The sequence below is a fragment of the Thermopolyspora sp. NPDC052614 genome (assembly GCF_040678635.1).
In the GTDB taxonomy this organism is placed as follows: Bacteria; Actinomycetota; Actinomycetes; order Streptosporangiales; family Streptosporangiaceae; genus Thermopolyspora.
Genome location: NZ_JBFATZ010000027.1, coordinates 1 through 56,321, shown reverse-complemented (window position 1 = coordinate 56,321; position 56,321 = coordinate 1). Strand labels below are relative to the sequence as shown.

Sequence of the window (56,321 nt, the reverse complement as noted above, 5' to 3'; positions counted from 1 at the left end):
TTGAGGGCTTCAAACTTGTTTTTTCGTTTGCTTGGCGACAGCATAGCAAGAACGTTACTCTCCGCAGTAAGTCAATGACACAAAGAGATGGGCCGGGATGGCTTCGCTTGCGACGGCCAGACCATCCCGACCCAAACACCGGAAGGGGGATCCGAATTGGACCATCTCTCATCCTCCGGTCACCGGCCTGTCTATCACGGGCCGGAGGCGGAGGGTAACGGAATCGATGCGGAGGCGCACTGCCGTGGGCCTGCCGGTTGTGCCATCACGGCGGACGGCCTGCGCGAGTTGACCGGCTTCACGCCGCGTATGTTCGCGCTGGTGCGGGAGTTCGTCGAAGCGGACGACAGCGTCACCCACGTGGTGGCGTACGGGATGAGCCTGCCCGATGGGGCGACCACCGTCCATGCCGGGGGCGGTTCGATCGGCCGTTGGGTGAGTGCGGAGTCGGCGGCGTCGAGGTTGGGCGCCTGCCTCGTCTGGCTCGGGGAGAGCGCGGTGCGTTGACGCGCGGTCGTTGAGGGGCGGAGCCGCCCGTACCGATTCGTCGGTTCGGGCGGCTCTTCGCGTTGGTGCCCTTTTGGCGGCTGTCGCCTTAAGAGACGGTGGGCCGTGCCTGACCTGGGGGTGGGTCGTGCATCAGGTGGTTCGGCGGGATGGGCGTGGTTTGTGGGTTGTGGAGGGGGTGGGATGGGGGTTTCGCGGGGGGCGTTGGACAAACAGGGCGACACGCGGCGTGGGTTCGTGGATGGAGGGCCGGGGGCTGAGAACATCGGGTACCGTGACGGCCTTTCTCGACCAGCTTCGGGCGGCTTCGGGGACCGATGAGGTGCGGCGGCCGCTTCCGGTGTCCGGGATGCTGGCGGCGGCCGGGACGCTCGGGGTTGGGCTCGGCGTGCTGACCACGTTGACGTTGATCGGGTGGGTCGCGGCGCCGAAGGGGACGCTGGGGGAGGGCGTTCCCGGGGTGTTCCGGGCCGCGTGTCAGATCTGGCTTGCCGCGCATCATGCCGGGTTCGCGATTCCCGGGGGGCGGGTGGGGTTGCTGCCGCTCGGGTTGATGATCATGCCGGCGGCGTTGCTGTACCGGGCGGGGTTGTGGATGGCCCGGGACGCGGATCTGCGGGTGCGGCTGCCTGCGCGGCTGCCGAAGGGGACGCCGAAGGACAAGCAGAATGCGCGGCGGCGGGCGCAGTTGGCGCTGATCGCGCGGGCCGGTATTTCGCTCGCGGCGCCGTACGCGCTGCTGGCGGGGCTGATCGCGCTGGTGGCGCGGAATGAGCTCACTCAGCCGTTCCTGGTTGAGGTGCTTGTCGGGCATCTGCTGCTGGCGTTTGTGGCGGGCTCGGTGGCGGTGGCGCGGACGATCGGGCCGTGGCGGGTCATGGTGCGGCTGTTGCCGGAGCGGTCGCGGTCGTTGGTGCTGGGGACGGCGGCGGCGATGGCCATCCTGCTGGTGGCCGCGCTGGTGCTGGTGGTCGGGGCGGTCGTGGTGAACTTCGACGACATCCGGCGGCTGTCGGATGTGCTCGCGCCGGGGCTGATCGGCGGGGTGTTGTTGCTGCTCGTCGAGGTGTTGTATCTGGTCAACGCGGTGGTGTGGGGGTTGGCCTATATCACCGGGCCGGGGTTCGCCATTGGGACGGGCACGCTGGTCGCGCCGACCGGGGTGAAGCTGGGGACGGTGCCGACGCTGCCGTTGCTCGGTGCGCTGCCCGATTCGGGGGCTTCGCCGGTGTGGGTGCTGGGGGTGATCGCGATTCCGTTCCTGGCGGGCGCGGTCGCCGGGGTCGTGGTGGTGCGCATCGCGCCCACGCCGACGCTGGAGGCGGCTCCGCTGTGGGGGTTCGCCTGCGGGCTCGCGGCCGGGGCGGTGTCGGGGGTGCTGGCGGCGCTGTCCGGGGGGCCGCTGGGCGGCGCCCGGCTGTCGGCCGTCGGGCCGTCGCCGTGGGAGGTGGCGTTCTCGGTGGCGCTGGAGGTAGGTGTCGCGGCCGGGATCACGGCGGGGGTGGGGAACTGGTGGCTGATGCGCAGGAGCGTGGCCGTCGTGCTCGTGCCGAGCGCGGCGAAGTCCAAGGCGGCGAAGCCCAAGGCCGGGGCGCGTAAGGCGGTCAAGCCGATCGCGCGGGCGTTCGGGGAGGTCGCCGAGTCGCGCCGTCCGCTGCCGGGGCACTGGCTGGACGCCACCGAGTGCGACACGCAGCCGATTCCGGTTATTCGTGATGACTGGGCCGATGAGCACGCCTCGGCGGCGGCCGGGACCTTCAGCGATGTGGGGACGCCCGTCAAGAAGATGGCGAGGCGGCTGCCCAGGAGCCTGCTGAAGAAGGGCCCAGAGAAGGGTCCAGAGAAGGCCGCGGGGAAGGGTGCGGAGCCTCCGCCTCGTCCCGACATCATCGATGAGAACGATGATCGCGGGGGGCATGTCATTTATATGGATCCGTACGCCTGGGATCGTGATTGACGCCGACCTTCCGGATTTGTCGCGGCTTTTCTGGACATCCGATAGCTTGCCGCAGTGGCGAGTGGGATTTGGGGGCTCCTGCGGCGTGTGGGGTCTGCGCACGGATTGCTGGTCCTGGTCGCGATCGCGTACGGCTGTGCAGTCCTATCCCAAGTGTCGTCGTTGGTGGCGTTCAACTGGGATGAGGTGATTTACGCCAGCCAGGTGCGGCCGGGCGTGGAGGCGGTGCCGATGTCGGCGCCGCGGGCCTGGGGCATGCCGGTCCTCATCGCGCCCGTAGCGGCGCTGACGCAGTCGGTCCTCGTCTTCCGGCTGTATCTGACGGGTTTGGCCGTCATCGGGCTTTACGTGGCGTTTCAGCCGTGGCTGGGCGTCTTCGCGGGCCGGGGGAGCGATGTCTCCGCTTACGCGGCGCCGCTCGCGGCGGGGCTGTTCGCCACGCTGTGGAGCACGGTGCTGTACGGGTCGATGGCCTACCCGAATCTGTGGCTGGCGTTCGCGCTGGTCGCGGGGGTGGGGTGGTTCTGCCGCGCGCTCGCGGAGCCCGGCCGCGCCGGGCCGCCCGCCGGGGTGGCGGTGGCGTTCGTGGCGGCGTCGCTGCTGCGGCCCACCGACGCGGCGGCGCTGGCGTTTCCGCTGCTGGTGGTGTGCCTGGTCCGGCTGGTGCGCCGGTCGCCGGGTGGGTTGGTGCTGTCCGGTGCGCTGGTGGGCGGGCTGGCCGTGGGGTGGGGCGTGTGGGTGGGCGAGGCGTTCGCCCGGTACGGGGGCCCGATCGCGCGGCTGCGATCGGGTGCCGAGACGAACGACGTCGGGATCGGGTTCAGCCTGCTGCGGCATCTGGAGGCCGTGGACGGGCCGGCCCTGCTGTGCCGTCCCGCCCCGGTGTGCTCGGACCTGCACTGGTTCGAGGTGTCCTGGTGGTTCGTGCTGCCGGTGCTGGTGGCGGCCGGGCTCGTGTTCGCCGAGGCCGCGCGGCCGGTGCTGGCGCTCGCGGTGGCGTGCGTGGTGACGTTCGCGCTGCCGTACCTGCTGCTGTTCGACTACGCCAACACCCGGTTCATGCAGCCGGCGTACGCGCTGCTGGCGATCCCCGCGGCCGCGGCGGTGGTACGGCTGCCGCTGCGGCGGCCCACGATGAGGGCCGCGGTGCTCGCGCTGTCGGCGGCGCTGGTCGCGCACATCGCCGGGCAGGTGCTCTCGCTGGAGCGGGTGACCGGGCGGTTGACGCCGATCTACGACGCGCAGCGGGCGCAGGCGGACGCGCTGCTGGCGCAGGGCGTGCGGCCGCCGTGCGCGCTCGTCGGGCGGGGGGCGATCCAGCTCGGTTACCTGACCGGCTGCCGGTCGGTGCGGACGGCGGAGGACCCCGCGCCCGGCGACGCGCAGGTGCGGCGGGCGGTGGCGGGGGACGAGCAGGTCGTGCTGCTGTCCCGCGAGCGGCTTCGCGTCCCGGAGGGCTGGCGGGCGTTGCGGGTGCCCGGGATGTCGGCGTACGTCAGGGGATGAACGGGAACAGGAACGGGAACCTGCCCGGCTCCAGGAACGGCAACTTGGCCTCGATCGCCCGTTCGAGCCGCTCCCTGCAATGCTCCTGGGCGCTGAGCGTGCCCGCGCCCTGCATGCAGGTGTTGTACGCCGCCAGGTCCTCGCCCAGGGAGAACTGCACCATGGTGGCGAACGCCGCGAACGCCAGCGAGAACACCGACACCACGATGCCGCCGACCGCGGCGGCGATCGACGACTTGGCCCGGCGCAGCGCGCCCGTGGTGCGGACCGACACGATCAGGGCGAACAGGGCAAGCGCCACCCCGACCAGCGGCACGAGCAAGGACATGGCGAGCGCGGCGAGGGAGATCAGCAGGGCGCGTCCACCGCTGGTGTCGGTGGTGGCCTGTCGCGGGGGCGTGGTCACCTGGCCTCCTCGGCGTCGGGGACGGATACGCTGGCACGGTCGTAGAGGGAAGGACTGTAGGTGATGTCAGCCTCGCCCCGTTCCGCCCGGCTCGTCGTGCTGGTCTCGGGTTCCGGAACCAACCTACAGGCCCTGTTGGACGCCGCCGACGACGCGTACGGCGCGCGTGTGGTGGCCGTCGGCGCGGACCGGGACGGCATCGAGGGCCTGGCCCGCGCCGAACGTGCGGGTGTGCCCACGTTCGTGGAGAAGGTGGGCGACCATCCGACGCGGGAGGCGTGGGACGAGGCGCTCGCGGCGCGGATCGCCGAGCACCGGCCGGACCTGGTGGTGTCGGCGGGGTTCATGAAGATCCTCGGGCCGCGGGTGCTGGAGGCGTTCCCCGTCGTCAACACCCATCCCGCGCTGCTGCCGGCCTTTCCTGGCGCGCACGCGGTGCGGGACGCGCTCGCGTACGGCGTGCGGGTCACCGGCTGCACGGTGCATCTGGTGGACGCGGGCGTGGACACCGGGCCGGTGATCGCGCAGGCGCCGGTGCGGGTGCGGCCGGGCGACGACGAGAAGTCGCTGCACGAGCGGATCAAGGCCGTCGAGCGCGAACTGCTCGTCGAGGTCGTCGGCCGCATGGTGCGCGAGGGCTGGAATGTCACCGGCCGTATAGTCGTGATCGGTGATGAGCGCCGGTGACCCACACCGGCCCGCGTGGAAGGACGCACATTTGACCCGCATCGCGATCAGGCGCGCGTTGATTTCGGTGTACGACAAGTCCGGCCTGGAGGAGCTCGCGCGGGCTCTCGACGCGGCGAACGTGGAGATCGTCTCCAGCGGCGGCACCGCCTCGGCCATCGCGTCCTTCGGCGTGCCGGTCACGCCGGTCGAGTCGCTCACCCAGTTCCCCGAGTGCCTCGACGGGCGGGTCAAGACCCTGCACCCGCGCGTGCACGCGGGGATCCTCGGCGACATGAACAAGCCCGGGCACGTCAAGCAGCTCGAAGAGCTGGAGATCGAGCCGTTCCAGCTCGTGGTGAGCAACCTGTACCCGTTCGCCGAGACGGTCGCCTCGGGCGCGTCGCCCGCGGAGTGCGTGGAGCAGATCGACATCGGCGGGCCGGCGATCATCCGGGGCGCGGCGAAGAACCACGCCAGCGTCGCGGTGGTGGTCTCGCCGGCGAGCTATCCGGACGTGCTGCGGGCGCTGGGCGAGGGCGGGTTCACGCTGGAGGAGCGGCGGCGGCTGGCGGCGGCGGCCTACGCGCACACCGCGGCCTACGACATCGCGGTGGCGTCCTGGTTCGCCAACGTGTACGCGCCGGAGCCGCAGACGCGGTGGCCGAATTTCATGGGCGCGGCGTGGCGGCGGCGGGCGGTGCTGCGCTACGGGGAGAACCCGCACCAGGGCGCGGCGCTCTACTCGGGCGAGCGGCACGGCCTGGCCAACGCCGAGCAACTGCACGGCAAGGAGATGTCCTACAACAACTACGTGGACGCGGACGCGGCCTGGCGGGCCGCCTGGGACTTCACCGAGCCCTGCGTGGCGATCATCAAGCACGCCAACCCGTGCGGGATCGCCATCGGCGCGGACGTGGCCGAGGCGCACCGCAAGGCGCACGACTGCGACCCGGTGTCGGCGTACGGCGGGGTGATCGCGGTGAACCGCGAGGTCACCGTCGAGCTGGCCCGGCAGATCGCGCCGATCTTCACCGAGGTCGTGGTGGCGCCCTCGTTCGCGCCCGAAGCGGTGTCGGTGCTGAGCGAGAAGAAGAACATCCGGCTGCTGCGCTGCCCGGAGGGGCCGAAGGGCGCGGCCGAGTTCCGGCGCATCGACGGCGGGCTGCTGGTGCAGACCGTGGACCGGGTGGACGCGCCCGGCGACGATCCGGCGACCTGGGAGCTGCGGGCGGGGCCCGCGGCGTCCGCCGAGACGCTCGCCGATCTCGCGTTCGCGTGGCGGGCCTGCCGCTCGGTGAAGTCCAACGCGATCCTGCTCGCCTCCGGCGGGGCGACCGTCGGGGTCGGGATGGGTCAGGTCAACCGGGTGGACTCGGCGCGGCTCGCGGTGTCGCGGGCGGGGGACCGCGCGGCCGGGGCGGTGGCCGCCTCCGACGCGTTCTTCCCCTTCGACGACGGGCCGAAGGTGCTGGCCGAGGCGGGGGTGACGGCGATCGTGGAGCCCGGCGGGTCGGTCCGGGACGAGGACGTCATCGCGGCCTGCGAGGCGGCGGGCATCTCGCTCTACTTCACGGGGACGCGGCACTTCTTCCACTGATCGGTCATATGGGGGTCAATGGGCGGTTAGCCTATGGTTTCCGCCCATTTACCCCGGAGTAGCCCCGTGTCCTTGATCAACCCCCTCCTCTTCCCGCTGTTCGGCGTGGACTTCTGGAACAGCCCGATCCCGATGGTGATCCTCGCCGTGATCAGCGCGTACGTCGGGTGGGTGAGCGTGGAGTACATCCCGTTCACCCGCCGGATCCTGGAGCGGCGCGAGGCGGGATTGCGGCCCCGCGGCGAGAACGCCGAGGGCTGACATGGCAGGATGACGTGACATGACCGCGCGCATTCTCGATGGCAAGGCGACCGCAGCGAAGATCAAGGCCGATGTTGCCAGGCGGGTCGCGAAACTGGCCGAGCAGGGCCGCCGACCGGGCCTCGGCACGATCCTGGTGGGTGAGGACCCCGGCAGCCAGGTGTACGTGGCCGGCAAGCATCGCGACTGCGCCGAGGTCGGCATCGCCTCGATCCGGGTGGACCTGCCCGCCACGGCGAGCCAGGCCGAGGTGGAGGCGGCGATCGACGAGCTCAACGCCGATCCGGCCTGCACGGGGTATCTGATCCAGCTTCCGCTTCCCGGGCATCTGGACTCCCGGCCGCTGCTGGAGCGCATCGACCCCGCCAAGGACGCCGACGGCCTGCACCCGGTCAACCTCGGGCGGCTCGTGCACATGGTGGACGCCCCGCTGCCGTGCACGCCGCGCGGCATCGTCGTGCTGCTGCAGGAGTACGGCGTGCCGCTCAAGGGCGCCGAGGTCGTCGTCGTCGGACGCGGCATCACCGCCGGGCGGGCGCTTGGCCTGCTGCTCACCCGGCGGAGCGAGAACGCGACCGTCACCACGTGTCACACCGGCACGCGTGACCTCGCGGCGCACACCCGCCGGGCCGACATCGTCGTCGCCGCGGCGGGCTCGCCGCATCTGATCACCGCCGACATGGTGCGGCCCGGCGCCGCCGTCCTCGACGTGGGCGTCTCCCGCGTCGAGGGACGGATCATGGGCGACGTGGCGCCGGAGGTCCGCGACGTCGCGGGATTCCTGGCGCCGAACCCGGGCGGCGTGGGCCCGATGACCCGCGCGATGCTGCTCACCAACGTCGTCGAGGCGGCCGAGCGAGCGGCCGCCGGGTGACGACGCGGGCGGTCAGCTCGCGCGGCGGTTGACCACCGGCTGCGGCTCCGTCGTCGGCGTGCCCCGCTGCGGGGGCACGACCGGGGTGGGCCGTACCAGTCCAAGTGCCACGACCTCGTTGGCCAGCCGGGTGCGCCGGTTGGTGCCCTCGGGGATGCGGAACTTCTGGTACAGCCGCAGCAGGTGCTGCTTGACCGCCGCCTCGGTGACCACGAGGTCGTCGGCGATCTCGCGCGCGGTCGCCGGGGCCACGAAGGCCTCGTCCGACAGCGCGGGTCGGCACAGCGAGGTGAGCACGTCGACCTCGCGCCGGGTCAGTTCCGGTGCCGCGGCGCGCCGCAGCTCGACCTCCGGAGCGAGGTCCTCGCGCGGCACGCCGCCCACCCGGCAGCGCGCGGCGCCGAATGAGACGACGTCGCCGTCGTCGAGGACCCTCCGAGCGATCGGCCTGCCGTTCACCCGTGTGCCGTTGCGGGACAGGCCCAGGTCAACGACGTACAGGTAAGGTCCGCGCCGGATGAACTCGGCGTGCAACCTCGACACGCTCGGGTCCGCCAGCCGGATGTCGACACCGCGTCCGCGACCGACAGTCGTGATCTCGGGGCGCAGCGGGGCCACCTCGCCGGTGTCCTCGATGCGTATGAACGGCCCCTCCACGGCAGTTCCTCCCCAGGTAGCCCGCCGTTACTTCCGCTACAGCTCCGGCTTACCCAAACGAGGCGATGGGGAATCGCCTTTACTCAAACGAGAATTCCACGCGGATTTGGTCTTGACCTCCGCCCTGGGTTTTGCCTGCTCACGGGTAGACTCGGCGCGAAGATAAGCGGAGGAAACACTTATGGCGGACAAACCCACCAAAGGTCTCGCCGATGTCGTCGCCGCGTCCACAGCGCTCAGCGACATCGACGGCAGGGCCGGTCGCCTGTTCTACCGCGGATACGACATCCACGATCTGGCCGGCCGTACCAGCTTCGAAGAGACCGCCCACCTGCTCCAGTGCGGGACGCTCCCCACGCGCACGCAACTGGCCGAGTACGGCGCCGAGCTCGTGCGGGGCAGGGTCCTCGGCCCGCTCGTCGAGGCCAACATCGCCGAGATCGCCGAGCGGCAGGCCCCCATGGAGGCGCTGCGCACCCTGGTCTCCCTCGCCGGGGCCGACGATCCCGACAAGGACTCCAACGCCCTGGACGCCAACCGCCGCAAGGCCGCGCGGCTCACCGCGCAGCAGCCGATCCTCGTCGCGCGCTACCACGCCGCCCGCAGCGGCAGGCAGGCGCCCGAGCCGGACCCCGAGCTCAGCATCGCGGCCAACTTCCTGCTGCAGATCACCGGCCGGACGCCGAGCGAGCGCGAGATCGAGATCTTCGACACCTGCCTGGTGCTGCACGCCGACCACACGATGAACGCCTCCACCTTCGCCGCGCGGGTCTGCGCGGCGACGCTGTCGGACATGCACTCGGCGATCGTGGCCGCCATCGGCACGCTCAAGGGTCCCCTGCACGGCGGGGCGAACGAGCAGGTCATGCGTACGCTGGAGACGATCCCGCCGGACGGGGTGGCGCGGGCGGTGCGCGAGCGGCTCGCGGCCGGGCAGAAGATCATGGGGTTCGGGCACCGGGTGTACAAGACCGAGGACCCCCGGGCGACGCATCTGCGCGAAATGTCCCGCGAACTGGCCGAGGCATCCGGCGACGCCACCTACTATCGGATGTCCAAGGAAATGGAGGAGGTCGTCCACGCGGAGAAGGGCCTGTACCCGAACGTGGACTTCTACGCGGCGACCGTCTACCACTATCTCGGCATACCGACGGACCTGTTCACCCCGGTGTTCTCGGTCAGCCGGATGTCGGGATGGACGGCGCATGTGATCGAGCAACACGCCGACAACCGGCTGATCCGCCCGGACAGCGAGTACGTCGGCGAGAGCGACCGCAAGTGGGTGCCGATCGACGAAAGGTAGCCATTGACCGGTGAGGGCCGGGTCGGCGGGCCGTACCTGCTGGTGATGGCGGGTACGGCCGTCGGCGTGTGCGCGTTGATGCTGCGTCTGCCGCTGTGGCTGGGGGCGGGGCTGATGGGGGCCGCGATCCTGTGCGGCGCGCTGGTGCGGCTGCTGGGGGCCGGGTCCGGCGCGCTCGCGGTGCGCGCCCGGGCGATCGACGTCCTTCTGCTGACCGGGTTGGGCGTCGCCCTGGTGCTGAGCGGGGTGCTGATGGTCCTGTGGTAGCCGGGTGCCGCGCGCCGACGGGTGGTCACGGTCCGATAATCTCAACGGCCAGCGAGCCTCAAAAAGGACCAGCCTGGCCAGCCAGCTCAGAAGGGGAAACTACACACAATGTCCAAGATCAAGGTAGCGGGGCCCGTCGTCGAGCTCGACGGCGACGAGATGACCCGGATCATCTGGAAGTTCATCAAGGACCAGTTGATCCTTCCCTACCTGGACGTCGATCTGAAGTACTACGACCTGGGGATCGAGCACCGCGACGCGACCGACGACCAGGTCACCATCGACGCCGCCAACGCCATCAAGCAGTACGGCGTGGGCGTGAAGTGCGCCACCATCACCCCGGACGAGGCGCGCGTCGAGGAGTTCGGCCTCAAGAAGATGTGGAAATCCCCCAACGGGACCATCCGCAACATCCTCGGCGGCGTGGTGTTCCGTGAGCCGATCGTGGTCAGCAACATCCCGCGTCTCGTGCCCGGCTGGACCAAGCCGATCATCATCGGCCGTCACGCGCACGGCGACCAGTACCGCGCCACCGACTTCGTGGTGCCCGGCCCCGGCACGGTGACCATCTCGTACGTGCCCGAGGACGGCGGCGAGCCGATCGAGCTCGAGGTCGCCAAGTTCCCCGGCGGCGGCATCGCGATGGGCATGTACAACTTCGACGACTCCATCCGCGACTTCGCCCGCGCCACCATGCGGTACGCCCTCGACCGCGGGCTGCCGCTCTACCTGTCGACGAAGAACACGATCCTCAAGGCGTACGACGGCCGGTTCAAGGACCTGTTCGCCGAGATCTTCGAGACGGAGTTCAAGGCCGAGTTCGAGGCGGCCGGCATCACCTACGAGCACCGGCTCATCGACGACCTGGTCGCGCAGGTGCTCAAGTGGGAGGGCGGCATCGTCTGGGCCACCAAGAACTACGACGGCGACGTGCAGTCCGACGTGGTGGCGCAGGGCTTCGGCTCGCTCGGCCTGATGACCAGCGTGCTGATGACCCCCGACGGCCGCACCGTCGAGGCGGAGGCCGCGCACGGCACCGTCACCCGGCACTACCGCCAGCACCAGCAGGGCAAGCCCACCTCGACCAACCCGATCGCGTCGATCTTCGCGTGGACGCGCGGCCTCGCGCACCGCGGCAAGCTGGACAACACCCCGGCGGTGACCGAGTTCGCCAACACGCTGGAGCGGGTCTGCGTGGAGACCGTCGAAGGCGGCCAGATGACCAAGGACCTGGCGCTGCTCATCGGGCCGGAGACCCCCTGGCTTACCACGCAGGAGTTCCTCACCGCGCTCGACGAGAACCTTAAGCGCACGATGTCCGCTTGATTCGGAACATGCATTAATGCATGTTTCGGCATGATTTGGGGTCGCTCACCTGCGGGGCGGCCCCGATTCGCTTGATTACGTGGGGGTAACGCGTGGTCAGGCGTCATCGCAAAGGCTGGGAGTGGCCGTAAAGTTTGGCAAGTCAGTACTTTGCGAGACGTCGGGATGGGAAATGCCGCAGATCGCGCCGCTCGTGGCGGGCGACCCGGTTCGACTGGGGCCCTTCACGCTGACCGGCCGCATCGGCGAGGGGGGTCAGGGCACCGTCTACCTGGGGCACAACGCCGCGGGGGAACGGGCCGCCGTCAAGCTGCTCCACGTCAAGTTCTCCGGTGACGCGGCGGCGCGGTCCCGGTTCGCCAGGGAGTTGAAGGCCTCCGAGCGGGTGGCCTCGTTCTGCACGGCCCGGGTGATCTCGGCCGATCTCGACGGCGACACGCCGTACATCGCCAGCGAGTACATCGAGGGGCGGTCGCTGCGCGAGCTGGTGGAGGCCGAGGGGCCGATACGGGGGGCCGCGCTGGATCGGCTGGCGATCGGCACGGCCACGGCGCTCACCGCCATCCACCGGGCGAGCATCGTGCATCGTGACTTCAAGCCGGACAACGTGCTGATCGCGGCGGACGGGCCGCGGGTGGTGGACTTCGGGATCGCGCGGATCATCGACTCCACCGGCACGATCACCAGCCGGGCGATCGGCACGCCAGCCTACATGGCGCCCGAGCAGGTGTCGGGGGACTCGGTGGGGCCGTACACCGACATCTTCTCCTGGGCCTCGACGATGTTGTTCGCGGCCACCGGGCAGGTGGCGTTCCAGGGCGGGTCGATCGCGGTCGTGCTCAACCGCATCCTCAACCACGACGTGGACGTGGAGATGCTGCACGAGCCGCTGCGCGGGGTGGTGCGGGCGTGTTTGAGCAAGTCGCCGGGCGATCGGCCGAGCGCGGATCAGATCCTGTTGCGGCTGCTCGGGCATTCCGAGGTGGGCGGGGCGTCGCCGGACGTGCTCAACGAGGGGGCGCAGGCGGCCAATCCCGGGCAGGCGCGGGCGGCGGTCGCGGCGCCACCCGCCTACGATCCCGGGTACCCGCCGCCGACGCGGCGGCAGCCGCGTCTTCAGTCGCAGCCGATGCCGCAGACCGGCTTTCGGGCCAGTCCCCCTCCGCCTCCGTCTCCGCCGCTGCCTCCGGCTTCGGCTGAGCAGAGCACTCCGAACACCGGGTTCACCTTCGGTGCGCCGGTGGTCTCCCCGGCGCCGCCGAGTTGGGAGCAGAAGAGCACGTTGCCGCTGTCCGAGGCGGGGACAGAGGTCGGGCACGACGGACGTCCCCGGCGGTCGCGGCGTTTCGCCGTCGGGGCCGTGGTGGCGGCGCTGCTCGCGGCCGGTGGGCTCGTGGCGTACACGCAGTTACAGGGCGGGAGCGGGGGTGGGGGGCAGGAGCCCAAGGTGACCGACAAGCCCGTCGTCAGGGGGGACGCGTCCGGCTCGCTGGTAGACCGGGTGCAGCGCACCAAAAAGATCGTTATCGGGGTCAAGGGGGACCTGCCCGGCATCGGGCTCGCCTCGCTGGACAAGAAGGTCTTCACCGGTTTCGAGGTCGAGTTCGCCCGGCACATCGCGCGCGAGCTGGGGGTGCCCGACGACGGGGTGTCGTTCGTCCAGGTCGGCAAGGCCAACCGGGTCAAGGCGCTGACCGACGGCAAGGTGGACATGGTGCTCGCCACCTGGGCGATCAACCAGGACGACGCGAAGCGGGTGGACTTCGTCGGGCCGTACTATGTGGCGCACACCGGGGTCATGGTCAAGAGCGGCGACCCGTACGACCGGATCGCCGACCTCAAGGGCAAGCGGCTGTGCGCGCCCAACGGCAGCGCTTCGATCCGGGTCGTGCAGCGGGCGGTCGAGATGACGGTGAAGGCCGCTTCCAACTATGCCGACTGCATGACCCTGATCAACGACGGCGAAGTCGACGCCATCCCCGGCGAAGACGTGATCCTCGCCGGCTTCGGCAACCGCAACGACATCGCGATGAAGGTGCTGCCCGACCGGCTCGACAACCAGCGCTACGCGGTCGGGGTCAAGCGCGGCGACACGCGCGCCTGCCAGGCCATCCGCGGCGCCATCACGAGCCTGTACGCCTCGCAGACCGCCGCGCGGATCCTCACCGAGCACTTCGCCAAGGTCACCTTCACCCCCGCCACAGCGGCACCCAGCCTGGCCTCGTGCTAGTCGCCTCGTGTTAGTCGGGCGCGGAGGTCGGCGATGGTGGCGTCGGCCCAGGCGATCATCGTTTGTGTCTGGCGGAGGCCCATGTCAAGGGCGTATTTGCCGAAGCCGTCCGGGTCTCCGTATTCGAGCTTGTGCTCGTAGCGGCTCCGCAGATCGTTGAGCCGGCGCTCGAAGGCGCCCCGGATGCGTTCGATCACTTGGATGGCCTCGGCCGGGGGAAGGGCCGAGACGAGGAACGCCTGCAGGGCCCACTCGTTGCGCACCGGTCCCTCCCGGTCGTACTCCAGGAGCCAGCTGTGCAGCTCCGTGCGGCCCTGGGGAGTGATCGCGTAGATCTTGCGACCGCGTGGGCCCTCGGCCTCGACGGTGATCAGGCCGTCGGCCGTCATCTTCACCAGTTCCGGATAGATCTGGCTGTGCCCCGCATGCCACACGTGGTTGATCGAGTTCTCGAAGCGTTTGGCCAGGTCGTAGCCGCTGGCCGGGCCGGATGCGGCCAGCAGGCCGAGTAGGGCGATACGGAGGGACATGTCCACATCTTATATATCCCTTGACATGTCAATTCCGACATGTCACTTTCTACATGTACTCTCCGACATATCACCACATCTGGATGGCCATGAGTGCAGCTACTTCCGGTACTTCCGGCAGGAACGCGTTGCTGATCTTCGCCGTCATCGGCGGGATGTTCCTGGCGATGCTCGACCAGACCATCGTCGGCACCGCGCTGCCGCGGATCACCGTCGAACTCGGCGGCTCCGGCCTGTACACCTGGGTCGTGACCGCCTACCTGCTCACCTCGACCGTCACCGTTCCCCTGTACGGCGGGCTGTCCGACACCTACGGACGCAAGCCGTTGCTGCTCACCGGCATCTCGGTGTTCCTCGTCGGATCGGCGCTGTGCGGGCTCGCGCAGGACATGGGCCAGTTGATCGCCTTCCGGGCCGTCCAGGGCCTGGGCGCGGGGGCGCTGCTGCCGCTGTCGCTCGCCTTGATCATGGACCTGCTGCCGCGCGAGCGCAGCGGCCAGGTGCAGGGCGCGATCGGCGGCGTGATGGCGCTGAGCTACCTGGCCGGGCCGTTCCTCGGCGGCGTGTTCACCGACCAGGCGAGCTGGCGCTGGGCGTTCTACGTCAACATCCCGATCGGGCTCGCCCTCATCGCGATCATCGCGACGCGGCTGCCGCACCGGCCCGGCCAGGGGCGCGGCACCCGCCCCGACTACCTGGGCATCGCCGTCTTCTCCGCGGCGATCACCGCGCTGCTCATCGGGCTCACCGAGAAGGGGCTGAACGGCAACGGCTGGAGCGACCGGCCGGTGCTCGGGCCGATCGCCGGGGCCGTCGCGCTGCTGGCGGTGTTCGTCGCGGTGGAGCGCCGGGCGGCGAATCCGATCGTGCCGCTGCACCTGTTCCGAAACCGCACCTACACGATCGTGAACATCGCCTCGTTCTTCAGCGCGTTCGCGATGTACGCCGGGGTCGTCTTCCTGCCGCGCTTCTTCCAACAGGCGCACCAGCTCAGCGCCACCACCTCCGGCCTGTACATCTATCCGGTGCTCATGGGCATGCTGATCGGCAGCTTCGTCACCGGCGCGCTGATCGGGCGGACCGGGCGGTACAAGCCCTGGCTGATCGCCTCGCCGTTCCTGATGGCCGCGGGGGCGCTGCTGTGCTCCGGGCTCGCGCTCGGCACCCCCGTCTGGCAACTGATCATCTGGATGACGCTGCTGGGGCTCGGCGTGGGGCCGACGCTGTCGGGGCTGACCGTGGCGGTGCAGTTCGCCGTGGAACCCCGCTACATCGGTACGGCCAGCGCCAACCTGACCTTCTTCCGCCAGATCGGCGGCTCGGTCGCGCTCGCGATCGCGGGCACCGCGTACGCCGCGGTGGTCGCCGAGCAGGCGGCCGTCGCGGGCCCGCCCGCCGCCCACGCCGCAGCCTCGGCGACCGTCATCCCGTGGCTCGGCGCTGCGGGGGCGCTCATCTGCCTGCTCGCCCTGGTCGCCCTGCCCGACCGGAGGCTGGGCGCGCCGCAGACATCCCCGTCCGGCACACCTGCCAGCGGGGTGGGGACGGCAGCCGGGTAGGGTCCACCTGTCAGAGCAAACGTCAACTCGTCGAGTTGGGGGAAGGTATGGGCCAGACTCCCGTGAAGGTCACCGTCACCGGCGCCGCCGGTCAGATCGGATACGCGTTGCTGTTCCGCGTCGCCTCGGGGCAGCTTCTCGGTGGGGACGTCCCGGTGAAGCTGAGCCTGCTGGAGATTCCGCAGGCGGTGAAGGCCGCCGAGGGCACCGCCATGGAGCTCGACGACTGCGCCTTCCCCCTGCTGCGGGGCATCGAGATCACCGATGACCCGAACGTCGCCTTCGACGGCGTCAGCGTCGCGCTGCTGGTCGGCGCCCGGCCGCGGACCAAGGGCATGGAGCGCGGCGACCTGCTGGAGGCGAACGGCGGCATCTTCGGCCCGCAGGGCCGCGCCATCAACGAGCACGCGGCCGACGACGTGCGGGTGCTCGTCGTGGGCAACCCGGCCAACACCAACGCGCTGATCGCCCGCGCCGCCGCGCCGGACGTGCCGGCCGACCGGTTCACCGCGATGACCCGCCTGGACCACAACCGCGCGCTCAGCCAGCTCGCCACCAAGCTCGGCGTCCCGGTGACCGACATCAAGAAGATGACGATCTGGGGCAACCACTCCGCCACCCAGTACCCCGACCTGTTCCACGCCGAGGTCGGCGGCAAGATCGCCGCCGAGCAGGTGGACGAGGCCTGGCTGCGCGACACCTTCATCCCCACCGTCGCCAAGCGCGGCGCGGCCATCATCGAGGCCCGCGGCGCCTCCTCGGCCGCCTCGGCCGCCAACGCCGCCATCGACCACGTGCACGACTGGGTGAACGGCACCCCCGAGGGCGACTGGACCTCGGCGGCCATCGTCTCCGACGGGTCGTACGGGGTCCCCGAGGGCCTGGTCTCCTCCTTCCCGGTGGTATCGCGCGGCGGAACCTGGGAGATCGTCCAGGGCCTGGAAATCGACGCCTTCTCCCGCGAGCGCATCGACGCCTCGGTGCGCGAGCTTGAGGAGGAGCGCGACGCCGTACGCGGCCTCGGCCTCATCTGAGCGCCGCCCTCCCCTGTCGAGTACGTTACGTACTTGACGTACTTGACGGGGGAGGGCAGTCTTTTCGGGGGAGGTACTGATGACCGCGGTGCATTATGAGAGCTACAGCGAGGCTCGTGCTCACCTGAAGGAACTGCTGGACGCGGCCGAGCGTGGCCGGGTGGCCACGGTCCGACGGGATGCGAAGACCAGCGCCGTCGTCGGCGCGGAGCGGCTGCGGAATTTCCTGGCCGCGGTGTGCCCGTCCCGTGCCGAGGTGGTGGCCGAGGGGGGCGGTTGGTCGGTCGTCATCCCGGGGCTGCCCGTCGCGGTCGATGGCACGACGTTCGACGAGGCGCTCCAGGAGATGATCGAGGCGTTGCGCGAGTACGCCGAGGACTGGCAGGAGCGACTGCTCGACGCTCCGAATCACCGGGACCATTGGGGCCTGGTGCAGTTGATCGTTCTCAGCGACGACGACCAACTGCGCGAGTGGCTGGTGGGTGCCCGGTCGTGACATGGCCTCAGGCGACACGCGACGATCATGAGCGATTCTGCCGGGTGGAGGGCTGGCGACGAGTGCGCGACGCACGCGGGCGGGCGGGCACGCATCACGTTACCTACGAACTCGACCTTCCGGACGGGCGTGTCCTGCGGACCAGGATCTCGCACCCGGTCGATTGCAGTGCCTATGGGCCGAAGCTGTGGAGCCACATTCTGCGCGACCAGCTCGACGTGTCCGAAGCCGACTTCTGGACGTGCGTCCGTGAGGGCGTGCGCCCCGACCGGGGCGTGCCCGTCGCGCCGCCCGAGGCCCTGCCGGCGGATCTCGTTCATCTTCTGATCCACCGGGTCGGCCTCGACGAGAAAGAGGTCGCCGCCATGAGCAGGGTTGACGCCGTGGCGCGGCTGCAGCGGTTTTGGATCGATGGCGTTTAGTTTTTGGGGAGGGCCGTCCAGGCGTCGGTGACGATGGACTTCAGGGACGGGTGGTCGGGGGTCCAGCCGAGTTCGCGGTGGATCTTGTCGGAGGAGGCGACCAGGACGGCCGGGTCGCCGGGGCGGCGGTCGGCGATTTCGGCGGGGATGGGGTGGCCGGTGACCTCGCGGCAGACCGCGATGACCTCCTGGACCGAGAAGCCGGAGCCGCTGCCGAGGTTGTAGATGTCGTGCCGGCCGGGGGCGCAGGCGTCGAGGGCGAGCAGGTGGGCGCGGGACAGGTCGGCGACGTGGATGTAGTCGCGTACGCAGGTGCCGTCGGGGGTGGGGTAGTCGGCGCCGAACACCTTGACCGAGGGGTGCTCGCCGAGGGCGACGGCGAGGACGTTCGGGATGAGGTGGGTCTCCACGTCGTGCCGTTCCCGGTAGACGCGGCCGTCGCGGGCGGTGTACGCGCCGGCGACGTTGAAGTAGCGCAGGCTCACCGCGCCGAGGCCGTACAGGCCGGCGAAGGCCGTCAGCGCCGTGTCGATGGCGAGCTTGGAGGCGCCGTACGGGTTGGTGGGGCGGGTGGGGTCGGTCTCCAGGATCGGGCTGCGTTCGGGCTCGCCGTAGGTGGCGGCGGTGGAGGAGAACACGATGCGGTCCACCCCCGCCTGCCGCATCGCCTCCAGCAGGGCGAGCGTGCCGCCCAGGTTGCCGGTCCAGTACTTGGCCGGGTCCGCCACCGACTCGGCGACCAGGGACTTGGCGGCGAAGTGCAGGACGGCGTCGAAGCCCTGGCTCAGCACCGGGCCCGCTTCGGCGATCGTGCCCTGCACGAAGGCCGCGCCGGCGGGGACCGCGTCGGCGTGGCCGGTGGAGAGGTCGTCCAGCACCGCCACCTCGTGGCCGGCCTCGACGAGTTGCGCGGCGACGACGCTGCCGATGTACCCGGCTCCGCCGGTGACGAGAAGCTTCATGACATCTCCTCAATTGTTTGAAAAATGGTGGATTCTGTTTGATTTTGGTTGTCCGGTGCCCAGCATACGCGCACTCGGCGTCCAGGTACTGTGAGTGGGCATGGGGACCGTCGCCGCGAACATCGCCCTGGTCCTGCTGTTCATCCTGATCGGCGGCTTCTTCGCCGCGGCCGAGATCGCGCTCGTGTCGCTGCGGGAGAGCCAGGTGCGCAAGCTGGCCGAGTCCGGGAAGCGGGGGGCGAGGGTCGCGCGGCTCGCGCGGGATCCCAACCGCTTCCTGTCCTCGGTGCAGATCGGCGTCACGGTCGCCACCATGCTCTCGGCCGCCTTCGGCGCCGACACCCTCGCCGGCGAGCTTGAGCCGGTGCTGGGCGGCTGGGGGGTGCCCGGGGCGGTGGCCGGGCCGCTCGCGCTCGTGCTGGTCACGCTGGCCATCTCGTACGTCTCGCTCGTGCTCGGCGAGCTGGCGCCCAAGCGGCTGGCGTTGCAGCGCTCCGAGGGGCTGGCGGTCATCGTGGCGCCGATCATCGACCGCATCGCCACGCTGTCGCGGCCGATCATCTGGCTGCTGTCGAAGTCCACCGACGGGGTGGTGCGGCTGCTCGGCGGCAACCCCCAGGCCGACCGCGCCGAGGTGTCGGTCGAGGAGCTGCGCGACATGGTGGTCGGCAGCCAGGAGCTCACCCAGGACGAGCGCGACCTGATCGGCGAGGTGTTCGCGGCCGGCAAGCGGCAGCTCAGGGAGGTGCTGCTGCCGCGCACCGAGGTGGAGTTCATGGACGTCGACACGCCGTTCCCGGAGGCCGCCGCCCGCGCCGCCGGGTCGCGGCACTCCAGGTTCCCGGCGTTCCGCGACTCCTACGACAACATCGTGGGCTTCGTGCACGTCCGGGACCTGCTGGATCCGGGGCTGGCGGGGCGCGGCGAGCGGCTCGGGGAGCTGGTGCCGGTGCGGCCGGTGAAGTTCCTGCCCGGCAGCAAGCGGGTGCTCGCCGCGCTCTCCGAGATGCGCGACGAGGGGCACCATCTCGCCATCGTGGTCGACGAGTACGGGGGCACCAACGGGATCGTCACGCTGGAGGACCTCGTCGAGGAGCTCATCGGGGACATCCGCGACGAGTACGACGAGGCGGACCAGTCGGTGCGGCTGGTGTCCGGCGAGATCGAGGTCGAGGGCCTGGTCAACCTGGACGCGTTCGCCTCCGAGACCGGCATCCGGCTGCCGGACGGGCCGTACGAGACGCTCGGCGGCTACATGATGGCCGCGCTCGGGCGGCTGCCGTCGGCGGGGGAGAACGTGGAGATCCCCGGCTACACGCTCACGGTGATCGAGATGGACGGGCGGCGGGTCGCCCGGGTACGGGTCACGCCGCACCCGGCGCCCATCGTCGTCGAGTCGCAGAGCACCGCTGAAACCTGACACAATTGGGTGCCATGGCCAGACCTCGCGTACTCTCCGGCATCCAGCCGACGGCAGACTCGTTCCACTTGGGCAACTACCTCGGCGCGGTGCGCCAGTGGGTCGCGATGCAGGAGACGCACGACGCCTACTACATGGTCGTGGACCTGCACGCCATCACCGTGGACTTCGACCCGGCCGTGCTGCGCCGCCGCACCCGCGTCGCCGCCGCGCAGTTGTTCGCCACCGGGCTCGACCCGGAGAAGTGCACCGTCTTCGTGCAGAGCCACGTGCGCGAGCACAGCGAGCTGGCGTGGATCCTCACCTGCATGACCGGCATGGGTGAGGCGTCGCGGATGACGCAGTTCAAGGACAAGTCGGCCAAGCAGGAGTTCGTCGGGGTGGGCCTGTTCACCTATCCGATCCTGCAGGCCGCCGACATCCTGCTCTACCAGGCCGACCAGGTGCCGGTGGGCGCCGACCAGAAGCAGCACCTGGAGCTCACCCGGGACCTCGCCGGGCGGTTCAACCACCGGTTCGGGGAGACGTTCCGGCTGCCCTCGCCGTACATCCTCAAAGAGGTCGAGAAGATCACCGACCTGCAGGAGCCGACGGCGAAGATGTCGAAGTCGTCCTCAAGCCCGCAGGGCATCCTCGACGTGCTGGAGCAGCCGGGGCCGCTGCGCAAGAAGGTCATGCGGGCGGTGACCGACGCCGGGACCGAGGTCCGGGCGGACGACGAGAACAAGCCGGGCATCACCAACCTGCTGCGCATTCTGTCCGCGCTCACCGAGACGCCGATTCCCGAGCTGGAACGGCGGTACGAGGGGCAGGGGTACGGCACGTTCAAGAAGGACGTCGCCGAGGCGGTCGTAACGGCCTTCACGCCGATCCGCGAGCGCACCGAGCAGTTGCTCGCCGACGAGGCCGAGCTCGACAAGCTGCTCGCCATCGGAGCCGAGCGCGCGCGTGCGGTCGCGCGGGAGACGATGGAGAAGGTGCGTGAGCGCGTGGGGTTCCTGCCCGCCGCGCACTAGCGCCGGCGGCGGGCCGCGACGCGTGAGCGGCCCCTGGTACGGCGGCGCAGCAGCCCGGCCGTGATCCAGACGACGCCCGCGAGCACGGCCACGACGATGACGTAGGGGGCCAGGCCGCTGTCTGTGGGTGCCGCGGGGGCGGCGGCCGGGCTGGCCGTGACGACCGGCGTGGCCGCGGCGCGCGGGCCGGTCGCGGGCTTGGCCTCGGCGGGGGGCACCAGGGTGCCGACGGCCGCGACCTTGCCGCGGGCGGCGAAGCCCCAGTCGAGCAGGGCGGCGACCTCGTCCCAGAAGTAGCCCTTGTGGTGCATGATCGAGACGATGATCGTGTGGCCGTCGCGCCTGGCCGCGCCGACGAAGCTCGACTGCGCCTTGGAGGTCCAGCCGTTCTTCACGCCCAGCATGCCCTTGTAGCGGCCCAGAAGCTTGTTGTGGTTGGCGATCTGGTACGTCTTGCCCTTGGGGGCCGGGAAGTTCGCCAGGCGGGTGCTCACGTAGCGGCGGAAGTCGGCGTTCTTCAGGCCGGCCCTGCTGATCAGGGCCAGGTCGTAGGCGGAGGTGCGCTGGCCCGGCTTGTCGAGGCCGTTGGGGGTCTTGGCGACGGTGTCGAGGGCCTGGAGTCGCCGGGCCTCGGCGTTCATGTCGCGGAGCGTGGCCGCCAGGCCGCCGTTCGCCTCGGCCAGGGCCATCGCGGCGTCGTTGCCGGAGACCATCAGCAGCGCCTTGAGCAGGTCGTCGATCGTGTAGATGCGCTGGGGCTTGAGGCCGACCGCGCTGCCCTCGACGTTGCACGCCTCGACGCTCGGCTTGACCTTCATGTTCTTGTCCAGGCCGGAGCGCAGCACGGTGACGGCGGTGAGGATCTTCAGCGTGCTCGCGGGGCGGTAGAGGCCGTGCGGGTCCTTGGCCGCCAGCACCTCGCCGGTGTCGGCGTCGGCGATGACGAACGCGGACGCCTTGGTCTCCGGCGGGGGCTTCACGCCGCTCGGCACCACCAGGCCGCGGGTGGCCAGGCGCTCGCCGCCGATGGTGACCTTGGGCTCCGCCGTACGCGTAGTCTGGGCGTATGCCGGATTGACCAGCAGAAACGCGCACGCGATCACCACAAATACCGGACGTATGCCCCGGCCCCGACTCATCTTCCGCATAGCGACCTCAGCGTAACGTCCGCATCATCGGTACGAGTGCGAGATGCCCCGAGGCCCCCATAGCCACCCTCGGGGATCGTTCAGGATAAGACAGGGAGATACTGCCCAAATGACGCGACGTGCCGCGGCGTTCCTCCTCGGGCTCGCCGCCTTCATGATCTTCGAGTGGATCAACCTCGGGTTCAACCTGGCCGACGGGCACGACACCGCCTTCTACGTCGTCCACGGCATCCTCATCGCGGTCAACATCGTGCTCGCCGTCGTGCTCGGCGCCATCGGCCTGCGTGCCTGGCGTGCCCCTGGAAACGCCTGGCGGGCCCCTGGAAACGGAGCGGGGACCACGGAAAACAGGGCGGGAAAGGGGAACGCTACCTAGAAACGGGATGTTTTGGGGTTCACCATGCACTTATGCCCCTGTATCGCCGGTTTGGGGATGGGGCATTCGGGCATGTTGCGTGATTTTTACAAAGATCACCGAACCTGGAGGTCGATCGTGGGGATCGAGTTCTCGCCCTCGCGCGGTGCGAGCCTGGGCGTCGAGTGGGAACTGCAACTCGTTGACCGGCATACGCGCCGGCTCAGGCAGGACGCCGAAGAGGTGCTCGCCGAGATCAGGGACCTGAGCGACATCCCGCGTCCCAAGGCCATGCACGAGCTGATGCAGTCGCAGATCGAGATCGTTACCGGGATCTGTCACACGGTCGCGGAGGCCGTGCAGGATCTTAGCGGTACCATCGAACGTATCCGCCAGGTGGTCGAACCGCGGGGCACGGGGCTCGCGTGCACGGGCACGCACGCCATCAGCGATTGGCGTGAGGCCGTTTACGCCCCCGTCCAGCGCTACGCCGAGCTGGTGGAGGAGATGCAGTGGCTGGCATGGCGCATACAAACATTTGGCGTACATGTCCACGTGGGAGTGCGCGAGAGGGATAAAGTCATCCCCATCGTCAACGCACTTGCGGCCTACCTGCCGCATTTCCTGGCGTTGACGGCCTCCAGCCCGTACTGGGGCGGTCAGGACACCGGACTCGCCTCCAGCCGGGCCATCGTTTTTGGAGCGCTGCCCACAGCAGGTCCGCCCCACCTGCTGGCCGATTGGGCGGAGTTCGAGGAGTACATGGAAACCCTTCTACGTGCCGGGACGATCAGGAGCATCAAGGAGGTGTGGTGGGACATCCGGCCACACCCCGACCTCGGCACGGTTGAAATTCGCATGTTCGACGGCATCCCGACCCTTCGGGAGGTCGGCATGGTGGCCGCGCTGTCGCAGTGCCTGGTCCAGCAGTTCGACCAGCAGCTCGACCGCGGCTACAAGCTGCCGTGTCCGCCGGCGTGGGTGGTGCGCGACAACAAGTGGCGCGCGACCCGGTACGGCATGGACGCCGTGATCGTGACCGACGACCGCGGCGGAACAAGCCCGGTGCGCGATGTGCTCTACGAATTGGTACGCGAGCTTGAGCCGGTGGCCGAGCGCCTGGGGTGCCCGCAGGAGTTGGCGGTGGTGTCGGAGGTGCTGGAGCACGGCGGCCCCGCCGAGCGGCAGCGGGCGATAGTAGCGGAGGGCGGCACGCTCGAGGACGTCGTCGACGCGACGATGATCGAGCTGGCCGAAGACAGATTTGTGACGTCACGACAACATATGGTGGATGGAACGGTGGATCATGCGGGGACGTGAACTACGGGGGGAACTGGACGCGTTCCTGGGCGAACGGGAAGACGAGCTCATCGGCTTCCGCCGGGACCTGCACGCGCATCCGGAGCTGGGATTCGCCGAGCACCGCACCACCCAGCGCATCCTCGACCGACTGCGCCGCGCCGGGCTCGAACCGGCGCGGCTGCCCCGCGGCACCGGCCTCATCTGCGACGTCGGCAGCGGCGACGGGCCGACGGTGGCGCTGCGCGCCGACATCGACGCGCTGCCCCTGATGGACGAGAAGGACGTGCCGTACCGCTCCACCGTGCAGGGCGCCTGCCACGCCTGCGGCCACGACGTGCACACCACGATCGTGCTCGGCGCCGGGCTGTTCCTCGCCCAGCAGGCCGAGGCCGGGCTGCTGCCCGGCCGGGTCCGGCTCATCTTCCAGCCCGCCGAGGAGGTGCCCGGCGGCGCGCTGCGGGTGATGGAGGCCGGCGGCATCAGCGGCGTGGACCGCATCTTCGCCCTGCACTGCGACCCGCGCCTGGACGTCGGGCACCTCGGCCTGCGCAACGGCGCCATCACCGCCGCCTGCGACAAGGTCTCGGTGCGGGTCAGCGGCCCCGGCGGGCACACCGCCCGGCCGCACCTCACCGCCGACCTGGTGTTCGCCCTCGCCAAGATCGTCACCGAGCTGCCCGCCGCGCTGTCGCGCCGCGTGGACCCCCGCTCGTCGCTGTCGCTGGTGTGGGGGCGCGTGCAGGCCGGGTCGGTCGCGAACGCCATCCCCGACGACGGCCTCGCCGAGGGCACCGTGCGCTGCCTGGACGAGCAGGCGTGGCACGACGCGCCCGACCTGTTCAAGGCCCTGCTGGACTCGGTGGCGGTCGCCTACGGCGTGGAGGCCGACCTCGGCTACGTGCGCGGCGTGCCGCCCACCGTCAACGAGGCGACCAGCGTGCAGATGATGCGCGACGCCGCCGACCAGGTGCTCGGGCCCGGGGCCTCGGTGCCGACCCCGCAGTCGCTGGGCGGCGAGGACTTCGGATGGTACCTGGAGTCGATCCCCGGCTCGATGGCCCGGCTCGGCACCCGTACGCCCGGGGACGACCGCGAGATCGACATCCACCAGGGCACCTTCGACGTGGACGAGAGCGCCATCGGCGTGGGCGTGCGGGCGCTGGCCGCGACCGCGTTCACCGCGCTGTGGGAGGGCCGCCGTCCCACCGCCGAGGAGGCGACCGCGGAGGCGATCGTCGCCTGAGTCACAAGGTGGAGTGTGCTGCATAACGGACCTATTGCGGAGCTGTGTGGTCGCTTTGGCACTTTGAGCTAGGCGAACTATCTTCCGGGGAGGGTTGCCGTGCGTTCCTTCGCGCGAGCGACGTTGGTTCAGCACTGAGGGAGTCACCTTGCTCCGCGATCAAGTTCGCAGAATGGGCGCCGCGGTCCTCGCGGGCGCCATGGTCACCCTGGGCGCCGCCGCGTGCGGCGGCGGCGAGGACAGCACCGGTACGGCCGCGCCGAGCGGCGGCGCGTCCGGCTCGGCGGCGACCTCCACCCTCAAGGTGGGCCTCGCCTACGACATCGGCGGACGGGGTGACCAGTCGTTCAACGACGCTGCGGCGGCGGGGCTGGACAAGGCGAAGTCCGAGCTGAAGCTCGCCGACGCCCGGGAGCTGTCGGCGAGCCCCGGCGAGACCGACGCGCAGAAGGAGGAGCGGCTGCGGCTGCTCGCCAGCAGCGGCTACAACCCGGTCATCGCGGTCGGCTTCGCCTACTCCGCGGCGACCGGCAAGGTCGCCAAGGAGTTCCCCGATGTCAAGTTCGGCATCGTCGACGACGCGGTGGAGGGCGCGAACATCACCAACCTGCTGTTCGCCGAGCACGAGGGCTCCTTCCTGGTCGGCGCGGCGGCCGCGCTGAAGAGCGAGAAGGGCAACATCGGCTTCGTCGGCGGCGTGCAGACCCCGCTGATCCAGAAGTTCCAGGCCGGCTACGAGGCGGGCGCCAAGGCCGTCAAGCCGGACATCAAGGTCCAGGTCAAGTACCTCACCCAGCCGCCGGACTTCACCGGCTTCAACGACCCGGCCAAGGGCAAGACGGCGGCCGAGGGCATGTACGACGCCGGGGCGGACGTCGTCTACCAGGCCGCGGGCGGATCCGGCGGCGGCGTCTTCGAGGCCGCGAAGGCCGCGAACGCGTTCGCGATCGGCGTCGACTCCGACCAGGCCAAGACCGCCGACGCGGGCGTCCGCGACGTGATCATCACCTCGATGCTGAAGAAGGTGGACGTCGCCGTCTTCGACTTCATCAAGAGCGTCAACGACGGCACCGTCAAGAGCGGCCCGACCACCTACGACCTGAAGGCCGGCGGCGTCGACTACTCCGTCACCGGGGGCAAGATCGACGACATCAAGGACAAGCTGGAAGAGTACAAGCAGAAGATCATCAGCGGCGAGATCACCGTCCCGGACAAGACGTCCTGACGTGAAGCCCGCCGTCGAGCTCCGGGGAATCACCAAGCGATTCCCCGGAGTGGTCGCCAACAAGGACATCGAGCTCAGCGTCGCCGCCGGGCACGTGCACGCCATCGTCGGCGAGAACGGCGCCGGCAAATCGACGCTGATGAAGATCCTGTACGGCATGCAGCGCCCCGACGAGGGCGAGATCAGGGTCAACGGCGAGCAGGTCCACTTCCGTTCCCCGGCCGACGCCATCGCGGCCGGGATCGGCATGGTCCACCAGCACTTCATGCTCGCCGACAACCTGACCGTGCTGGAGAACGTCATCCTCGGCAGCGAGCCGCGCCGCCTCGGCGGCATCGACTTCGCCGCCGCGCGCCGCAGGATCACGGAGATCTCCGGGGCGTACGGGCTGGATGTGGACCCCGACGCGCTGGTGGAGGACATCGGCGTCGGCGAGCGGCAGCGGGTGGAGATCCTCAAGGTCCTCTACCGGGGAGCGCGCATCCTCATCCTGGACGAGCCCACCGCGGTGCTGGTGCCGCAGGAGGTCGATGAGCTGTTCGGCAACCTGCGCTCGCTCGTCGAGCAGGGATTGACGATCATCTTCATCTCGCACAAGCTCGACGAGGTGCTCGCGGTCGCCGACGCGATCACGGTGATCCGGCGGGGCGAGACCGTGGCGAGCGTGTCGCCCAAGGACGTCACCGCCCGGCGGCTCGCCGAGCTGATGGTCGGCAGCGAGCTGCCGAGCCCGGAGACCCGCGAGTCCACCGTCACCGACACGGTGGCCCTGAAGGTCTCCGGCCTGTCCATGAGCCGGGACGGCAGGCCGCTGCTGAGCGACGTCGAGCTGACCATCCGCAAGGGCGAGGTGCTCGGCATCGCCGGCGTGGAGGGCAACGGCCAGGCCGAGCTGGTCGAGGCGATCATGGGCATGCGCCCGATCGACTCCGGCACGATCACCCTGCTCGATCAGGACATCACCGGCTGGTCCACGCTGCGCCGCCGCGAGCACGGCATCGCCTACATTCCCGAGGACCGGCACCGGCACGGGCTGCTGCTTGAGGCGCCGCTGTGGGAGAACCGCATGCTCGGCCACCAGACCCGCAAGCCGAACGCCAAGGGACCGTGGATCGACCGGGCCGGGGCGCGGCGGGACACCCGCCGCATCGTCGAGGAGTACGACGTGCGCACCCCCGGCATCGACGTCACCGCCTCGGCGTTGTCCGGCGGCAACCAGCAAAAGCTCATCGTGGGCCGGGAGATGAGCGGTGACCCGGTGGTGCTCATCGCCTCCCACCCCACCCGGGGCGTGGACGTGGGGGCGCAGGCGGCCATCTGGGACCATCTGCGCAACGCCCGCGCGGCGGGCCTCGCCGTACTGCTGATCTCGGCCGACCTGGACGAGTTGATCGGCCTGTCCGACACGCTCAAGGTGATCCTGCGCGGGCGGATCGTGGCGGAGTTCGACCCCGGCTCGGTCACGCCGGAGCGGCTCGGGTCGGCGATGACGGGCGCCCGGGAGGAGGTCGCGTGAACGGCTTCGTCGACCGCCTGCTCGGACGCGTGCCGCTGAGCGGCGTGCTCGCGATCGTCGCACCGCTCCTGGCGATCGTCTTCGCGGCCCTGATCACCTCGGTGGTGCTGGTGACGACCGGCAGCCCGCCGCTGGAGACGATGGCCCTCATGGCCGAGTACGGCGTGCGCCCCCGCACGCTCGTGCTGACGCTCAACTCGGCCACGACCTTCTACCTGTCGGCGGTCGCGGTGGCGATCGGGTTCCGGATGAACCTGTTCAACATCGGCGTGGACGGGCAGTACCGGCTCGCGGCGCTGATCGCGGCGGCGGTGGGCGGCGCGGTCGCGCTGCCGGGGCCGCTGCACATCACGCTCATCGTCGTGGTGGCCGTCCTGGTGGGGGCCGTGTGGTCGGCGCTCGCCGGGATCCTCAAGGTCACCCGCGGGGTGAGCGAGGTCATCTCGACGATCATGCTCAACGCGATCGCGACCGGCCTCGGCGCGTGGCTGCTCACCCAGTGGGCCGTGCCGGTGTCCGGGAGCAACAACATCGGCACCAAGCCGATCCCGGAATCCGGGCACTTCCCCGGGTTCGAGCTGATCCCCGGAACGCCGCTGCAGGTCTTCGGCTTCATCGTCATCGCCGCGCTGGTCGGGATCGGCTTCCACGTGCTGCTCGCCCGCACCCGGTTCGGCTTCGACCTGCGCGCCACCGGGCGCTCGGAGCCCGCGGCGGTCGCCAGCGGCGTGAACGTCAAGAGGATGGTCGTCGCCGCGATGATCATCTCGGGCGCGGTGGCCGGTCTGGTGGGCATGCCGCAGTTGCTCGGCGCGTCCTACACCTACAGCATCGACTTCCCCGCCGGGCTCGGCTTCACCGGCATCGCGATCGCGCTGCTCGGGCGCAACAACCCGGTCGGCATCGCGTTCGGCGCGCTGCTGTGGGCCTTCTTGGACAACTCGGCCCAGATCCTGGATCTGGAGGCGATTCCCAAGGAGATCGTGACCATCATGCAGGGCACGATCGTGCTCTCCGTCATCGTGGCGTACGAGCTGGTGCACCGCTACAGCCAGACCGCCGTGCAGCGGCGCGTCGGACGGGAGCTGGGCGAGACCGGCGGCCGGGAGACCCAGGAGGCGAAGGCATGAGCGTCACCGAGGCGGCGCCGGCGAAGCCGGTCGAGTCCGCCGCGCCACGGCGCTTCCGGATGACCTGGCAGGTGCTGCTGCTCGGACTGCTCGGGCTGCTGGTGCTGCTGTCGATCGCCCGGGTGGTCAGCGGCGCGAACGACATCACCTCCGGCGGCACGTTCAACGCCGCGATCGGGCTCGCCGTGCCGATCGGGCTCGCCGGGCTCGGCGGCCTGTGGTCGGAGCGGGCCGGCGTGGTGAACATCGGCCTCGAAGGCATGATGATCTTCGGTACGTGGTTCGGCGCGTGGGGGGCGCTGCAGTTCTCCAACCCCTGGGCGGGGGTGATCGCGGGAGCCGTCGGCGGCGCGCTCGGCGGGCTGCTGCACGCGATCGCCACCGTGACCTTCGGCGTGGACCACATCATCTCCGGCGTGGCGATCACCATGCTCGGCCAGGGGGTCACCCAGTACCTGTCCAAGCTGATCTTCGAGGGCATGCCGGGCGGCGGCGAGACCCAGTCGCCCCGGCTGCCCGCGCCCGAGCGGGTGAGCATCCCGGGCATCGGGCAGCCGCTGCAGTCGCTGGAGTCACACGGCTGGTTCCTCGTCTCCGACCTGGCCGGGCTGCTGCGCGGGATCACGCAGAACGTCTCGCTGTTCACCATCGTCGCGATCCTGCTCGTCCCGCTCAGCTTCTGGCTGCTGTGGCGCACGGCCTTCGGGCTGCGGCTGCGCTCGTGCGGCGAGCGGCCGGTGGCGGCCGAGTCGCTCGGCGTGAACGTCTACTACTACAAGTACGTCGCGGTCGTGATCTCCGGGGCGCTGGCCGGGCTCGGCGGGGCGTTCCTCTCGCTGGTCGCGGCGGGCATCTACCGGGAGGGCCAGACCGGCGGGCGCGGCTTCATCGGCCTCGCCGCCATGATCTTCGGCAACTGGCGGCCGGGCGGGCTCGCCGGCGGCGCGGCGCTGTTCGGCTACACCGACGCGCTGCAACTGCGCCAGGGCGGGGCGTCGGTGCACGCGCTGCTGCTGGTGATCGCGCTGCTGCTGGTGGCGTTCGCGATCTACCAGTTCACCCGGCAGAACCGCACCCGCGCGGCCGTGATCACCGCAGTGTGCGCGGTGGCGGTGTTCGTGCTGTTCGCGGTGACCGACACGGTGCCCGAGCAGTTCACCTCCTTCACGCCCCACCTCGCCACGCTGCTGGTGCTTTCGCTGGCCTCGCAGCGGCTGCGCATGCCGGCCGCCGACGGCCTGCCGTACCGGAGAGGACAGGCGACATGAGCGAGGACGTCGACTGGGAGATGCTGCGCAGGCGCGCCGCCGAGGCGATGGAGCACGCCTACGCGCCGTACTCCAAGTTCCCGGTGGGCGCGGCGGCGCTGGTGGACGACGGGCGCGTGGTCGTGGGCTGCAACGTCGAGAACGCCTCCTACGGGCTGGGGCTGTGCGCCGAATGCGGGCTCGTCTCCGCGCTGCACGCCTCGGGCGGCGGGCGGCTGGTCGCGTTCGCCTGCGTGGACGGGCACGGCGAGCCGCTGATGCCCTGCGGGCGCTGCAGGCAGCTGCTGTACGAGCACGGCGGGCCGGACCTGCTGCTGCAGACGCTTGAGGGGCCGATGCGGCTGGCGGAGGTGCTGCCGCTCGCGTTCGGCCCGGAGGACCTCGGGCGCATGTCCTGATGTTGGATGGTGCCATGAGCTTCGACGCGATCGACGTGATCATCACCAAGCGGGACCGGGGCGAGCTGTCCGACGGGCAGATCGACTGGATGGTCGGCGCCTACACGCGCGGGGAGGTGGCCGACGAGCAGATGTCCGCGCTGGCGATGGCGATCCTGCTCAACGGCATGAACCGGCGGGAGATCGCCCGGTGGACCGCCGCGATGATCGATTCGGGGACCCGGATGGACTGGTCGGCGCTGGACCGGCCGACCACCGACAAGCACTCCACCGGCGGGGTCGGCGACAAGATCACCCTGCCGCTGGCGCCGCTGGTGGCGGCGTGCGGGGCGTACGTGCCGCAGCTGTCCGGGCGGGGACTCGGGCACACGGGCGGGACCCTGGACAAACTGGAGTCGATCCCCGGATGGCGGGCGTCGCTGTCGGCCGAGGAGATGCTCGGGGTGATCCGTTCGGCGGGGGCCGTGGTGTGCGCGGCCGGTGCCGGGCTCGCTCCGGCGGATCGCAAGCTGTACGCGCTGCGGGACGTGACCGGGACCGTGGAGTCGATCCCGCTGATCGCGTCGTCGATCATGTCGAAGAAGATCGCCGAGGGGACCGGGGCGCTCGTGCTCGACGTCAAGGTCGGGTCCGGGGCGTTCATGAAGGACGTCGGGACCGCGCGGGAGCTCGCCACCACCATGGTCGAGTTGGGGATCGACGCCGGGGTGAACACGGTCGCGCTGCTGACCGCGATGGACCGGCCGCTCGGGCTTCAGGTCGGCAACGCGCTTGAGGTGGCCGAGGCCGTGGAGGTGCTCGCCGGGGGCGGGCCGTCCGACGTGGTCGAGCTCACCGTGACGCTCGCCCGCGAGATGCTCGCCGCGGCGGGCCTGGACGGCAAGGATCCCGCGGACGCGCTCAAGGACGGCACGGCGATGGACGCCTGGCGGCGCATGATCGCGGCCCAGGGGGGCGACCCGGACGCGCGGTTGCCGCGCGCCGCCGAGACGATGGACGTGAGCTGCCCGGCCGACGGCGTACTTGAGCGGCTCGACGCCTACGCGGTCGGGCTCGCGGCCTGGCGCCTCGGGGCGGGCCGTACGCGCAAGGAGGACCCGGTGTCGCACGGTGCGGGGATCACCCTGCACGCCAAGCCCGGCGACGCGGTGCGCGCGGGACAGCCGCTGATGACGCTGCACGCCGACGAGCCGGCGCGGTTCGAGCGGGCGATCGAGGCGCTGGAGGGTGCCTACTCGGTCGGGGCGTCGGCCGGTCCCGGGCTGCTGCCGCTGGTCATCGAGCGGGTCAAGGGGGAGTGATGGTACGCAGGATCGAGTCGGCCACCCGGATTCCGGTGCCGGGCGGCAAGGTCATCGACGAGTACGTGGGGCGGGTCAACAGCGGGGACGAGCGGCTGTCGGTGGCGCACATGATCGCGCCGCCGGGCTGGGAGGAGCCGGCGCAGACGCCGGAGTTCGCCGAGTTCACGCTGGTGCTGCGGGGCATGGTGCGGGTGGAGCACGAGGGCGGCGTCGTCGAGGCGTCCGCGGGACAGGCGGTCGTCACCGAGCCCGGCGAGAAGATCCGCTACGGCGTGGGGCCGGAGGGGGCCGAGTACGTGGCCGTGTGCCTGCCCGCCTTCTCCCCGGACACCGCCCATCGCGATGACCAGGATCGCGAAGACCAGGATCGCGAAGACTAGGATGGGGCGATGAGCCAGACGCCGACCCTTGAGGAGATCCGCAAAGCGCCGAAGGTGCTGCTCCACGACCACTTGGACGGCGGGCTCCGGCCGCAGACGATCATTGATTTGGCCCGCGAGTCGGGCTACGACCGGCTGCCGAGCACGGACGCGGACAATCTGCGCGAGTGGTTCCACGCGGCGGCCGACTCGGGGTCGCTGGAGCGCTACCTGGAGACGTTCGCGCACACGGTCGGGGTGATGCAGTCCCGCGAGGCGCTGTTCCGCGTCGCCGCCGAGTGCGCCGAGGACCTCGCCGACGACGGCGTCGTGTACGCCGAGGTGCGGTTCGCGCCCGAGCAGCACACCTCCGGCGGGCTGAGCCTCGACGAGGTGGTGCAGGCGGTGCTCGACGGGTTCCGCAAGGCCTCGCAGGAGCGCGGCATCCGGGTCGGCACCCTGCTCACCGCCATGCGGCACCAGGCCCGCTCGATGGAGATCGCCGAGCTGGCGATCCGCTACCGCGACGTGGGCGTGGTCGGCTTCGACATCGCCGGGGCCGAGGCGGGCTACCCGCCCACCCGGCACCTGGACGCCTTCGAGTACCTGCAGCGGGAGAACGCCCACTTCACCATCCACGCCGGCGAGGGCTTCGGGCTGCCGTCGATCTGGCAGGCCATCCAGTGGTGCGGGGCCGACCGGCTCGGGCACGGGGTGCGCATCATCGACGACATCCAAACCTCGATCCAGACCTCCACCGAGGGCACGGCGAAGCTGGGGCGGCTCGCGGCGTACGTGCGGGACAAGCGGATTCCGCTGGAGATGTGCCCGACGTCCAACCTGCAGACCGGGGCGGCGGCGTCGATCGCCGAGCATCCGATCGGGCTGCTGCGCAAGCTGTACTTCCGGGTCACCGTCAACACCGACAACCGGCTGATGAGCGACACCAGCCTGTCGGTGGAGTTCGCCAAGCTCGTCGAGGCGTTCGGCTATGACTGGGATGATCTGCAGTGGTTCACGGTGAACGCGATGAAGTCGGCGTTCATCCCGTTCGACGAGCGGCTGGCGCTGATCAACGGGCTCATCAAGCCGGGGTACGCCCAGTTGAAGTGGCGGGCGTGACGGCGTGAAACCGCGGGTGTTCCGGTCGCGGGGGGCCTGGATCCTGGGGTGGGTCTGGCTGGTGTTCGCCGCGCTCAACGCGGTCGATCTGATCGCGCGGGGGAGCCTGCCCTCGTCCCTGATCGCGGGGTCGGTCCTCGGGGTGCTGACGGCCGTCATCTACGTCACCTGCCTGCGGCCGGGGATCGTCCTGCGGCAGGACGGTGTGCTGGTGCGCAATCCGCTGCGGGACGCGTTCATTCCGTGGGGGGCGCTCGGGGACGTCCGCGTCACGCACGCCATTCATCTGGAGTCGGGGGAACGGACCGTGCGCTCCTGGACGCCGCAGGTGTCCACGCGTGAGCTCACCCGCTCGGCCAGGGCCGGGAGCCGCGACGTCTCCGGGGGACGGAACGCGGCCCACGCGGAGGCGCTCGCCGGGCGGACGCACGCGCACTGGATCGCCGAGCAGATCACCGAGGAGGCAGCCCGGGGCCGTTCACGCGGCGGCGATACGGCCGGGGCCTTCTCGCTGACGTGGTCGCCGGTGTCGCTCGCCGTTGTGGCCGCCGCTCTTGTCCTGGTGGTAGTGGGGCTCGTCGCGGCGCTGTGATTCCGTGGTGACGCGTCAGGTCAGGAGGGCCGCCAGGTCCCGTTCGATGGCGTCCAGGGCGTCGGCGGCGTGGGCGCGGGCGTCGGTGAGTGTGCCGGTCACCGGGACGACGACCTCCATGTAGCACTTGAGCTTGGGCTCGGTGCCGCTCGGGCGGATGACGACGCGGGCGTCTCCGGCGAGGCGGTAGCGCAGGCCGTCGGTCGCGGGGAGGCCGTCCACGCCATGGGCGAGGTCCTCGGCGGACTTCACGGCCCGGCCGCCGAGCTCGCCGGGCGGGGCGGTACGCAGGCGAGTCATGGCGCGGTGGATCAGGGAGAGGTCCTTGACGCGGATGGAGAGCTGGCGGGTGGCGTGCAGGCCGTGCCGTACGGCCTGGGCGTCCAGCAGGTCGAGCAGGGTACGGCCGTCCCGCTTGGCGGCGGCGGCGAGGCCCGCGACGGTGAGGGCGGCCCCGATGCCGTCCTTGTCGCGGACCGGCAGGCCCGCGTCGGTGCCGATCGTGTAGCCCAGCGCCTCCTCGTAGCCGAACACCATGCGCTCGCCCTCGCCCGCCGCCCGCGCGATCCACTTGAAGCCGGTCAGGGTGGTCGCGTGCCGGACGTTGTGCGCGGCCGCGATCCGCGCCAGCAGCGAGGAGGAGACGATCGTGGTGGCCACCAGCCGATCGTCGCCCGAGGTGTGCGTCAGCACGTGCTCGGCGAGCAGGCCGCCCACCTCGTCCCCGGTGAGCCTGCGCCACGATCCGCCGGGGGTGGGCACGGCGACGGCACAGCGGTCGGCGTCGGGGTCGTTGGCGATGACGAGGTCGGCCCCGACGTCGGCGGCGAGGGCCAGGGCCAGGTCCAGGGCGCCCGGCTCCTCCGGGTTGGGGAAGCCCACGGTGGGAAAGTCGGGGTCGGGCGCCAGTTGCTCGGCGACCGTCGCCGGCTCGGCGAAGCCCGCCCGCGCGAACGCCCGCCGCAGCACCTCGCCGCCCACGCCGTGCAGGGGCGTGTAGACGACGCGCACGTCGCGGGCGTCGCCGATCGGCAGCGTCGTCACCGCGTCGAGGTAGGGGCGGACGATGTCGTCGTGGGTGAGCGTCGTCCACTCCGAGCCCAGCGGGAGCTCATCGACGCGGCCCACGGTCTCGATCGCCTCGGCGATCTCCCGGTCCACCGGCGGCACGATCTGGATGCCGTCGCCCCAGTAGACCTTGTAGCCGTTGTCCCGCGGCGGGTTGTGCGACGCCGTCACCATGACGCCCGCCGCGCAGCCCAGATGCCGTACGGCGAACGCCAGCACGGGGGTCGGCCAGTGCTCGGCCATGAGCGACACGCGCAGGCCCGCGCCGGTGAGCACGGCGGCCGAGTCCCGCGCGAACACGTCCGACTTGTGTCGCGCGTCGTAGCCGATGACGACGTGCGCGCCCGCGCCCAGCACCTCCACCAGCACCTTCGCCAGCCCCGCCGCCGTCCGCATGACCGTCACCCGGTTCATGCGGTTGGGCCCCGCGCCCAGCTCGCCGCGCAGGCCCGCCGTGCCGAACTCCAGCGCGGCCCCGAACCGGTCCTCCAGCGGGGCGTCTGCGGCGAGCAGCGCTTCGAGCTCGGCCCGCGTCTCCGGGTCGGGATCCTGGGCGAGCCACTGCCGCGCCCGCTCCCGCAGCACGTCGTCGGATGTCATCGGTCGCTACAGCTTGTCGACGAGTTTGGCGAGGAGGGCGCCCATGCGGGCGGCCGTGGCGCGGCCGACCGCGAGGACCTCCTCATGGTTGAGCGGCTCGCCGACCAGGCCCGCGCCGGGGTTGGTGACCAGCGAGATGCCGAGGACCTCGGCGCCGCCCTCGCGGGCGGCGATCGCCTCAAGGACGGTGGACATGCCGACCATGTCGCCCCCGAGGGTGCGCAGCATCTGGATCTCGGCGGGGGTCTCGTACGTGGGGCCGGGCAGGGCGACGTAGACGCCCTCGGCGAGCGACGGGTCGGCCTCGCGGGCCAGCTCGCGCAGGCGGGCCGAGTAGACCTCGGTGAGGTCGATGAACGTGGGGCCGGTGACCGGGTTGGCGCCGGTCAGGTTGATGTGGTCGCTGATGAGGGCCGGCTCGCCGACGCGCTGGGTCTCGGGCCGCAGGCCGCCCGCGGCGTTGGTGAGCACGATGACGCCCGCGCCCGCGGCGAGGGCGGTGCGCACGCCGTGCACGACCGGCTCGACGCCGCGGCCCTCGTACAGGTGGGTGCGGCCCAGCAGGATCAGCGCGTGGCGGCCGGACGCGGTGCGGACCACGCGGGCCCGGCCCGCGTGCCCGGCCACGGCGGGCGGGGCGAAGTGGGGCAGCTCGGTGACCGCGAGGTCGGCGACGGTCTCGCCGATCGCGTCGGCGGCGGGGCTCCACCCCGAGCCCATGACGAGCGCGATGTCGATCGCGGGGAGGTTCGCGCGGGACAGCAGGACGGAGGCCGCCTCCGCCGCCCGCTCGTGCGGGGGTGAGGTCACGTCAGTCTCCGAGCGATTTGCAGGGCCTGCCGCGCAGGTCGGCGACGTAGTCGTCGGGCGCGCCGGCCTTCTCGGCGGCGTCGGCGAGGATGCCGAGGTAGCGCGCCGAGGGCAGGCCGCCCTCGTAGTCGTCGAGCACGTAGAACCAGGCGACGACCTCGCCGTCGAGCGTGGCGACGCGGAGCCGTACCTTGTGGTGGAGGCCGAGCGCGGCGCCCTCCCACTGGTCGAGGGACGGCTCGTCCCACTCGGGGACGTCGTAGAGCACCACGAAGACCTGGGACGACGGGTCCTCGACGATGGTGGCGAGCGCGCCCTCCCAGGAGACGTCCTCACCCCCGAAGGTCAGGCGCCAGCCCTGCAGCCAGCCGGTGCCGCGCATCGGCGAGTGCGGGGCGCGCTGAGCCATCTGCTTGGGATCCATGTTGCTGCCGTAGGCGGCGTAGACGGGCACGGCACAAGCCTAATCCAAGATCGCCCGCTGTCCGGGGTCGTGCCCGCTATCGGCGCTGCGGGGGTGGGTCGGGGTGGTGACCCGAATACGGGAGAATGGGACATGTGACGAGGATCGTGATCATAGGCGGCGGACCTGGAGGGTACGAGGCGGCGCTGGTGGCCGCTCAGCTCGGGGCGGAGGTCACCGTGGTCGAGCGCGACGGGCCGGGCGGCGCGTGCGTGCTGACCGACTGCGTCCCGTCCAAGACGCTCATCGCCACCTCCGTGCGTAAACAGGCCCTGCTCGACGCGTCGTCGCTCGGGGTGAACTTCAGCGGCGGGGCCGACGGCGACGTGGGCGGCGTCCAGGTGGACCTGCCGCTGGTGAACCGGCGGGTCAAGGACCTGGCGCGGGCGCAGTCCGCCGACGTGACGGCGCGGCTGGAGGCCGAGGGCGTCGAGGTGATCCGGGCGGCGGGGCGGCTGGTGGACCCGCAGCTCGTGCGGGCCGGGGACCGGACGATCCGCGCCGACGTGGTGATCGTCGCCACGGGGGCGACGCCGCGCGTGCTGCCCGGCTCCGAGCCCGACGGGGAGCGCATCCTCGACTGGCGGCAGCTCTACGACCTCGACACGCTGCCCGAGCACCTGATCGTGGTCGGCTCCGGCGTGACGGGGGCCGAGTTCGCCGGCGCGTACCGGTCGCTGGGCTCGGAGGTGACGCTGGTGTCCTCCCGCGACCGCATGATGCCCAACGAGGACGCCGACGCGGCCGAGGTGCTTGAGGAGGTCTACCGGCGCCGCGGCATGAACGTCATGGGCCGCTCCCGCGCCGCCTCGGTGAAGCGCACGAACGACGGCGTCGTCGTCACCCTGGAGGACGGGCGCACCGCCGAGGGGTCGCACTGCCTGATGACCGTCGGCATGGTCCCCAACACCTCCGGGATCGGCCTTGAGGAGGCCGGCGTACGGCTCGGCAAGGGCGGATTCGTCGAGGTGGACAAGGTGTCGCGGACCTCCGCGCCCGGCGTCTACGCGGCCGGCGACTGCACCGGCGTGCTCATGCTCGCCTCCGTCGCCGCCATGCAGGGGCGGATCGCGGTCTGGCACGCGCTGGGCGAGGCCGTGCAGCCGCTGCGGCTGGCGAGCGTCGCCTCCAACATCTTCACCGACCCCGAGATCGCCGCCGTCGGCGTCTCCCAGGCGCAGATCGAGCGCGGCGAGATCGAGGCGAACGTCGTCAAGCTCCCGCTGGACACCAACGCGCGCGCCAAGATGCAGGGGTTCGCCGACGGGTTCATCAAGCTGTTCTGCGGCCCGAACACCGGGATCGTGCTGGGCGGCGTCATCGTCGCCCCCCGGGCGTCCGAGCTGATCCTCGCCCTGTCCCTCGCGGTCCAGCAGCGGCTCACCGTGGACCAGCTCGCGCACACCTTCGCCGTCTACCCGTCGCTGTCCGGCTCGATCACCGAGGCGGCCCGCCGCCTCATGCAGCCGATCACCTCCGTCGGGATCTGAGCCGGCCCAGGGCGGACCGGCCGGCGCGCACCGCGGGCCCGATCTGGGCGAGCTGGTCGTCGGTGCGGGCGGTGACCAGGATGTGCTTGGCGGCCTCGTAGGCGTCCAGGGCCTGGCGCCAGTCGACGTCGGCGCTCACGGTCGCCTCGTAGATCTTCATCTCGAAGTCGAGCGCGTCGATCTCCTCGCCGAACCTGGTCACCTCCTCCTCGGCCTGGCGGCGGGCGATCGCGAAGGCCGCGGCCTCGCGCCTGCGGCGGCGGTGGGTGACGCTCCACAGCAGCAGGGTGAGGGCGAGACCGGCGCTGCTGAGGACGATCAGGACCAGGCCGAAGGGCGGGGCGGAGCGCGGGGCCGGGGTCGTCCGCGGCTCGTCCGGCTCGCCGCCCGTGTCCTCGCCGACGGGGATCCGGGTGGGCTCGGCCTCGGGGCGCCTGCCGGTCGCGTCGTCGGGGACGTTCACCGCGGTGCCCTTCGCGCCGGTCAGATCGAGGTCGTCGGCCTGGGTGAAGCTGGCCTTGTCCACGTTCGCGCCGTTGAGCTTGGCGCCGCGCATCTCGGCCTGGGTGAACTCGGCCTCGCGCAGGTCCGCGTCGCGGAACACGGCGAACTGGAGCGTCGCCTGGCCCAGCTTGGCGTCGTGCAGCTTGGCCCGGGTGAAGTCGGCCTCGCGGCCCTTGAGCTGGACGAGCTCGGCCTCGGTCAGGTCGGCGTCGACCAGCGTGGCGTCATTGAACTCGGCCTGGCCCATCTCGGCGCGCTCGAAGCGGGCGCCGGTGAGGTCGGCGTTGCTGAAGTCGGCCTGGCCGCCGTACGCCTCGGTGAAGACGGCGTTGCGGGCCTTGGCGTGCTTGGCCCGCATCTGGGTCATATCGGCGTCGGTGAAGTCCGCGCCGGTCAGGTCGGCGTATTCGAGGTACGCCTGGGTGAGCTCGGTCTCCTTGAACGAGGCGTTGCGCAGGATCGCGCCCGTCAGGTCCTTGCCGCTGAGGTCGGCCTCGTCGAACTTGGCGCCGGTGAGGTCGGCGCAGCGCACGTTGGCCGGCAGCGGCGTCTGGGTGAAGTTCCGGCCGCGCAGCTTGGGGCCGGAGCCGGGGCGGCACGGGGCCGCGGCGCGCACGTCGCTGGTCGCGTTGTGGCCCGCCGTGTGGGCATGGGCGGGCGGTGCGGTCAGGGCGAGGGTGAGCAGGGCGGCGCTGACGGCGAGCAGCGTGGGACGACGCACGGGGGACCTCCTATGGAACGCGGAAATACTCCCGGATCAGCCTGAATGCGCGGTTGCGATCCGCTTGCACGCGTCCCTTCCGCCCCATTGTTCACCCCCATTGCTCACCCCCATTGCTCACCCTGGTGGCGCCGTGTGCACATCCCGTCCGGGCATGGGTGAGCCCCGGCGGTCTCGAGGACCGCCGGGGCTTGAAAGCGTGCCCGAGCCGGGCCAGGGGGTCCGGGTGTCGGCGGTTTACCAGTCGCCTCCGCCGAAGTCGCCGCCGCCCCAGTCGCCGCCGCCACCCCAGTCGCCGCCGCTCCAGTCGCTTCCGCCGCCGCCCCAGTCGCCGCCGCCGCCGAAGTCGCCGCCACCGGCGTCCTGCACGCCCTCGGCGTACCCGGCGCCGTAGCCCATGCCGTAGCCGCCGAAGCCCCAGCCGCCGCCGAGCATGCTGCCGAGCATCGTGCCGACGAACATGCCGGTCATCACGTCGCCGAAGCCGCCGTAGTAGCCGTAGGCGTAGGGGGCGTAGGCCGGGCCGGCCTCGTAGTACGGCCGGCGGTGGCCGTCGATCACGACCTCGCGGGAGTGCGGGTCGAAGCCCTGCTCGACGCGCTGCGCGTCGGCGGCGCAGGCGGGCACGTCGCGCGGCGCGCCGCCGGGCGGGGCCCAGCGCACGTCACGCACGGACGGGCCGTGCTGCGGGTTGAAGAAGCAGGGGGCCCGCCGCTCGGGCACCGGCTCGTTGTTCATCCGGGCCCGCACGCAGGCGAGCGCGTAGCGGCCCTCCTCCAGCGCGTTGGTGACGCCGCGCAGCTCGTCGGCGCGCTTGACGACGCTGAGCTCCAGCTTGGCCCGCTCGTAGGCGTCCAGGGCGCGCTTCCAGTCCTCCTGGGTGCCCGCCTCGCTCTGCGCCAGCTTCACGTCGGCGTCCAGCTCGGTGATCTCCTCGCCGAGCTTGGTGATGTCCTCCTCGACGGTCTGCTTCACGGCGGCCAGCTCGGCGGCCTCGCGCTCCTCGCGCTCGCGACGCTTCTTGCGCGAGTAGAGGAACAGGCCGGTGCCGCCGACGAGGGCGAGCACCAGGATGCCGATGAGCACGCCGAAGCCGCCGCCACCGCCGACCGTGCTGTCGGGGTTGAGCGCGGCCTTCACCTTGCCCTCGGCAACGAGGTTCACCCGGTTGACGAAGTCCTTCATGCCCGTGGCGAGGTCGCCCGGGTTGGCGCTGACCGCGCGGTTGGCGAGCTGCCCGGCGCCGTTGCCGATGAGGCTGGAGCCCGCGTAGAGCCTGGTGCCGTCGAGCAGCGCGACGGTGGCCTCGGGGCGGCCGGCCGCGTCGAGGCTCTTGAGCAGCTGGGTGATCAGAGCGCCCGCGGCGGGCTCATCGGCGATCGACGCGTCGTTCAGCGCGGCGACGTAGACGTGCGTCTTGGAATCCTCAAGCGCCGCACGGAGCGTGGACTGCTGCTCGGACGTGATCGGGGCACCCGACTCGACGAACAGCGGGTCGCTCTTGTCCTTCCAATAGGACACGATCGCGTTGGGATCCGGTGCGGCCTGGGCGCTCGCGGCGGGTGCGAACGCCATCAGGACCAGGACACCGGTCAGCAGCGCGAGGAGTGCGGACCCCGCGCGGCGGAGCGAATGGTCAGTGGTCACGGCTCGATGCCTCCTCCTTCGCCCTTGAGGACGAATGGGGGGTCGTCAGGGTTCCCGGTCAGGGATCTCTTCCACCGTATCCGGTTTCGGGCCGGTGAACCCGCTCAGGCGTCCTTGATCTCGCACAGCGTCGCGCCGGCCGTGACGGTCCGGCCCACGGCGGCGTTGAGGCCGGTGACGATGCCCGGCTTGTGCGCGGCGAGCGGCTGTTCCATCTTCATCGCCTCGATCACGACGATCGTGTCGCCCGCCGCCACGGTGTCGCCGTCGGACGCGACGACCTTGACGATCGTGCCCTGCATGGGCGTCACGAGGGCGTCGCCTCCGGCGGCCCTCGCCCGGCCGCGACCGCCGGAGCGTCTGGAGGGCCGGGGATCGGCGGTCCGTGCGCTCGGCGCGGTGAGGTTCGCCGGGAGCACGACCTCCAGGCGTTTGCCGCCCACCTCGACGGTGATGCGCTCGCGTGCGGCGGGTTCGGCGGGTTCCGCTGTCGCGTCGTACGGCGGGATGTCGGCGGCGAACTCGGTCTCGATCCACCGGGTGTGCACGGCGAACGGCTCGCCGGTGAAGGCCGGATCCTCGACGACGGCGCGGTGGAACGGCAGCGCCGTCGGCATGCCGTCGATCTCGAACTCGGCGAGCGCCCGCCGCGCCCGCGCCAGCGCCTCGGCCCGGTCCCGGCCGGTCACGATCAGTTTGGCGATCAGGGAGTCGAAGGCGCCCGGCACGGTCTCGCCCTGCTCGTAGCCGCTGTCGAGGCGTACGCCGGGGCCGGAGGGGGCGCGCCAGCGGGTGATCGTGCCGGGGGCGGGCAGGAAGCCGCGGCCCGGATCCTCGGCGTTGATCCGGAACTCGATGGAGTGGCCGCGCAGCGGCGGGTCGTCGTAGCCGAGCGGCTCGCCGGCGGCGACGCGGAACTGCTCGCGGACCAGGTCGATCCCGGAGATCTCCTCGGTGACCGGGTGCTCGACCTGCAACCGCGTGTTGACCTCCAGGAACGAGATCGTGCCGTCCCGGCCGACGAGGAACTCGCAGGTGCCCGCGCCGACGTACCCGGCCTCGCGCAGGATCGCCTTGGAGCTGTCGCGCAGCAGCGCCTCCTGCTCGGGGGTGAGGAAGGGGGCGGGGGCCTCCTCGACGAGCTTCTGATGGCGGCGCTGCAGGGAGCAGTCGCGGGTGCCGACGACCACGACGCCGCCGTACGCGTCGGCGAGGCACTGCGTCTCCACGTGGCGCGGGCGGTCCAGGTAGCGCTCGACGAAGCACTCGCCGCGGCCGAAGGCGGTCACCGCCTCGCGGACCGCGCTGTCGTACTGGGCGGGGATCTCCTCCAGGGTGCGGGCGACCTTCAGCCCGCGCCCGCCGCCGCCGTACGCGGCCTTGATGGCGACCGGGAGGCCGTGCTCGCGGGCGAACGCGACGACCTCCTCGACGCCGGAGACCGGATCGGGGGTGCCGGCGACGAGGGGGGCGCCCACCCGCTGGGCGATGTGCCGGGCGGCGACCTTGTCGCCGAGGGCGTGGATGGCGGCGGGCGGCGGGCCGATCCAGACCAGCCCGGCGTCGATGACGGCCTGGGCGAAGGCGGCGTTCTCGGCCAGGAAGCCGTAGCCGGGGTGGACGGCGTCGGCGCCGCGCGAGCGGGCGATCTCCAGCAGCTTGCCGATGTGGAGGTACGTCTCGGCCGGGGACGAGCCGCCGAGCGCGTACGCCTCGTCGGCGACGCGGACGTGGAGGGCGTCGAGGTCCTGGTCGGCGTAGACCGCCACGCCGGTCAGGCCGGCGTCCCGGCACGCGCGGGCGATCCGGACGGCGATCTCGCCACGATTGGCGATCAGGACCTTGTGCACCTGCGACGTCCTTCCGTCGGCCCCACAGTGCCCACAGTGAAGGAGCGTAGGCGATAGGAGGGTAGGCGTCAGGAGTGCAGGCATCGGTGTCGGATTGTCCTGACCCGGCGCCACCGGGATTTGTTAAACCGGGGCACTTGTATGGCCATGGGGCCTATTGTGTAGTCCGTCTATCCCTGTGACCGGTGGGACAGAAAGGGAAGCATATGGCAGACAGCAAGGTCGGCGGCATTCTGCCGGACATGGACAAGATGTCGCAGACGTTCCGCGCCCAGGCCGACGCCGTCATGAGCGTCCAGAAGGCCCTGGACGCGGAGGCCCGGAAGATTCCGGCGTCCTGGTCGGGCCCCAACGCCCAGAAGTTCCTTGACGCGTGGGAGAGCTACAAGAAGACGTTCGACAACGTCCAGCAGACGCTGGTGGAGGCCCAGGAGGGCATCCGCAAGAACCGCGAGGCCATCGCCGCCGCGACGGGCGCCTGATCCCATTCACGGATGACAAAGAGCCGGGTCACCCCGGCTCTTTTCGTGTTTGTCACCGGTGTTCTCAGGTGCGGGCGACCTGAATCTGCTCCCACTGCCCGCCGATGACCAGCAAGCCGCGGCCGACCGGACCGGCGCCGCTCGCCACGCTGCGCGGCAGCCGTACGCCGAGCAGATCGCCCTGCCCGGTCTGGGTGGGGCGCAGCAGCAGGCCGTTGCGCGACTTCTTCATCGCCACGACCGGCCCGCGGTACATGCCGTCCAGGTCGTCCACGCTGCCCGCGCCGATGACCAGGCTGCCGGTGTCGCGCAGCTCGCCGACGTACTCGGTGACCCACTCGGCCAGCTCGGAGTCGTTGCCGAGCAGCTCCAGATCGTCGATGAGCAGGGCGTGCCGGCCCGCGCCCGCCGCCGTCTTCTTGATCTCCTCCAGGTCGTCGTCCGGGGTGAACGAGCCGAGCACCCCCGGCCGCCCGGCCAGGTCCCGCAGCGGGCTGCGCCGGGGCGTGATGAGCACGACCTGGTAGGAGTGGCCGGTCAGCCACGTCGCCATCGTGCACAGCGCCGTGCTGCGGCCCGTCTTCGGCGGCCCCGCGACGACCAGGCCGGGGCCGTGCTCCTCGGCGCGGAAGTACCGCAGGCCCAGCGAGTCGCCGCCGACGCCGAACACCACCGCGTCGGCGGGCACCGGCTCGTCGTCGAGCCGGAGCGCCTCGTCCAGGTCGATCGTCGGCGGCAGCGCGTCCACGCGGAACGGGCGCAGGTGGCGCGGCACGTCGCCGAGGCGGGCCTTGGCCGTACGGGCGATCTCGTGCAGCGCGGCGACCTGCGCGGTGCCGGCCGGATCGGCGGCGAGCAGGGCCACCTGGACCTCGCGCAGGCCGGTGGACGCCCGGAAGCCGCGGCCCGGCGGGAAGTGCTCGGGCACGTCCTTGGCCTTCATGCCGACGTAGGTGTAGTCCATGGTGTCGGTCAGCTTGAGCACCAGCCGGTCGTCGAACTGCGTGGAGACGCGGCCGACCAGCGTGGAGCGGTCGCCGGTCATCACCACCTTCACCCCGGCGCCCGAGCCCTCCTGCAGGATCTGCAGCCACTGGTCGACGAGCCGGCCGTTGTCGTAGGACTCGAACGCCGCCATGAAGCCCTCCCACCGGTCGAACAGCACCAGCAGGTACGGCATGCGCCGCTCGGGCGGCGTCGCGGCGCGCTGCTCGGTGACGTCGGCGAAGCCCTGCGCGGCGAGGGTCTGCTGGCGGCGGGAGATCTCCTCCAGCAGGCGGTCGGTGAGGCGGCTGAGGCGGTCGGGCGAGTCGCGGCCGACGACCGCGCCGGTGTGCGGCATCCGGACCAGGGGCAGCAGCGCGTTGTTGCCGCAGTCGACGGCGTACAGGTGCACGTCGCGCGGGTCGGTGCGGGTGCCGACCGCGCCCGCGACGGCGCGCAGCACCGTCGACCGGCCGCTGCGGCTCGCCCCGCACACCAGCAGGTGGCCCTGCGACAGGTCGTAGCACTCGACGGCGCGGCGCTGCAGCGAGGGGATGTCGGCGAGGCCGAACGGGAGCCGGGCCGGATCCTCCTGCGGCAGCTCGTCGAGCGTGACCGACTCCGGCAGCGGGGGCAGCCAGGGGCTACGCGGGCGGTCGATGCCGAGCCCGCGGGCGGCGGCGGCGATCGCGTCCACCAGCACGGCGAGATCGGTGACCATCGTGGACTCGTCCTCGCCGTCGTCGGGCGGGGGCGGCAGCGGCGTGCCGAGGTGCCGCCAGGCGAGGGGGACCACGTGCACCGGCTCGGCCTTCGCCGGGCCGGCGCCGGGGCGTCTGCCGCCGATCCGGGCCGACTGCACGGCGTGCAGGGACGACGCGCCGGAGCGGACGTAGCAGCGGCCCGGGGTGGTCTTGGAGATCGCGACCGCGTTCGGGGCGTTGATCACGTCGGCGGATTCGGCGGCGCTGGTGACCCGCAGCGAGATGCGCAGGTTGGTGTTGGCGGCGATGTCGGGGGTGACGACGCCCGCCGGGCGCTGGGTGGCGAGGATGAGGTGGACGCCGAGGGACCGGCCCCGCCGGGCGATGTCGACCAGGCCCACGACGAAGTCGGGCAGCTCCTGCACCATCGCGGCGAACTCGTCGATGATCAGCACCAGCCGCGGCATCGGCTCCAGCGGCTCGCCGGTGTCGCGCAGGTCGTTGTAGTCCTCGATGTCCTTGGCGTTGGCGTTCAGGAGCAGGTGCTCGCGGCGCTTCAGCTCGGCTGCGAGGGACTCCAGGGCGCGTTCGGTGAGATGGCCGTCGAGGTCGCTCACCATGCCGACGGTGTGCGGCAGCTTGGCGCAGTCCTTGAACGCGCTGCCGCCCTTGTAGTCGATGAGCACGAACGTCATCTCGTCCGGCCGGTTCGCCACCGCCAGCGAGGCGATCAGGGATTGCAGCAGCTCGGACTTTCCCGCGCCGGTGGTGCCCGCGACCAGGGCGTGCGGGCCGTCCAGGCGCAGGTCGATCGAGAACGGGCCCTCCGCGCCGATCCCGATCGGCACCCGCGTCGTACGGCCCCGCCGCCAGAACGCCTGGATCTGCTCCGGCCGCGGATCGGGCATGGCCAGCAAATCGAGCAGCCGCGCCGAGGCCGGGATCACCGAGTCGGCGTCGTCGCGGCTCACGTCGCGCAGCGGCCCCATCGCCCGCGCCGCCCGGTCGCACCAGGCCACGCCCACCTGGTCGGCGACCACATCGACCCCGTCGGGCAGCTCGGCCGCGACCCGGCCGCCGTGCAGGCGTACGAACCCGGGGCGGTCGAACGCGCACACCGCGACCGTGGTGCACTCCTCGGGCAGCAGCCGCTGATCGTCATCGACGCAGATCGCGTACACGCCCACGGTCGGGCCGAACTGCAGCACCTGCGGCATTCCGGGCATGCCGCGCAGCGCCCGCGCCCCGTCCAGGACGACCAGCACGTTGTACGGCCGCTGGGTGGCGTACCCCTGCGCGAACGGGTTGATGCCCTGGCCGTCGCCGCCGAACGACGCCACGGCCCGCGACTGCGCCTCCCGCCGCTCATTGATCTTGCCGAGGAGCTCGCCGACGCGACGCGCCGTACTGTCCGGGTCGGCCCCGATCAGCGCCACACAGTCCTCGCCCTCATGCGGCGCGCAGTGCGGCAGCCAGCGCACCCAGTTCCAGCTCTGCGCCGCCTCGCCGTCCGCGCTGAGCACGACGATCGCCAGGTCGCGGGGGCTGTGCAGGGCGGCGGCCTGGGCGACCAGCCACCGGGCCAGCGCCCGGGACACCGGCCGCGCCCCCGTGATGCCGAGCACACCGGTCTGCGGCAGCGGGACCGTGACCGGCACGGCGTGCGAGACCGGGATCGGCGGCAGATCCTTGGCGTCGGCGAGGCTCGCCCCGCGCTCGGCGGCGAGCTCGATGTGCGACGGCAGGTCGGCCAGACCCACCCGCAGATGCAACGTGTCGGCGTCGTGGATGCGGCGCTCCCACAGCCGCCGCCGCGGCCCCGTCGCGGTAAGCAGGATCTCGGCAGGATCGGGAAACTCCGCCCGCCGCTCGGCCTGATCGAGCCGCCGCAACTGTTCGAGCTGCCCGGCGAACGCGGCCCTGCGCTTGCGGTACTCCTTCATGGCCTGCCGGTGCCGCTTCTTGCCGTACCGGCGGTCGCTCCACCACTGCCCGAGCATCGACAGCGGCGTGAGCAGCGCCATCAGCAGAAACAGCGGCTGCTTGAACACGACCGCCATCACCACGCCACCCACCGCGAAAATCATGGTGGAGAGCAACTGCAGCCGGTGATGGTCGGGACGCCGAGGCTCGGCCGGAACCTCGATCGTCCGAGTACGGCCCGGCCCACCAAGGCGCGGCGGCCGGTTGTAGGCGAGCCCGCCGTCCGGCAACGGGGTCAGATGAGCGTCGGGCGCCTCCGGCTGCCGCAGCGTGAACACCGACGCACCGCTGATCAACACGCCCCCATCGGGCCAGATCACCGGCCCGGTCACCGGTTCGCCGTCGAGGGTCATCGTCGCCCCCGGCGCGGGATCGATCGTCGCCTCCGTCGCGGTCACGTGCACGGTGGCGACGGCGGGCGCGAGGAGGTGATCGTCCACCGCGATCGTGCACTGACGCGCACCGCCGATGGTGGCCGCGCCAAACCCGAGCCGGTGCACGGCCCCCGCCGCCGGCCCACCGGAAATCCTGATCTCAACGGCACCGGTCGGCTCATGCCGCCAGGTGGCCGCCGCGCCCGCCGAGTCGAACGCGACGATGTCCCCGTCGCGCAGCACCCTGCTCACCGGCGCCGCCGGATCGAGCCGCCGCCCGTTCGCCCACAGATCCACCCGGCCGGGGTACGGAATGTCGGTGCGATCCATACGCGGCAGCGGCACAACCGGCGCGAGCCCCTGGCGTACCGGCCCCGACAACTTCTCCTCAAGGGCCTCGGCGAGCACGGCGACGGTCGTCGTATCGTCCCCGCTCGCGACGACGTCGTGCGCGCCGTCACGCGTGAGAGCCGTGAGAGAGATGCGCATGGTGTCCCCTGGCGGTGTTCCTGTGGATAAGGGACAGCCTAGAGTTTCTGACCCCGTTGGTTCAGCCATGTCAAGGGACGACGGGGAGAATCCCCGCACCGACCCGGCGACGACGCCAGGATGAGCCTGGCCCGGCCCTAAGCTCATGGGTCGGCCGCCAGGGTTTCGCGGTCAGGCTGGGACGGCACCGTGCCGCAGGGCGATCGCATTGATTCGCTCGGCGAGCTTGAAGTCGAGTTCCGTCACCACGTCGCCAGCGGTATGCGTGGTCATGTGGAAGGACAAACGGTCCCAGCGGATGTCGATGTCGGGCCGATGATCCAGCTCGATCGCCGCCTTGCCCACCTCGGCGACGATCCGAAGCGCCGTGTCGTATTCCACCGCGAACGTCCGCCTGATCGCGGAGGTGTCGCCAACCCACCCGGTGTCGTCGAGGCGCCTCGTCACCTGCTCGCCGGTCAGGGGGGTTCTCAACCTCATCGGCCACCTCCGGCATCTCTGATCATCTCGTGCGGTTCTTGGCCAAGCCTTCCTCCGCCCATGGTCGCAGGGTCGCCTTCAGCGCTTGAAGTTCTCTGCGCATCCGCGCCGAGCCGGTCTCTTCGACGAGCAGGGCAACCTCTCTCGCGACCTCCATCGCCTGCTCGGGCTCGCCGGTGGCGGCGAGCGAACGAGCTTGCCGGGCACGAAACACTCCTTCGTCGCGCCGTGCTCCAGGAGGCATGGTGGGCAGAATCGAGTCCCACAGGCTAAGGGCCTCCCTGTCGGCACCCAGCCGGACATAGCAGGTGGCGCGCTGCACAGCCAGGTAGTGGGGGGTCAGGCAGGCGCTGCCCCAGGGATACGGGTCGTCTATCCGGTCGATCAGCCTGTCGGCCTGGTCAAGCAGCCTGTTGCACTCCTCCAGTGCACCGTCGCCACCGAGCAACGATCTGCCGTGGGCCGCCTGCTGCAACGCCAGTACGCGCACCTTCGCGCACAGTGCGGGCGCGTTCACCAACGCCGCCTCGGTCAGGTCTACGGCGCTGGCTCCGTCACACATGTCGACGTAGAGCATCGCCTTGTTGTGCAGCGCGAACGCGACGAGTTGCTCGTCGCAGGAGCGGTGCGCGCGTTCCAGCATCACGTCGTGCCAGTGTGCGGATTTCCGCAGATCTCCGCTGTCCTGGTAGAGCCAGCCCAGGAACGCCGCGTAGGCGGCGGCGAGCGACCACATCTGCCTATGTGACGGTTCCTCGGCCTCGGAGGCGATGTCGCACACGAGCCGGTACTGGTCGGCGACGATGGGCGTGAGGCTCGGTGCTCCAAGCTGCCGGTCGGCGACATAGTGGCCCGCGAGCTGGGCGCTGAAATAGCCGATGAGTTCGGGATCGACCCGCCGGGATCTGCCTGACGGTAATGGGCGGCGTCGTCCGATTTCGCGGTTCGCCAGGGCGACTATGGTGCCATCGGCGTCGAGGACCGTGTCGATGAGTTTGGCCATCGCCGGTGAGGGAGGCCTGTGCCCGTTGAGCACTCGCGACAAGTAGCCCGAATCGTAGTTGATCGTCTTCGCGAGGCGACGTAATGAGATCTCGCGCTCGCGCATGAGCGTACGCACTCGTAATGCGAAGGTCTCCATACCCTCTGCCCTGGCCGGCTTGCCCTGATCTCGACCTGTTGCCGGTGCTGCCACGTCTCGGACGCAGTGGTCAACACCTCCAAGGTAGCCCCACGCCTCTGCTTCCATGGCGATCCGTAGTCATTTCGCTACCGAATGGATGGGCTTCGGGTGTGCCAGAGATCGCCCATCTCTGGCAGCCGCGCTCGTGGTCAGGAAAGTGGTCTTCACGATGAGCTCTGTGCCTCCACACCCAGATCACCGCTGGGAACTCGAGTACGGCCCTGCCGCCGCCGCCCGGGCACGCGACCTGGCCCGCAAGACCCTCGCGAACTGGGGGTTGACCGAGCTCTGCGACGACGTGACGCTCGCCGTGTCCGAACTGGTCGCGAACGCGATCCTGCACGGGCGTCCACCGGTGACGCTGGCCATGTGGCGCGAGCCGTACGGATGCGGCATCGTCGTCGTTGATCACGGCGGAGGTTTTCCCCGGCTGCGGGACCTGCGCCTGGACGAGCATGCTGGTGAAAGCGGCCGGGGCATGGCCTTGGTGAATGAGATCGCCGACGACTTCGGTGCCTGCCGACGGTCGGCGATATGCCGGGTGTGGGCGACATTTCACCGCGCGCCGTAGTCCGCCGAACGCCTCCGGTTGCTGCATCGGGGTCGCCGGTCGCGGGGCGGATGGGTGGGCGGTGGCGGCGTTGCCGCAGACGACCAGCGACGGTACGGCGGTCATCGTCGGCGCAAAGGGTTCCACTCGCGATCACATTGGACCTTCGCCGTTCGTGAAGAAGTACCAGACGCCCGCAGCGCCCGATCAGGCTTCTCCCTTGCCTGTGTCCAGGAAGGACAGGGCGCCTAGGAGGGTTGCGCGGGTGAGGGTCAGGGCGCGCATGTCGGCGGCTTGGAGGATGAGGGTGAGGGCGACGTCGGCGGGGTTGGCGTCTGGGAGGACGGTTATGGTGCGGTCGCCGCGCAGTGGGATGCGGATTCGGGTCAGGGGGCCTCGGGCGTCGTCGCGGAGTTCCTCTGTGCCGGTGCCGGTGGACAGGTAGGTGTAGTGGCGGTCGGCGAGGGTGATGTGCAGGGCGCGGTCCTCGCGGGCGCGGGCCCGTCGGTTTTGGGTCAGGGTGGCCTGGTGGGCGGCCACGACCAGTCGGGTGCGGTCGTCCAGCGCGATCAGGCCCTGGGCGGTGGTGTCGGGGTGGTCGATCCATGCCTCCGGGAGGGCGGGGCAGGTCAGTTCGGCTCGGCGGGAGATTGTGCCGACGCTGACGGTCGCCTCGCCGTACGGGCCCGCCGTACCGGTCAGGACGGCGAAGAAGGCGCGTTTGTCGGCTCCTCGGAGCGGGCGGGCGGTGAGGGTGAACTCGAAGGTCATGGGGCCACGCGCAGTTCGTCGGCGCCGGGGATCAGGTTGGTGATCAACTCCCACAGGTCCTTCGCCTCGACGTAGATGAGGCGTAGTTCGCTGTCGGGGGTGACCGCGCCGGGCATGATGGGCTCGGTGGGGCGCTCGCGTAGCCAGTAGCCGAGTGGGCCGCAGTCGAGTACGGCCAGGCCGCTGATGTCGGTGCCGGAGCCCGAGCGGTTCTGCCAGGCCACGGTCATTCGCCAGTTCGCGTTGAGTTGCAGGAGCAGGTGGGTGAAGACGGTCAGTTCGGGGTCCTCCGGGCCGCCGGCGTCGACCAGGGCGGCTCGCAGGCGGTCGGCGGCCTCCTCGACGGACGAGGCGTCCATCTGGCCGAGGGCGGCGAAGCCCGCGTCCATGACGCCGACCGTCGTGGTGACGATCGGTGCCTCGGGCGGCTTGGTGCCGCGGTCGCGCAGGCCGACGGCGCGGGCCAGGGACCACACCAGCGTGCCGAGGTCGGTGGGGACGTACTCGGACTCGTCCTGGCCGGGCCAGGTCTCGAAGGTGTAGCACGCGTCTTGGCCGATGAGCGCGCCGTGGAGCGTGACGCCCTCGGCGCCGGTGACCTCGATCTGCACGAGCAGGACGGTGTCGGCGAGTACGCGGGTGAGCGTGGCGAGTTCGGGCAGGACGGCGTCGTCGTCGCTGAGCAGGCCCGCCGCCCGCAGTCCGTCGCGGGCCGGGGTCAGCTCGTCGGGCACCTCCTCCCCGTCGTACAGGTGGCCGAGGACCTTCAGATGGTCGGTTCCGAGGCGGAACCGCTCGCGTGCGCTGTCGTAGGACGGCATGTCGTCTCCCGATGCTCCTGCCGAAGGTCCTAGCCGAACGGATTGAGGCTCTTGACGAAGTTACCGGCTTTCTTCAGGCCGTCGCCCGCGGCTTTGACCGCCTTGCCCGCGCCGCTCTTGATGTCGTCCCAGTGTTCGACCACCTTGGCGCCGACGTACACGGCGCCGAACACGACGGTGGCGCCGATGGTGACCGGGTTGGGGGCGATCATGGCGGCGGTGAGCGAGGCGTTGAAGCCGACCTCGGCGACGTCGGCCACGTAGCCGGCGCCGCTGCGTTTGAACGCCTCGACCGGGTTGCCCTGGGAGATCACGTTCGCGGCGCTGTAGACGGTGGAGGCGGCGCCGCCGGCGACGCCCAGCACGCGCAGGCCGCCCGCGGTCCTGGCGACCGCGCCGACGCGGCTGAGGGCGGCCGGCTCCACCTTGAGGATGGCGGCGGCGGCCTCCATCTTCTTGGGGTCGGCGGTCGCGGCCCAGACCTTGAGCAGGTTGGCCTGGCCGGACAGCTTGACGGCCTGCCCCGAGTGGGTGGTGCCGCCGAGCAGCTGGGCGAGCTTGTTGTTGCCGAAGGTCAGGTCGATGAACTGGTTGACGCGTAGACCCGCGAGCGCCCGGCCGCCGTTCACGACGCGGCCGATCTGGTCCATCTCCGCGTACTCGGGCAGCATCGCCACGTAGTCCCGGTAGAGAGAGCTGCGCATGAACAGGTTGCGCGTCAGGTTGCCGAGGGTGGTGCCGGGGGCCATGGCCGAGCGGGTCTGGAAGGTCCAGCGGCCGCCGGTGATCTTGGAGATGAGCGGCTGCCACGCCTTGTTGTTCATCAGCAGGCGGCCGAGCGCGATGCTCTGCGCGGTCACCACGGGGGCGGCGACGCTGACCCCGCGCACGTCCCCGATGATCCTGAGTACGTTGGCGACGGTGGCCTCGTGCGGCTTCAGCGCGGGGATGGCCTTGGCGAGGGCCGCCGCCTCCAGCCGTTTGAGGTAGCTGTCGAGGGACTCGCCGGGCTTGCGGGCGTACTCGCCGTTGCCGACCCGGTCGGCCCAGTCCGCCACGGTGTTGATGTAGATGAGCGAGGCGGGGTCGAGCTTGTCGCCGTAGGCGGCGATCTCCAGCGGGGAGAATCCGGCCCAGGCCAGGCCGGCGAACGGGTCGCCGGTCTGCAGTCGGCCGAGCGCGGCGCGGCGGCGCAGGTCGCGCCCGTTGTCGCCGGCCCAGCGCGGCATCTCCCGCAGCGGGGACATCAGGCCGGACACCTGCAGGGTGGAGGCGCGCGTGAACGCCTCGCCGGCGGCCGTGTCGAGATTGTCCATCAGACCGGCGAGCCGTTCGAGCTGGTCGGGTTTGAAACTGCGAAGGCCGTCACCACCCATGGCCTCAGACTGTATATCTGACGTGTTGAGAAGTTTGGCGGTTTGTGCAGAAGGGGGCGGGCGGATGGCGGATCCGGCGGTGCAAGAGCTCAGGGAACAGGCGTCCAAACTCCGCGCCTTCGCCGATCACGTGCAGAAACTCCCGGATCGGGTGGACGGCGAGGCGGCGAAGATGGAGTGGTCGGGTCCGCTGACCGACCGGGTCCGGGGCGAGATCCGGACGTGGAAGAGCCGGTGCCGCGACGTCGCCGACCGCATCCGGGAGGAGGCCGAACGGCTTGAGGGCGAGGCGCGGCAACTCGCGGACAAGGCGAAAGCCGGCGCTCGGCCTTAGCCGAACCTTCTTCCACATCGAGCTTCCACACCGAGCTTCCACATCGAGCTGCACCATCGAGTCGGCCGGTCAACAGGGCTACACGAGGACTCCGCCACAGCGGGTCGGGTCGGCGAAGAGGCCGAGTGGCCATCGTCCCGGCAAACCGCCACATGGCCTATCCGACCCCTGGGCAGGTAGAAAAAGGTTCAGTCCTCGGGGGAATCCCGGCAAACAGCCCATAGATGCGAACACTCCGATAGAACCGGTCTAGGACTGGTGACGCTCCGCGACATTGAGTGGCGTATTCGCAGGTCATCGCCGTTTAAGCGGAATTAACGGTGGCGGGCGGTAAGCCGGTTTACCAGTGCTTCGCGAGGGACTTGCGAGCAGTCTGTGACGTGCAAAGGCTTATCTCGGTATTGTCATGCTTTGTCATTAGCGTTCCCCCCACGCTGTGGAGTACCTGCTGATGAGGGTCACCGAGCAGACGCCGTTCCGCGGAGTTGAGGCGCAGCGGCTCGCCGAGCAGCAACCGTCCGCACCGTCGAAGCCCGCGGCGCGGCGCCTGCCCACCGCGCCACGCGAGCGCAAGCCGGCACTCGCCGCCCTCGCGGTGCTGCTGATCATCGGCGGCGCCATGATCACTGTAACGCTTGTGCTGCGCAGCGGGGACCGGGTGTCCGCGGTCGAGGTCGTGCGGCGGGTCGGGGCGGGCCAGCAGATGACGCTGCAGATGCTGAAAGAGGTGCAGATCGCCGACGACGGCGTCCGGTACATCCCGTGGGAGCAGCGCCAGCAGGTGACCGACTACTACGCCGCCGTCGATCTGGTGCCGGGCACGCTGCTCAACGCCGGCATGCTCGTGGAGAAGTCGACCGAGCTGCGGCCGGGCAAGGCCGTCCTCGGGCTCTCGCTGAAGCCGGGTCAGGTCCCGCCCCAGCTCCTCGTCGGCGACCGGGTGCAGGTGATCTACGTTCCGGGCGACAACAGCGGCAAACCGCAGGTGCTCGCGGCCAACGCCCGCGTCAACTGGATCAGCGGCGTCGACGAGGCGGGCGGCGGGGACACCCGATCGGTCGAGGTGATCGTCGACTCCGGCATCTCGCACATCATCGCCGCGTACGCCTCCTCCCAGCAGATCGCGCTCGCGTACCTGCCGGGCGCGTCCGGCAACTCCTCGACGGGCTCAGGGAACGGCGGCGGCCAGCCCACCGGCGAGGCCGAGCCCGAGGCGTCGGCCCAGCCGACGCCGCAGACCACGGCGAAGCGGCGGGCCACGCCCACCGCCACGCCCACCCGGCAGCCCGAGCCGGAGGGCACGGGCGACGGCCGTGCGAGTTCTCAGCCGGGCGGGGAGAAGGACGGCGGTATCTCCTCCTCCGGCGGCGACTCCTCCCCGAAGAACGACAACATCATCGAGGGCCAGTGAGATGTCGTTGATCGCGCTCGCCGCCGACAAGGGGGCACCCGGCGTCACGACCGCGGCCACGGTGCTGGCCGCGGTGTGGCCGCGTCCGGCGATGCTCGCCGAGTGCGACGCCGCCGGCGGCGACCTCGCCTACCGGCTGCCCGCCGAGGACAACTCCGCGCTCAACCCGGCGCGCGGGCTGCTCAGCCTCGGCGCGACCGCCCGCCGCGGCCTCGCGCCGCGGCAGATCCACGAGCACACCCAGCGCCTCGTCGGCGGCCTGGAGGTGCTGATCGGAATCAACAGCGCCGAGCAGGCCGTCGGGCTGTCCTGGCTGTGGGAGCCGCTCGGGATGGCGCTCGCCGCCATGCCGGACGCCGACGTCGTCGCCGACTGCGGCCGCGTCGGCTCCTCCCCGGCGATCTACGACCTCATGGGCGAGGCGGCCATGGTCGTGCTGTTCACCCGGCCGCACCTGGACCAGGTGGCCCACATGCGCGAGCGGTACGTCGCCCTGGGCCGCGCCTTCGCCGAGCGCGGCAAGCGGCCCCAGCTCGGCGTCGTGGTGATCGCGCCGCAGAAGGAGTACGCCCGCTCGCTCGGCGAGGTCCGCCGGGTCATGTCGGCCGCCGGGCAGCCCGAGGCCGTGATCGGCGGGCTCGCGTACGACGTCAAGGGGGCCGAGCTGCTGCGGGGAGAGTGGGGCGGGCGGCTGGAACGCTCGCTGCTGGTCCGTTCGGCCAGGGAGCTGGCCGCGTACCTGTCCGCCCGGGTCGCCCCCGGCCCGTCCGTCGTCGGGAGAGGGGCATGACGGCGGTCGACCACGGATTGGTGAAGCGGTTCCGGCAGGAGGTCGGGGACCGGCTGGCGCATCAGCGGCGGATCGACCAGGCCAGCGGCGTGCCGCCGATCTCGGGGGAGGACGAGCGGCAGTTCGCGCGTGCGCTGATCGCCCAGGTGCTGGAGGAGCACGCCCGCTCGGAGATCGGGCTGGGGCGTACGCCGCCGACCGCCGAGGAGGAAGAGGCGCTCGCGGCGGGGATCCACGCCGCGTTGTTCGGGGTGGGCCGCCTGCAGCCCCTGCTCGACGACCCCGAGATCGAGAACATCGACATCAACGGCTGCGACCAGGTCTTCCTCAGCTACGCGGACGGGCGCGAGGTCGTCGGCGAGCCGGTCGCGGACTCCGATGAGGAGCTGATCGAGCTCATCCAGATCCTGGCGGCGTACTCGGGACTGTCGAGCCGCCCGTTCGACACCGCCAACCCGCAGCTCGACCTGCGGCT

At 70.9% G+C, this 56,321-nt stretch carries 52 protein-coding genes and 1 pseudogene; 36 read left to right on the top strand and 17 right to left on the bottom strand.

All coding sequences use genetic code 11. From position 1 onward, the window contains the following. The first annotated feature begins 87 nt into the window (after positions 1-87). The 3 genes from AB0K60_RS34710 (at position 88) to AB0K60_RS34700 (ending at position 3,970) form a co-directional block, all read left to right on the top strand. Positions 88-507, top strand: a complete 420-nt coding sequence (locus AB0K60_RS34710; protein ID WP_364065078.1) for a hypothetical protein — start codon at positions 88-90, stop codon at positions 505-507. 274 nt (positions 508-781) lie between these two features. Next, positions 782-2,464 (top strand): DUF6350 family protein, encoded by a 1,683-nt coding sequence (locus AB0K60_RS34705; protein WP_364065076.1) that lies wholly within the window; start codon positions 782-784, stop codon positions 2,462-2,464. Positions 2,465-2,617: 153 nt separating this feature from the next. Beyond that, on the top strand, positions 2,618-3,970 hold the full coding sequence (locus AB0K60_RS34700) for a hypothetical protein (protein ID WP_364065073.1): 1,353 nt from the start codon (positions 2,618-2,620) through the stop codon (positions 3,968-3,970). Here AB0K60_RS34700 and AB0K60_RS34695 read toward each other — a convergent pair. Then, entirely contained in the window at positions 3,960-4,376 is a 417-nt protein-coding gene (locus tag AB0K60_RS34695) for a hypothetical protein (protein ID WP_364065071.1), read from the bottom strand. The two genes, AB0K60_RS34700 and AB0K60_RS34695, sit on opposite strands and share 11 nt — an antisense overlap. Positions 4,377-4,439: 63 nt before the next feature. Between AB0K60_RS34695 and purN the strand changes: the two genes are divergently transcribed. The 4 genes from purN (at position 4,440) to AB0K60_RS34675 (ending at position 7,777) form a co-directional block, all read left to right on the top strand. Beyond that, complete coding sequence (gene purN / locus AB0K60_RS34690; RefSeq protein ID WP_364065068.1) at positions 4,440-5,063, top strand: phosphoribosylglycinamide formyltransferase; 624 nt, start codon at positions 4,440-4,442, stop codon at positions 5,061-5,063. A 31-nt stretch (positions 5,064-5,094) separates the two neighbouring features. After that, a complete protein-coding gene (purH, locus tag AB0K60_RS34685) occupies positions 5,095-6,642 on the top strand; it encodes a bifunctional phosphoribosylaminoimidazolecarboxamide formyltransferase/IMP cyclohydrolase (protein WP_364065066.1) in 1,548 nt (515 codons plus the stop codon). 72 nt (positions 6,643-6,714) lie between these two features. Further along, positions 6,715-6,903 (top strand): hypothetical protein, encoded by a 189-nt coding sequence (locus AB0K60_RS34680; protein ID WP_364065064.1) that lies wholly within the window; start codon positions 6,715-6,717, stop codon positions 6,901-6,903. 19 nt (positions 6,904-6,922) lie between these two features. Then, a complete protein-coding gene (locus AB0K60_RS34675; protein WP_364065061.1) occupies positions 6,923-7,777 on the top strand; it encodes a bifunctional methylenetetrahydrofolate dehydrogenase/methenyltetrahydrofolate cyclohydrolase in 855 nt (284 codons plus the stop codon). 12 nt (positions 7,778-7,789) lie between these two features. Here AB0K60_RS34675 and AB0K60_RS34670 read toward each other — a convergent pair whose 3' ends face one another. Further along, positions 7,790-8,434 carry an FHA domain-containing protein gene (locus AB0K60_RS34670; protein WP_364065059.1) on the bottom strand — a complete coding sequence of 215 codons (645 nt, stop codon included), beginning with the start codon at positions 8,432-8,434 and terminating at the stop codon, positions 7,790-7,792. A 181-nt stretch (positions 8,435-8,615) separates the two neighbouring features. Here AB0K60_RS34670 and AB0K60_RS34665 point away from each other — a divergent pair, with 181 nt between their 5' ends. From AB0K60_RS34665 to AB0K60_RS34650, 4 genes are all read left to right on the top strand, one after another. After that, positions 8,616-9,737 carry a citrate/2-methylcitrate synthase gene (locus AB0K60_RS34665; RefSeq protein ID WP_364065057.1) on the top strand — a complete coding sequence of 374 codons (1,122 nt, stop codon included), beginning with the start codon at positions 8,616-8,618 and terminating at the stop codon, positions 9,735-9,737. Positions 9,738-9,740: 3 nt separating this feature from the next. Beyond that, positions 9,741-10,004: a DUF3017 domain-containing protein gene (locus AB0K60_RS34660; protein WP_364065054.1), complete on the top strand. Its 264-nt coding sequence runs from the start codon at positions 9,741-9,743 to the stop codon at positions 10,002-10,004. A 108-nt stretch (positions 10,005-10,112) separates the two neighbouring features. Further along, the gene (locus AB0K60_RS34655) at positions 10,113-11,330 is read left to right on the top strand and encodes an NADP-dependent isocitrate dehydrogenase (RefSeq protein ID WP_364065051.1); all 1,218 of its coding nucleotides are present in this window, start codon (positions 10,113-10,115) and stop codon (positions 11,328-11,330) included. Positions 11,331-11,502: 172 nt separating this feature from the next. After that, the gene (locus AB0K60_RS34650; protein WP_364065048.1) at positions 11,503-13,560 is read left to right on the top strand and encodes a serine/threonine-protein kinase; all 2,058 of its coding nucleotides are present in this window, start codon (positions 11,503-11,505) and stop codon (positions 13,558-13,560) included. Here the strand turns inward: AB0K60_RS34650 and AB0K60_RS34645 are convergent. Continuing rightward, the gene (locus AB0K60_RS34645; protein ID WP_364065045.1) at positions 13,557-14,090 is read right to left on the bottom strand and encodes a PadR family transcriptional regulator; all 534 of its coding nucleotides are present in this window, start codon (positions 14,088-14,090) and stop codon (positions 13,557-13,559) included. The two genes, AB0K60_RS34650 and AB0K60_RS34645, sit on opposite strands and share 4 nt — an antisense overlap. 89 nt (positions 14,091-14,179) lie before the next feature. Between AB0K60_RS34645 and AB0K60_RS34640 the strand changes: the two genes are divergently transcribed. The 4 genes from AB0K60_RS34640 (at position 14,180) to AB0K60_RS34625 (ending at position 17,601) form a co-directional block, all read left to right on the top strand. Next, complete coding sequence (locus AB0K60_RS34640) at positions 14,180-15,649, top strand: MDR family MFS transporter (RefSeq protein WP_364065042.1); 1,470 nt, start codon at positions 14,180-14,182, stop codon at positions 15,647-15,649. A gap of 47 nt (positions 15,650-15,696) precedes the next feature. Next, the gene (locus tag AB0K60_RS34635; protein ID WP_364065039.1) at positions 15,697-16,683 is read left to right on the top strand and encodes a malate dehydrogenase; all 987 of its coding nucleotides are present in this window, start codon (positions 15,697-15,699) and stop codon (positions 16,681-16,683) included. 79 nt (positions 16,684-16,762) lie between these two features. After that, positions 16,763-17,179, top strand: coding sequence for a prevent-host-death protein (locus AB0K60_RS34630; RefSeq protein WP_364065036.1), 417 nt, complete (start codon positions 16,763-16,765; stop codon positions 17,177-17,179). 62 nt (positions 17,180-17,241) lie between these two features. Further along, positions 17,242-17,601 (top strand): cytotoxic translational repressor of toxin-antitoxin stability system, encoded by a 360-nt coding sequence (locus tag AB0K60_RS34625; RefSeq protein WP_364065033.1) that lies wholly within the window; start codon positions 17,242-17,244, stop codon positions 17,599-17,601. Here the strand turns inward: AB0K60_RS34625 and galE are convergent. Then, entirely contained in the window at positions 17,598-18,563 is a 966-nt protein-coding gene (gene galE / locus AB0K60_RS34620; RefSeq protein WP_364065030.1) for a UDP-glucose 4-epimerase GalE, read from the bottom strand. The two genes, AB0K60_RS34625 and galE, sit on opposite strands and share 4 nt — an antisense overlap. Positions 18,564-18,663: 100 nt before the next feature. Between galE and AB0K60_RS34615 the strand changes: the two genes are divergently transcribed. Further along, on the top strand, positions 18,664-19,983 hold the full coding sequence (locus tag AB0K60_RS34615; RefSeq protein ID WP_364065027.1) for a hemolysin family protein: 1,320 nt from the start codon (positions 18,664-18,666) through the stop codon (positions 19,981-19,983). Between the two features lie 14 nt (positions 19,984-19,997). Next, positions 19,998-20,999, top strand: a complete 1,002-nt coding sequence (gene trpS, locus AB0K60_RS34610; RefSeq protein ID WP_364065024.1) for a tryptophan--tRNA ligase — start codon at positions 19,998-20,000, stop codon at positions 20,997-20,999. Here the strand turns inward: trpS and AB0K60_RS34605 are convergent. Continuing rightward, positions 20,996-22,102, bottom strand: coding sequence for a D-alanyl-D-alanine carboxypeptidase (locus AB0K60_RS34605; RefSeq protein ID WP_364065021.1), 1,107 nt, complete (start codon positions 22,100-22,102; stop codon positions 20,996-20,998). The genes trpS and AB0K60_RS34605 overlap by 4 nt on opposite strands. Before the next feature lie 154 nt (positions 22,103-22,256). Between AB0K60_RS34605 and AB0K60_RS34600 the strand changes: the two genes are divergently transcribed. From AB0K60_RS34600 to AB0K60_RS34545, 12 genes are all read left to right on the top strand, one after another. Continuing rightward, positions 22,257-22,523, top strand: coding sequence for a hypothetical protein (locus AB0K60_RS34600; protein WP_364065018.1), 267 nt, complete (start codon positions 22,257-22,259; stop codon positions 22,521-22,523). 117 nt (positions 22,524-22,640) lie between these two features. Beyond that, a complete protein-coding gene (locus AB0K60_RS34595) occupies positions 22,641-23,822 on the top strand; it encodes a glutamate--cysteine ligase (protein ID WP_364065015.1) in 1,182 nt (393 codons plus the stop codon). Continuing rightward, positions 23,809-25,047, top strand: a complete 1,239-nt coding sequence (locus AB0K60_RS34590; protein ID WP_364065183.1) for an amidohydrolase — start codon at positions 23,809-23,811, stop codon at positions 25,045-25,047. Before AB0K60_RS34595 ends, AB0K60_RS34590 begins: the two co-directional genes overlap by 14 nt. A gap of 172 nt (positions 25,048-25,219) precedes the next feature. Beyond that, positions 25,220-26,272: a BMP family ABC transporter substrate-binding protein gene (locus tag AB0K60_RS34585; protein ID WP_364065013.1), complete on the top strand. Its 1,053-nt coding sequence runs from the start codon at positions 25,220-25,222 to the stop codon at positions 26,270-26,272. A gap of 1 nt (position 26,273) precedes the next feature. Continuing rightward, positions 26,274-27,788, top strand: a complete 1,515-nt coding sequence (locus AB0K60_RS34580) for an ABC transporter ATP-binding protein (RefSeq protein WP_364065010.1) — start codon at positions 26,274-26,276, stop codon at positions 27,786-27,788. Then, positions 27,785-28,918 (top strand): ABC transporter permease, encoded by a 1,134-nt coding sequence (locus AB0K60_RS34575; protein WP_364065007.1) that lies wholly within the window; start codon positions 27,785-27,787, stop codon positions 28,916-28,918. The genes AB0K60_RS34580 and AB0K60_RS34575 overlap by 4 nt, the downstream gene beginning before the upstream one ends. Beyond that, a complete protein-coding gene (locus AB0K60_RS34570) occupies positions 28,915-30,186 on the top strand; it encodes an ABC transporter permease (RefSeq protein ID WP_364065004.1) in 1,272 nt (423 codons plus the stop codon). Before AB0K60_RS34575 ends, AB0K60_RS34570 begins: the two co-directional genes overlap by 4 nt. Then, positions 30,183-30,584, top strand: a complete 402-nt coding sequence (locus AB0K60_RS34565) for a cytidine deaminase (RefSeq protein ID WP_364065001.1) — start codon at positions 30,183-30,185, stop codon at positions 30,582-30,584. Before AB0K60_RS34570 ends, AB0K60_RS34565 begins: the two co-directional genes overlap by 4 nt. 14 nt (positions 30,585-30,598) lie before the next feature. Next, entirely contained in the window at positions 30,599-31,885 is a 1,287-nt protein-coding gene (locus tag AB0K60_RS34560) for a thymidine phosphorylase (RefSeq protein ID WP_364064999.1), read from the top strand. Beyond that, positions 31,885-32,268 carry an AraC family ligand binding domain-containing protein gene (locus AB0K60_RS34555; RefSeq protein ID WP_364064996.1) on the top strand — a complete coding sequence of 128 codons (384 nt, stop codon included), beginning with the start codon at positions 31,885-31,887 and terminating at the stop codon, positions 32,266-32,268. The genes AB0K60_RS34560 and AB0K60_RS34555 overlap by 1 nt, the downstream gene beginning before the upstream one ends. A 9-nt stretch (positions 32,269-32,277) precedes the next feature. Then, on the top strand, positions 32,278-33,369 hold the full coding sequence (locus tag AB0K60_RS34550; RefSeq protein ID WP_364064993.1) for an adenosine deaminase: 1,092 nt from the start codon (positions 32,278-32,280) through the stop codon (positions 33,367-33,369). Between the two features lie 4 nt (positions 33,370-33,373). Then, a complete protein-coding gene (locus AB0K60_RS34545; protein ID WP_364064990.1) occupies positions 33,374-33,961 on the top strand; it encodes a PH domain-containing protein in 588 nt (195 codons plus the stop codon). A 15-nt stretch (positions 33,962-33,976) separates the two neighbouring features. Here the strand turns inward: AB0K60_RS34545 and AB0K60_RS34540 are convergent, their stop codons facing one another. From AB0K60_RS34540 to AB0K60_RS34530, 3 genes are read right to left on the bottom strand one after another with little or no spacing between them, the layout of a single operon-like run. Beyond that, complete coding sequence (locus AB0K60_RS34540) at positions 33,977-35,629, bottom strand: phospho-sugar mutase (RefSeq protein WP_364064987.1); 1,653 nt, start codon at positions 35,627-35,629, stop codon at positions 33,977-33,979. 6 nt (positions 35,630-35,635) lie between these two features. After that, positions 35,636-36,439, bottom strand: coding sequence for a purine-nucleoside phosphorylase (locus AB0K60_RS34535; RefSeq protein WP_364064984.1), 804 nt, complete (start codon positions 36,437-36,439; stop codon positions 35,636-35,638). A gap of 1 nt (position 36,440) precedes the next feature. Next, on the bottom strand, positions 36,441-36,893 hold the full coding sequence (locus AB0K60_RS34530; RefSeq protein ID WP_364064981.1) for a gamma-glutamylcyclotransferase: 453 nt from the start codon (positions 36,891-36,893) through the stop codon (positions 36,441-36,443). Between the two features lie 104 nt (positions 36,894-36,997). Here AB0K60_RS34530 and AB0K60_RS34525 point away from each other — a divergent pair, with 104 nt between their 5' ends. After that, positions 36,998-38,392: an NAD(P)H-quinone dehydrogenase gene (locus AB0K60_RS34525; protein ID WP_364064978.1), complete on the top strand. Its 1,395-nt coding sequence runs from the start codon at positions 36,998-37,000 to the stop codon at positions 38,390-38,392. Here the strand turns inward: AB0K60_RS34525 and AB0K60_RS34520 are convergent. From AB0K60_RS34520 to AB0K60_RS34510, 3 genes are all read right to left on the bottom strand, one after another. Next, positions 38,373-39,617 (bottom strand): pentapeptide repeat-containing protein, encoded by a 1,245-nt coding sequence (locus tag AB0K60_RS34520; protein WP_364064975.1) that lies wholly within the window; start codon positions 39,615-39,617, stop codon positions 38,373-38,375. The genes AB0K60_RS34525 and AB0K60_RS34520 overlap by 20 nt on opposite strands. A 237-nt stretch (positions 39,618-39,854) precedes the next feature. Continuing rightward, positions 39,855-41,264 (bottom strand): hypothetical protein, encoded by a 1,410-nt coding sequence (locus tag AB0K60_RS34515; protein WP_364064972.1) that lies wholly within the window; start codon positions 41,262-41,264, stop codon positions 39,855-39,857. Positions 41,265-41,368: 104 nt separating this feature from the next. Beyond that, a complete protein-coding gene (locus AB0K60_RS34510; RefSeq protein WP_364064969.1) occupies positions 41,369-43,114 on the bottom strand; it encodes a biotin carboxylase N-terminal domain-containing protein in 1,746 nt (581 codons plus the stop codon). Between the two features lie 206 nt (positions 43,115-43,320). On the opposite strand from AB0K60_RS34510, the gene AB0K60_RS34505 reads away from it, so the two are divergent. Continuing rightward, on the top strand, positions 43,321-43,596 hold the full coding sequence (locus tag AB0K60_RS34505; protein ID WP_364064966.1) for a WXG100 family type VII secretion target: 276 nt from the start codon (positions 43,321-43,323) through the stop codon (positions 43,594-43,596). A 64-nt stretch (positions 43,597-43,660) separates the two neighbouring features. On the opposite strand, the gene AB0K60_RS34500 is transcribed toward AB0K60_RS34505, so the two are convergent. From AB0K60_RS34500 to AB0K60_RS34490, 3 genes are all read right to left on the bottom strand, one after another. Continuing rightward, a complete protein-coding gene (locus AB0K60_RS34500) occupies positions 43,661-48,130 on the bottom strand; it encodes an FtsK/SpoIIIE domain-containing protein (RefSeq protein ID WP_364064963.1) in 4,470 nt (1,489 codons plus the stop codon). A gap of 171 nt (positions 48,131-48,301) precedes the next feature. Further along, positions 48,302-48,610, bottom strand: coding sequence for a 4a-hydroxytetrahydrobiopterin dehydratase (locus AB0K60_RS34495; protein WP_364064960.1), 309 nt, complete (start codon positions 48,608-48,610; stop codon positions 48,302-48,304). A gap of 22 nt (positions 48,611-48,632) precedes the next feature. Continuing rightward, entirely contained in the window at positions 48,633-49,751 is a 1,119-nt protein-coding gene (locus AB0K60_RS34490) for a helix-turn-helix transcriptional regulator (RefSeq protein WP_364064958.1), read from the bottom strand. 220 nt (positions 49,752-49,971) lie between these two features. Here AB0K60_RS34490 and AB0K60_RS34485 point away from each other — a divergent pair, with 220 nt between their 5' ends. Further along, on the top strand, positions 49,972-50,364 hold the full coding sequence (locus AB0K60_RS34485) for an ATP-binding protein (RefSeq protein ID WP_364064955.1): 393 nt from the start codon (positions 49,972-49,974) through the stop codon (positions 50,362-50,364). A gap of 186 nt (positions 50,365-50,550) precedes the next feature. On the opposite strand, the gene AB0K60_RS34480 is transcribed toward AB0K60_RS34485, so the two are convergent. Genes AB0K60_RS34480 through AB0K60_RS34470 form a run of 3 tightly spaced genes read right to left on the bottom strand, consistent with a single transcriptional unit; the run spans position 50,551 to position 53,311 of the window. Then, the gene (locus AB0K60_RS34480) at positions 50,551-51,114 is read right to left on the bottom strand and encodes a hypothetical protein (protein WP_364064952.1); all 564 of its coding nucleotides are present in this window, start codon (positions 51,112-51,114) and stop codon (positions 50,551-50,553) included. Continuing rightward, positions 51,111-51,935 carry a hypothetical protein gene (locus AB0K60_RS34475; RefSeq protein ID WP_364064949.1) on the bottom strand — a complete coding sequence of 275 codons (825 nt, stop codon included), beginning with the start codon at positions 51,933-51,935 and terminating at the stop codon, positions 51,111-51,113. Before AB0K60_RS34475 ends, AB0K60_RS34480 begins: the two co-directional genes overlap by 4 nt. A gap of 29 nt (positions 51,936-51,964) precedes the next feature. Further along, on the bottom strand, positions 51,965-53,311 hold the full coding sequence (locus tag AB0K60_RS34470) for a hypothetical protein (RefSeq protein WP_364064946.1): 1,347 nt from the start codon (positions 53,309-53,311) through the stop codon (positions 51,965-51,967). Positions 53,312-53,375: 64 nt separating this feature from the next. Here AB0K60_RS34470 and AB0K60_RS34465 point away from each other — a divergent pair, with 64 nt between their 5' ends. The 4 genes and pseudogenes from AB0K60_RS34465 to AB0K60_RS34450 form a co-directional block, all read left to right on the top strand. Continuing rightward, positions 53,376-53,645: a hypothetical protein gene (locus AB0K60_RS34465; RefSeq protein WP_364064943.1), complete on the top strand. Its 270-nt coding sequence runs from the start codon at positions 53,376-53,378 to the stop codon at positions 53,643-53,645. 451 nt (positions 53,646-54,096) lie between these two features. Further along, positions 54,097-55,056 carry a hypothetical protein gene (locus AB0K60_RS34460; protein WP_364064940.1) on the top strand — a complete coding sequence of 320 codons (960 nt, stop codon included), beginning with the start codon at positions 54,097-54,099 and terminating at the stop codon, positions 55,054-55,056. A gap of 1 nt (position 55,057) precedes the next feature. Next, a complete protein-coding gene (locus tag AB0K60_RS34455; protein WP_364064937.1) occupies positions 55,058-55,846 on the top strand; it encodes a hypothetical protein in 789 nt (262 codons plus the stop codon). Beyond that, positions 55,843-56,321: pseudogene (locus tag AB0K60_RS34450) on the top strand (CpaF family protein); the annotation flags it as partial. The gene AB0K60_RS34455 and the pseudogene AB0K60_RS34450, both read left to right, overlap by 4 nt.

What these genes read in the sequence shown, in the direction of transcription:
- AB0K60_RS34470 (WP_364064946.1), bottom strand. Translation starts at nt 53,311, where the DNA reads ATGGGTGGTGACGGCCTTCGCAGTTTCAAACCCGACCAGCTCGAACGG.
- AB0K60_RS34590 (WP_364065183.1), top strand. Translation starts at nt 23,809, where the DNA reads ATGCGGGGACGTGAACTACGGGGGGAACTGGACGCGTTCCTGGGCGAA.
- AB0K60_RS34655 (WP_364065051.1), top strand. Translation starts at nt 10,113, where the DNA reads ATGTCCAAGATCAAGGTAGCGGGGCCCGTCGTCGAGCTCGACGGCGAC.
- AB0K60_RS34490 (WP_364064958.1), bottom strand. Translation starts at nt 49,751, where the DNA reads ATGGAGACCTTCGCATTACGAGTGCGTACGCTCATGCGCGAGCGCGAG.
- AB0K60_RS34455 (WP_364064937.1), top strand. Translation starts at nt 55,058, where the DNA reads ATGTCGTTGATCGCGCTCGCCGCCGACAAGGGGGCACCCGGCGTCACG.
- AB0K60_RS34615 (WP_364065027.1), top strand. Translation starts at nt 18,664, where the DNA reads ATGGGGACCGTCGCCGCGAACATCGCCCTGGTCCTGCTGTTCATCCTG.
- AB0K60_RS34550 (WP_364064993.1), top strand. Translation starts at nt 32,278, where the DNA reads ATGAGCCAGACGCCGACCCTTGAGGAGATCCGCAAAGCGCCGAAGGTG.
- AB0K60_RS34645 (WP_364065045.1), bottom strand. Translation starts at nt 14,090, where the DNA reads ATGTCCCTCCGTATCGCCCTACTCGGCCTGCTGGCCGCATCCGGCCCG.
- AB0K60_RS34475 (WP_364064949.1), bottom strand. Translation starts at nt 51,935, where the DNA reads ATGCCGTCCTACGACAGCGCACGCGAGCGGTTCCGCCTCGGAACCGAC.
- AB0K60_RS34635 (WP_364065039.1), top strand. Translation starts at nt 15,697, where the DNA reads ATGGGCCAGACTCCCGTGAAGGTCACCGTCACCGGCGCCGCCGGTCAG.
- AB0K60_RS34600 (WP_364065018.1), top strand. Translation starts at nt 22,257, where the DNA reads ATGACGCGACGTGCCGCGGCGTTCCTCCTCGGGCTCGCCGCCTTCATG.
- AB0K60_RS34500 (WP_364064963.1), bottom strand. Translation starts at nt 48,130, where the DNA reads ATGCGCATCTCTCTCACGGCTCTCACGCGTGACGGCGCGCACGACGTC.
- AB0K60_RS34505 (WP_364064966.1), top strand. Translation starts at nt 43,321, where the DNA reads ATGGCAGACAGCAAGGTCGGCGGCATTCTGCCGGACATGGACAAGATG.
- AB0K60_RS34570 (WP_364065004.1), top strand. Translation starts at nt 28,915, where the DNA reads ATGAGCGTCACCGAGGCGGCGCCGGCGAAGCCGGTCGAGTCCGCCGCG.
- galE (WP_364065030.1), bottom strand. Translation starts at nt 18,563, where the DNA reads ATGAAGCTTCTCGTCACCGGCGGAGCCGGGTACATCGGCAGCGTCGTC.
- purN (WP_364065068.1), top strand. Translation starts at nt 4,440, where the DNA reads ATGTCAGCCTCGCCCCGTTCCGCCCGGCTCGTCGTGCTGGTCTCGGGT.
- trpS (WP_364065024.1), top strand. Translation starts at nt 19,998, where the DNA reads ATGGCCAGACCTCGCGTACTCTCCGGCATCCAGCCGACGGCAGACTCG.
- AB0K60_RS34675 (WP_364065061.1), top strand. Translation starts at nt 6,923, where the DNA reads ATGACCGCGCGCATTCTCGATGGCAAGGCGACCGCAGCGAAGATCAAG.
- AB0K60_RS34630 (WP_364065036.1), top strand. Translation starts at nt 16,763, where the DNA reads ATGACCGCGGTGCATTATGAGAGCTACAGCGAGGCTCGTGCTCACCTG.
- AB0K60_RS34540 (WP_364064987.1), bottom strand. Translation starts at nt 35,629, where the DNA reads ATGACATCCGACGACGTGCTGCGGGAGCGGGCGCGGCAGTGGCTCGCC.
- AB0K60_RS34665 (WP_364065057.1), top strand. Translation starts at nt 8,616, where the DNA reads ATGGCGGACAAACCCACCAAAGGTCTCGCCGATGTCGTCGCCGCGTCC.
- AB0K60_RS34710 (WP_364065078.1), top strand. Translation starts at nt 88, where the DNA reads ATGGGCCGGGATGGCTTCGCTTGCGACGGCCAGACCATCCCGACCCAA.
- AB0K60_RS34560 (WP_364064999.1), top strand. Translation starts at nt 30,599, where the DNA reads ATGAGCTTCGACGCGATCGACGTGATCATCACCAAGCGGGACCGGGGC.
- AB0K60_RS34555 (WP_364064996.1), top strand. Translation starts at nt 31,885, where the DNA reads ATGGTACGCAGGATCGAGTCGGCCACCCGGATTCCGGTGCCGGGCGGC.
- AB0K60_RS34650 (WP_364065048.1), top strand. Translation starts at nt 11,503, where the DNA reads ATGCCGCAGATCGCGCCGCTCGTGGCGGGCGACCCGGTTCGACTGGGG.
- AB0K60_RS34565 (WP_364065001.1), top strand. Translation starts at nt 30,183, where the DNA reads ATGAGCGAGGACGTCGACTGGGAGATGCTGCGCAGGCGCGCCGCCGAG.
- AB0K60_RS34465 (WP_364064943.1), top strand. Translation starts at nt 53,376, where the DNA reads ATGGCGGATCCGGCGGTGCAAGAGCTCAGGGAACAGGCGTCCAAACTC.
- AB0K60_RS34480 (WP_364064952.1), bottom strand. Translation starts at nt 51,114, where the DNA reads ATGACCTTCGAGTTCACCCTCACCGCCCGCCCGCTCCGAGGAGCCGAC.
- AB0K60_RS34460 (WP_364064940.1), top strand. Translation starts at nt 54,097, where the DNA reads ATGAGGGTCACCGAGCAGACGCCGTTCCGCGGAGTTGAGGCGCAGCGG.
- AB0K60_RS34585 (WP_364065013.1), top strand. Translation starts at nt 25,220, where the DNA reads ATGGGCGCCGCGGTCCTCGCGGGCGCCATGGTCACCCTGGGCGCCGCC.
- AB0K60_RS34495 (WP_364064960.1), bottom strand. Translation starts at nt 48,610, where the DNA reads ATGAGGTTGAGAACCCCCCTGACCGGCGAGCAGGTGACGAGGCGCCTC.
- AB0K60_RS34640 (WP_364065042.1), top strand. Translation starts at nt 14,180, where the DNA reads ATGAGTGCAGCTACTTCCGGTACTTCCGGCAGGAACGCGTTGCTGATC.